We start from the raw sequence: 57,478 nt of genomic DNA, 5'->3' as shown, positions 1-57,478 counted from the left end.
TGGATGTTTGAGTGGTTTATCCGACACACTACCTTTGATTTCGCTACTCTCCAGATGTACGGAGTTTTTTCAAAAATCAAATAGGAGTCCTATAGTAAGCGCAGGTGGAGCAGTATCTGCTAAAGATGCAACCGGTGCGCTAGCTGATTTAAAAAATCTTTTTGATTCTGGTGTAATTACCGCAGAAGAGTATGAAGAAAAGCGGCAAAACCTTCTTAAATCTTTGTAAATTCAAATCATTAGTTGATTTACCGTGTCACAATCTAAATCTTGGTTTCAACAAACTCCTGCTTGGGTGTGGTTATCATTAATTCCGACAATTGGGGGTTTTGCTATTGCCTATGCAGGTTATAAATCCAAGACTAATACTTGGATTGTAATAGGGATTAGCACTTCTGTTTTAGCTTTAGCTTTCTCCACTAATAGTTTAGCATTTGTAATCTGGATAGCTCAAATTGGCGTTGCTTTCTACCTCAGAAAAGCCTTTTTAGTCAAAACTTATCCGAAAAATTTACCAATTCCTGAAGAACAAGAACTAGCAAAGTTAGTTGTCAGTACTCGTGATAAAATAGATATTAATGAATGTTCAAAAAATGAACTAGTTAACTATTTAGGGCTACCCATAGTCTATGCAAACAATATCGAATCCTTGATGAATGAGGGATATGTTTTCACTCATGTAGAAGAGTTAATAGAAATAGCCGGAATTCCCGAAAAGCAAGTAGCTCGAATTACACCGTTGATTACTTTTAGCTACAACTACAAAAAAGAAGCTGAATATTCTTGGAAACGATTAAACACATATTCAACTCCAGAATTGATTACCTGTGGACTAGATTCCGCGATCGCAGAACAAATTGTTGCAGAAAGGCAACAACGAGGTGAGTATAAATCATTGATTGATGTGAAGCAGCGCACTGGATTACCGTTTGCTACTTATGGTCACATAGCTTAGATATCATCAGGGCAATGAATTAATAATTAATTCTAACTCCCCACTCCTCAACCTTTTTCCACGGAAGTTTGACTGTAAATCGACTACCTTTGCCTAACTGACTTTCGGCATGGACAGTCCCACCGTGCAACTCGATAATTTTTTGCACCATCACTAATCCTAAACCAGTGCCTGTGGAACGACGGGTAGAGGAATTTTCAACCTGCACAAAAGGTTGAAATAATTTGAAAAGGTCATCGGAAAGCATACCAATACCGGTATCTACCACGCTGAAAAAGATATATTCATTTGTGGAATTTGGCTGGACTTCAATCCAGACTTCGCCTCCTTCTTTAGTAAACTTGATAGCGTTAGTCAACAGGTTGATAAATACTTGGCGGATGCGGCGTTCATCGACTTGAATGGGTTCGAGTTCTTCAGGTATTTGTGCCCTCAAGCGGATATTTTTCTGGAACGCCAGATGTTTGACAAAACTCAGGCTGGAGTCACATAATCCTCGAATTGAAGTAGCAGCTAATTGCAGTTCTATCTTGCTGGATTCGGTGTCGGTAAGGTCAAGGATCTGGTTAATCAATTCTAGTAGGCTCTTACCGCTGGATTCGAGGATATTTAGGGACTGGCGCTGTTCTTCGCTCACAGGGCCGTACACTCCTTCTTGGAACGCCTCAGTGATCCCAATAATGGAGTTTAAAGGATTTCTCAAGTCATGGCTGATGTTTCCTAAAAAGGTGCTTTTGGCACGATTTGCCACTTCGCCAGCTTCTTTAGCCTCACGCAGAGAGGATTGTGCCCGTTTGCGATCGCATACTTCTAAAGTCAGGGCGACAAATTCCGCGATTGAGCCAACGAAGTTTTGCTCACTCAGTTCCCATGTTCGAGGATTACCAATCTGCTCATACAATACCGTTCCCACCACTTCGCCCCCAACCCAAATAGAGGTATCAATTAGGGATACAATATTCTTTGGTTCTAACAGTTCATTCCATAATTCTTGGACTCGTGGATCGGTGCGAGTGTCGGTGACAGTGATGATCCGGGCAGATGCCAAGGCTTTAAAGTAGATCGGATAATCTGCAAGGTTGCGTTCTAGACTTGCCGAATGTCTCTGTTTGCTAAGTTCATAGAGATTTATACATTGTAGCTTGGTGCGTTGGCGCAGCCCGCCGTAGGCATCGCCATTGAATAACCACACACCCACTCGCTCTACTTCTAAGGCATTCGCTGCTTTTTCTGTGATGACTTTGAATGCTGTTTCCAGATTTCCTTCTGAAACCGCTTTGTGATTTGCCAGTTCTGCCAGTACTCGACTATGCTGGCCCAGTCTTCGCTCACTGTTGATGCGTTCTTGAATCTCTTGCTGTAATTCTTGAGTTCGCTGCTTAAGTTGCAGTTCTAACTCTTCATTTTTGGTAGTCAGTGCAGTAAAGGTTTTGCGTAACTGCTGCGCCATCTCGTTGAAAGATCCACCCAGCACCTCTAATTCTTTAATGCCCTGTATTTTCACCACTGAGTCTTCGCCATTGGTAAAATCGACTAAATCTTTTGTCGCCGTGCTGAAGTAGAGAATTGGCTGAGTTATCCAACCGGCGGTGACAATCCCCAATAAAGTAGCTAGTCCCAATGCTCCCAGACAGAGAAAAATTGTCGTTTGAGTGTTGCGATCAATCTGTCCCATAAAGTCTGCTTCTGGGACAGCCACTATAATCAACCAATTGACATTTGATTCGCCCTCTAAGGGTCTAACTTCTAAAAATTGTCGTTTGCCGTCAAAGGAGAAATCTAGTTGCTGTAAACTTTGAATCTGGTCAAAGTTACTAAATTTAGTTGCTAAATATTTAGCGGTTGCTTGAGTCAAGGAATTCCCGCTCTGGGAAGCTGCCAACCGAATTGGTTTACCATTTTGTAAGCGGAATGCTTCTTCGGTTGTAGAACTTGCTACTAATAGCCCCGATCGCTCGATAAGAAAAATTTGCCCAGACTTGCCAACTTTGATGTTTTGCAGCAAATCCCCAATTTCTGATAAGTGAGTCAGAGTGCTGTTGACTCCGAGTAACTGACCTTGCGAGTTATATATAGGTTGAGATGCACTAATCAGCAGGGTTGGTTCTGTTAAGGGTGTATAAATTTGACTAAAGCTGAATTTTCTGGCGGTAACTGCTGTTTGATAATCAGGACGCGATCGCGCATCATAGTTTTTGATTACCTCTGGTAGTTGGGTCTGTTGACCTTGATTGTCAATTCTGTAGGTGTAGAGGTCGTACCCTGTTGATTTTCCGGCTTTTCTGAGCAAAAATTGGCGATCGTTGAGCTTTTCCACCGCTAAGTATTCTTGCTGTTCATTGCTTGCCGTTAAGGCAATTGCATCTGGAAAAATCTTTAACTGCTCTATTAAGTATGACTCCCAGGTTGCAAGATTCTCTATCTTCAGCAACCCCATCTCAATGACATTTTGATTACCGCGTAGTACCTGACGCGGGGTTGACAGATAAGTTTGTAAACTCTGCTCGACTCGATTGACAACTTCAATCCGCAATTCGCTAGCTACCTCATTGACTGCTTTTTGCCCGTTGCGGATTGATAAGTATGCAGTCAATCCCACAGCTAGCAAGATTTGCAGCAGGAACAACGCTACCAGGATGCGATTTAGGGCTACGCCTTTAAACAGGGAAAAAACACCACCTTGCCCAGTATTTTTGTTCATCTGCCCACTCCCCTTACTCCCCCTGACTCTCCTGTAGTATTGAGTACAACACCTCGACTTCGCCCTCCTGTGGGCTTATGCATAGTTTATACTCGGTCGGGTCAAGTGCCAATATACCACTTCTGGCAAAAGAACAAAACGTTAGTTAACTGCACCTGTAGATTTCACCAGCTAAATATTGCGATCTTCAAAGAGACTAGTACAACACGGCGTCAGTTTGCCTACCTTTGAGAAGATTTAAATTAAAACAGAACTTACGCATTCAGATCCCCCAACCCCCTTAAAAAGGCAGGGCTGTTTCATTCCCTAAAAGGCGCTGATTTCCAAGCGTTTCAAGCAAAAAATCAGGTGACTAAAAAATCTGATTGGACAAGAAAATGGCGATCGCTTGGCTCAGTTAAGCGTCCGTTACAATCTCTTCTAATTACTAGCTGTGACACCGCGTCACGATCGCTTGGAAACTGAACCAGATAACCTTACTGTTCAACTTTTACAAATTTAAGCAATACAAAAACAGTAGAAGTAGGTTTGTAAAGTAGCAGGAATCATTGACAAGCTAAGTATATACGCAATACGATTATTGTAATAGAACCTAAGATAGAGTTAATTAAAATATTTTGCCCCGAAAATAAAGACAAGCAATATTAAAGATAATTTGGATAAAACAAATGAACACCAAAATTATTGCTTTGTTGGGAATTACGGCAGCCTTTGCAAGCTTAGGAAGCCCAGTCTACGCACAGTCACCAGTATCAAGCTCAAATCGAGGACAATATAGATTAACTGGTGATTCTCTAGTTGGAATTGATCAGAGAACAGCCCAAGATGACTTTGGAAGGTTTTTTGAGCGAACTAATCCAGCAAGCATCTCAAACAATAATATAAGAGGCAATAAAACTCCAGTCAAAATCCGGTTTAACGAATCATTATCACAGCCAGACACTTCTGTTTTCTTAGCACCGGCTCAGTCTGGGGATGACAATGATGGATTGCAAGTGCAGTTAGATATAGGGAGAGAATAATAGATAAACCGTGTCTATCTTGAAAACTGTAGTTTTTTTATAATGAGAGTAAAGCTCACAACTCAAGCCACAACCGCAAATATCCTCTCATTGAAAACTCCAGGTTTCAAAATGGACGGGGCGCACCTTCAGAATGGAACAAAGCTAGTAGACGGTGGTGGAAGTTTGCCTACTTTTAACACTTGTCGTTACCAACATCTTTTAAAAGGATGCGGGGGCGATCGTGTATCTTTTCAATTGCGATGTGGCAACTATTAATCTAATCGCAAATATGCTTTTAGCAATTTTTTCATTAACTAAGGCTGCGATGTCTCCGACGCGCTATTCGGCGTCGCATCCGTTTTCTCGACATGGCGATAGGTAATCTCTGGTGGAACTTTCATTTTTTGTTCTAAATCCAAAAAGACCATCTGAGAAACTTAATCTTGGTATTCCCAAACACCAAAGCTTATCTATATGGCGAGAGATATTGGTTCACCGTTCTTTGCCGCTTGTGCGAGTAAGTCGCGGACTTCTTCATCTGTAGTTTGGGGAAAGTTTTCGTACCAAAGACCAACGCTTTGGAAAGGGCTGGGTGTCGAGACGCAAGCGATTTCGTCTATCTCAGTTTGCAACTCTTGGCAAGTTTCAGGTGCGGCCACAGGCACAGCAATCACAATCTGAGCAGGTTGTTGTTTTCGCACAGCTACAACAGCAGCCCACATAGTTGCACCCGTGGCTAAACCATCATCTACCAAAATAACTGTGCATCCCTGTAAATCTCTTAAGGGGCGATTCCCCCGATAAAGCCGTTCCCGCCGCTCTAACTCCCGTTCTTCTTGCACCGCCACCCTAGCAATTACTTCATCGGATATCTTCACCAGGCTGATAATATATTCATTGACTATCCGCACACCACCAGAAGCGATCGCTCCCATAGCTAATTCTTCTTGATCAGGCACACCCAATTTACGTACCACTAAAACATCTAAGGGAGCATTTAATGCTTTGGCAACTTCAAAGGCAACGGGTACGCCACCCCTTGGTAGCCCTAATACCAGAACATCTAGACGGTTAGCATAAGCGGCTAACTCCTTAGCCAAAACTTGACCCGCAAACCTCCGATCTTTGAATAGCATAATGTGACACTCCTGAGTAGTTGACAAAAAAATTAAGTATTTACACGCATTCGTCCTTAGCTACCCGCCTCAAACAACGGATCGAATTCTGATGGGACTTGAGAGCGAATATCATTGATATCGCCACTGCTAATTGCTTCACTCAATACCTCAATGACTTCAATACCTCAATGACCACACGCGCATGATGAACAGCATCTGGAAGGTCTATACTTTCCCTTTGGCTGACTCGCCCAAAAAATTCATCTAGAGAGAAGCGTTCTCCAGATCCTGCATATTTATGTCGCAGATATTCTGCAATGCCTCTTGGCAGTTGGGCAGCGCATTGAAAGATTCACCAAGAGCTAGGCGTTCCGCCAGCATCTCTAAAGTAGCACAGGTTGCAAGTTCTGCATTATCACGTGAACTGAGATGGGCACGATTTTGCACCTGTCCAATAAACTCATCGTGTTGCATTTTCCCTCCAGATTTGTCTTAATGCATAACTTGTTATATTTCAGATGTTCTGAACTGATCTTAGAAAGCTAAAAATTCCGTGTCCTCTGACTAACGAGGCGACATCTTCGATCTATAGTTCTATCAAAGGGATGAATTAATTTTAATGGAGGGAGATTTTTGCATCTTGGGCTGATACCATTTCACTACCCCACACTCTACACCCGCCCCGAAGTAGTTTGGAAAGGGAAAATGATTTGTAGGCAGCTTACCGTAAGCTATAGGGAACCAGTAGCCAGTTAAGTTTTCTCTCACTTCCCAATGTTTGTTGTTAAACTTTTACTGAGTAGTTTTTTAACTTTATCTTAAGAAATGATTACTTAATTGCTGGCAGATGCGAAAATCTATGAGCATACAGTCGTAATTCAATTGCTAATTCTTCGCCTCCCCCCTTTGAATTAGATTGTGTTGATACTACCTTTACATTATCCCTTAATTGTAAATGTGAGATAAGACACCATATCCTTGTTGGTTATATAATGCTTAGTATTACAGAGAAAAGGTCTTCAAAGTTACCTGCCTAACACTTTTGAGTAAAAATTAATAGGGTAGAATAACTGAATATTACTCAACTATTTTTAAAATCAAAAGCAGGATTTTTTAATGATCAGCTTAAGTAATTCGGAAAACAGTACAGTTAGCAGCATCGCGGCCACTAAGAGGCTGGCAAGGGCAATGATGGTTTCTGGTGGAGAGTTTTCACTGTTATTAGCATGTTGTAACTGTGTTCAAAGGCAGCAGCAAGTGCTGAATTTGTTAACAGAGTTTTCATCAGCAGATATCCACGAAGTCCTGCTCTCACCTGCGGCTGACAAGCTGTACACAGCTATTACAAATGAAATTGGTACTACTCAACCCGAAGCTTTGATGGTACGGGGTTTAGAATCTGTAGTGGCAATTAACCAGCTAATCATCAGTACCAACATCATGCGAGATGAATTTCGGAAACAGTTTCGGTTTCCCTTGGTGTTGTGGGTCAATGATGAAATTCTGTGCAAACTAGTCTGGCTAGCACCCGATTTCAAAGACTGGGCGGCCAGTACTATTAGATTTGATGTACCTCACAATCAGTTAGTTGAATCTCAACAACAAGCCATCAGCGCCTAATATTGCCTGAGATTACTTTCAAAATCTTGTATACGCTAGGTTGAGCCGAGCAAAATCTAAGCTCCGGTTCTGTCACATTATTTTCTAAAATTACTTTTATTGAACCCTCGTTTATCCTGACTTTTCACGGGATGTGGAAAACCTTACTTCCATTTCTCTCTCATACAAGGTTACGGTGTACACATAAGTCCTAAAAACCTATAGGACTCATATTTGATTTTTGAAATATACGTAGGGTGCGTTACGCTTTGCTAACGCACCTGCCGAAGGTTTTGGTGCGTTACGCTTTGCGATAACACACCCTACATATACTTAAATTTTTTCAAAAATCAAATCCTATTGCTATAGCTTGATAAGGCTTTCCCTGTTCCTATGTTCTGCATAGGAATGAGAGAAGCTATTTTCCAAGACAGCGGTGTGGATTCTCTTCTCCAACGAACTTCTCATCTATGAAGAGTGAGCTTCTGAGTTCTTACTTGATTCCCGTAAGACTATAAGGCAATACGCTTGGGTTAAAGCCAAAAACCAAAACCAGCGTAGGTTGGGGAGCCACTGCGCCCTTGCGGTTTCCCGACTTGTACCCCTACGGGGAAGCAAGCTACGCGCAGCGTCTCCCCTTCTCACATTGGGAGAGGCTAGCGCCCGCCGTAGGATGCCCGTTCGCAAGAGCGTCTCCTTTAGGAGAAGGGCTGTAGGGAGAAGCAAGTGGCGTTTGAGGGGCAAAACCCAACATTTTCAGGACTTTGTTGGGTTTCACTACGTTCAACCCAACCTACAATTATCCTTAACCCAAGCGTATTGGACTATAAGGCATTTTGATTGAGTGCATTTTCATCCAGAATTTGTATAAGGAACAAACAATCAGTACATCAGCGTCTGTGTCTATATCTGTTTTAGAAGACAGATACTAAATTAATTCCAACTGGTGAAGTTCTGGAATTGTATACTTTATTGTCTATTAGTTATTAGATACTATTTCTGAGTTATATAACTCTTGACTAACATCACTGTATTAACTATGAAATTCATGCTGAAAAAATACTTTAACACCAATCAAACGCGAATTTTCACTGCTTTGATTTTGACTGGAATTTTGTCTGTTGCTAGCAGTTTAACACTTATCAAAGGTGCTACGGGCGCTTCTGCGAACTTCTCACTAGAAACAAGCAATGAAGTTCTCAAAGACAATATTAAACCAAACCGCTTGCCACGTCCAGTAGCTAACGCGGTACTGCAAGATTTAGCCCGCAAACAGGGAATTTTAACCAGAGAACTGCAAATTATTGACTCTAATCAACAAACTTGGCGTAATGGTTGCTTGGAACAGGCTCAAGCTGATGAACTCTGCACCCAAACGTTAGTTCCGGGTTGGCAGATTGTGGTGTCTAATGGCAAACAAAACTGGATTTATCATACCAATAACAATGGGCGATCGCTACGTTTAGCTTCGGCAAATACTCCCTCAGAAAATCTCTCAGATAAATTACCTACGTCTGTAAAAAATGCTGTTTTGCAAGCTGCATCTAGACGTTTGCAACAGCCAATTTCTCAGCTAACCATCATTCAGGCTCAACAGCAAACTTGGAAAGATGGCTGTTTAGAATTAGCTAAGGCTGATGAATTCTGTACCCAAGCTTTGGTATCAGGTTGGCGGGTGGTTGTTGGTGGAGGTGAACAAACCTTGGTTTATCATACTAATCAAACAGGTTCCGCAGTCAGGCTGAATGAGAAAGCTAACGAAGGTACACTGGCCCCTGTGCAAATTCCAGTCAGCGAGTTACCACCACCGTTAGATCGAGGTATAGTATTTCGGCAAATCTCCAGTGGTGGCTTTGCTGGCAGAACCTACGAGACTGTTTTACTCAAAGATGGGCGATTGATTCGCGTGCGGATTGGTGATGCCAATGATTCTGAACGTAGTGTTCGCCGCGTTTCTGTACAACAGGTACAACAATTTGTGCGATCGCTAAAACGTTCTAAATTTAGTAAATTCAAAAATCTGAGTTATCCAGCCCCCAGTGGCTCTGCTGATTATATCACCTACACTCTTACAAGCCTTGAGGGTACGGTTCAGTACAACGATATTTCTCAAAATAACCTGCCAAAGAATTTACAGACAGCAGTCAAAGCCTGGAATCAACTCACAGCTAGCGCCCAATAGTAAACCTCAGTGATGGGATTAAATAGCGATTGTTTTAGCGCTTACAATCGAAACGATCGCTATTCGTGCTGATTGTTCATAATTTGATCATGTCTGTAGCCAAATGATGAAAAGGTTTGTAAAGTGGTGTGTTGAGTTTCATTCTTGGTGGAACATTCGCCAAAGCAAAAAGTCTCTTTTGTTTGCCGTTATCGTTGCCTTGAGTGTAGTTACTACAGTGATGCTATCGTTCCCATTGAACGCTCAAATTAATCTGCCGCGAACGCCAGCATCTGAGTTAAGGGGAGTGTGGTTAACAAATATTGATAGTGATGTGTTATTTGAGCGCCATCGCCTCAAGGAATCTTTGCAACGCCTTGACGAACTCAATTTTAACACTATATATCCGGCGGTTTGGAATTGGGGATATACATTGTATCCTAGCAAAGTTGCAGCCAAAGTTATCGGGCGATCGCTCGATCCCACACCTGGACTGCAAGGACGAGATATCCTTAAAGAAATTGTTGATGTGGGACATCAAAAAGGCTTAACAGTGATTCCCTGGTTTGAATTTGGCTTCATGGCACCAGCAGATTCTCTATTAGCTAAAAATCGTCCCCAATGGCTCACCAGTCGCAGTGATGGGACTCGCATTGTCAAAGATGGCAGACATAATCGCGTTTGGCTAAATCCCTTTCGCCCAGAAGTACAACAGTTCATCCAAGATTTAATCGTTGAAATTGTGAGAAACTACAATATTGATGGTATTCAATTTGATGACCATTTTGGCTTACCATCAGAATTAGGTTACGATGCCTATACAGTGGCACTTTACAAAAAAGAACACCGTGGTCAAGCTCCCTCGAAAAACTCTCAAGATCCAGAATGGGTGCGTTGGAGAGCTAACAAAATTACCGAGTTTATGAAACGGGTATTTAAAACCATCAAAGCTACTAAAAAAGATTGCCTGGTTTCCGTTGCTCCTAATCCTCAACGTTTTTCCTACGACTTCTCTTTAGCAGACTGGCAAAAGTGGGAACGCCTAGGAATCATTGAAGACTTAGTTTTGCAGATATATCGGGATGACTTGAATGTTTTTGTCAGCGAATTAGAGTATCCAGAAGTGAAAGCGGCAAAAAGTCATATTCCAGTGAGTGTGGGTATTTTGGCTGGGTTGAAAAACCGATCTGTACCGATGCAACAGATTCAAACACAAGTGCAAAAAATTCGCGATCGCAACTTTGCCGGAGTCTCTTTCTTTTTCTATGAAAGCCTCTGGAACATGGGCAAAGAAAAGCCCCAAGAGCGTCAAACTGGCTTTCAAAAAATCTTCCCCAGACCAACGGCTTACCCGAATCTGCTAGCCGGTTGGAAACCCTAGAAAGGAAAAACAGAGGAGAGGGAGAATCACGACTCCCATCTCCTCTGTAACTTCCAGTGTTGCTGAATATAAGTATGAAATTCAAAAATTCCATATTTCTGCTCTATTTGCCTTACCAAAACCCCGACCTAGAGCGTCGTTATCCCCCTAAATATGGTCTTGAGAAGTCGAACATATCTATTAAGTCGCCGATCGCGGGGCCGTTAATCGGTGCATAAGGGTTTGCGGGGTGGGTCTGAGGATTGGGTAGATTGTCACGACTACGATTTGTGAGTGGCGACAGTCCCCAATTCTTCTCGATAAACTTCAGAATCGAAACATGGTCATAATACGTATGAACAACGCGACCACCGCGAGAGTATGGCGACACCACAATTAAAGGAATCCGTGTTCCGTCGCCGAAGAAGTCGATGGGCTGAATGTAGCCAGAATCAAAATATCCACCACCCTCATCAACTGTGATGAGAATTGCTGTGTCCTTCCAGAGTTCGGGCTTGCTTTGAACCTCTTTGATAATCTTCTTAGTAAAAGCTTCAAACAGACTAAACTTTGATGATCCTGGATGACCGTCAAGCAAGCCACCAGGCTTAAGAAAGGAAACTGCTGGCAGCTTATTGTTGTTAATATCGTTATCCAGATCCGTGGTGTCCTTCAAATGCTCCGTCCGTACCTTCTCCTTCGTCATAATTGACGTCACGTACTGGAAGGGGTTGCAAATGTTGCAATAGACGTTGGTGTTACTGCTTGGATTTTTAACGTATTGGTTCCAACCTTCACCGTAGTACCGCCACGAAATATTCTTTTCCAACAAGGCATCACCAATGGTGCGAACAGGTGACGGCGGGATCACAAAGCCATTGTTAGTGACGCCGTTGTTAACCGTTCCGTTACCCAAATAACCAGGATCGTAGTTGTTCAGCAGATAGTAGGTATTCGGCGCACAGTTGGGCTTTGGTTTGTAGGGGAGAGAATTCAGATAATTCAAAACAGGTCTAACCCCTGGCTGGCTGGGGTTAGAACAATTACTGTAGGTGCCGCCAGAATAGCCATCCTGTGTGTAGAAGTTGTTGGTTCCAGGCTGCGGGTTGGGATTCTCGATCTCATTTTGCGGCGGCGTGGCTGGATTGCCTTTGCCATTGCTATACCAAATGGCATCACCAATACCAATCATCACTGAGTTTGCGCCGGTGCCACCCATGACAGGTTGATGATAGTTGTCGCTGATTGCGTAGTTGTCAGCCAGAGACTTGAAGTATGGCATGTCTCCGGTATTAACGTTGTAGAAGCCCATAGAGGTGGCACCCTCGCGATCGGTGAAAGTCGAAAACGGCTTGCCATTGCTACCTGCGGCGACGCTCACCTCGACCCAAGGAAAAAGATCCTTAAGACAGCCACTGGGATTGTTTGCACTCGCATGGCTAATGTCGCAATCCGCTTGCTGCCACATCTGATAGAACCGGTGTACAGGGCTAGCGGCGTAGGCGTCATAGGGCATACCAGGCGTCAGTTGGAAAGGGCCATTTCGTAACTTATTCACGTTCCGAATTCGGGTATCCACAGTACCACTCGGCAATCCAGTTGCACCGCTAAGTAGGAGTCCAAAATCCTCCGGCAGCAGCGCCGGTTTGGCTGCTTGGACAGCAGCCAAGGTCTTGAAGGGAGGCGGATTCGTGTCACTTGCAGCTTGTGCACCGCCAGCTTTAGGCGGCGGTAGGGTTGTATAGGGTTTTTTGTTAGCAGGACTCAACGAGAAGGTATCTGTGACGGAAGCTTTGTATTGAGTTGCTGCTTGAAAGTTGGAACCTGGCGTACCATCAGCATTGATAATGCCCTTGGATAACAGATTAGAGACTGTCTGACCTGATCGCGGTTGGTAGGCACCGAAGACATGATCAAAGGTTCGGTTCTCACCAATAATGACAATGACGTGCTTGATCGGAGTGAGAGTCTTAGTATCGAGACTCTTAATCTCCTCAGCCTGGGCAAAACTGGAGACTATCGATCCTCCAGCAAGCCCCATAATAACTACACCAATTGATGTGTAGTTTAAACATTTTCTTCTAAGAGCTTTGTCCAACATGAGATTACTATAATGAACTGCTGTAAGTAAGTCGGCGATAAAAATACATATATGAAGAAATATAAATTTGAAGTAGAAATAGGGTGCGTTAGCTTTCAGCTAACGCACCCTACATTATTTAAATTTCTTAACATAGCTGGAAATATTAGCGCCCACTTACTTAACTTCAGATTAGTGGTACACCGTTAAAGTGTGATTATGTTTTTAATAAGTATTCTTTAAAGATTAATACCTTCGCCAAAAAAAGAGTATGAAGCGAGAGCGCTGATATCGTAGAGTTGTTGTCTTCCACAACCACAACTTCTTCCAATTTTTAAAAGAACAAGTGGAGTTTAGCCTACTCCTAATACGGTTTAACTTTAATAAATAATGATACAAATACGTTGGTAGGGGCACAGCATTGCTCATTGGTGTCAACTTAGCGTAAAAACCTCCCTAGAACCAGCTTTTAGATTGTCTCGTTCCCAGTCAGAGACTGGATGCCGTTCTAGAGGCTCCGCCTCCCTTGCTGGCGGCAGAGCCGCAATTGAGCAACATTTCCAGCCTCTTGCTGGAAACGAGATTTGAAAAGACTTTTAGCTTAAGTTGACACCAATGAGCATTGCTGTGCCACTAGGAGAAATCTATATGTATCAGGGTTTGTGTAAAATGGTATAACTCCTAACTCAGCACTATCCTATTCCCAAACGCCCAGCCAAACCAGGAGTTAGGGGTAAAAGAGTAGTAATCATCAAGAATAGAGCCAAAAGACCCAAAGCGGCTCTGGCATCATCGGGTTCAGTGACTTCATTCAAGCTGGGGCGTTCTTGATCCCGTTGCAAGAAGAAAATCACGATCGCCCAGTACATGGCAAGAGTATTACCGAGAGACACTAGCGCCAGTAAAATTAAAGTTGCGATCGTTGCCCTTCCTGCGGTTTTGCGTCCATAAATCGCCTGGACAATGCGCCCACCATCTAGTTGTCCTGCGGGCATCAAGTTTAAAGCATTAATCACTAAACCCAGCCAACCAATCACCACTAAGGGATGAACACTTACCAGGGATGACTGCAATGCCGAACCAAGCACAACTCGCGCCAAACTTCCCACCAAAATCGATCCTTGGAAAAACTGATTTGGCAATTGAAATAAACTACCTGGGTGCGAAAGCAGCAAGCCAGTGATCAGCATTAACAAAGAAACAATACCACCTGCGGCTGGCCCTGCTAAGGCGATATCAAATAATACCTTGCGGTTAGGTAACAGAGACTCAAAGCGGGTAATTGCACCAAAGGAACCAATTTGCACAGCCGGCAGAAAGAAGGGCCAGCTAAGGCGAATTTGGTGACGCCGAGCAAGTAACCAATGACCAATTTCGTGAGTTACTAAAATCGTAAATATCCCAGCGCCTATGGGCAAAGCTTCTTGAAACCGCGCTGGATTGCCAAAGAAATCAAAATTCAGCAATAAGCCCGCAGCTTCTAAATTTGTGGCAATAGTTGCTATCAACAGAATACCTGCAAAAGCTTTTTGCGATAACAACATCGGGCGGGGATCATTGCGGCTCGGCAGGACAATCACTACTGGTCTGCCATCTGTGTTTTCCACTAAAAACAGGCGATATTGCTCACCAAGGCGTTGCCGTAAACTTGCAGTTAGACGGTTGTGAACCTCTTCTGGTTCTCCCCGCAAATTGCCTTTGAAAATTGCTCCATCTTGGTAGGCGATCGTTTCTGTGGCGAAAAACGTATCGATACCAAAGATACCTTTAATTGCATTTAAGTCGTCTTCCGGTAGTGGCGGAATCTCCGGTTTCAGTTCTACTACTGTTGGTTGTGGGGAATTGGCTGCAAGTGAGGAATCAGCAGCAAGTCTTTCTGTTGCGCGTTGCTTGAGGATGGCATCTTGCCCAGCTGTGCGTAACTGTCTGCCCAAGAAGATGTACAATCCGGCGGAAGTCACCACTAAAAACAATATACCCGCTATGTTGATGTAAATCCCTGCGGCAAACAATCCAAAAAACAGGAGCCAGGGAGTCATCAACACCACCGACTGTAACCAGGCTAAGATTCCCAGCTTACCAAAAGGTCTGGCGCGATAAAAGCCCCAGCCCAAAATGCCTAAAGCTACCAGTAGGATTGCCGCCAGGATAGAAGTTTCTGATAAAGTAAACATCTCCAAACCTTTGCTATTGAGACTGAGCCAGAACAAGTCCGGTATTGCAGATACACTTATTAATGTATAACGCCGCCTGTAATCTGCCCAAATTATCCTGTTTTGCTGCCGGCGTAGCCCAACCCAGGCATCAACTAAGCAATTCACGCATTCAAAATTAAGAAACAGAATTACACTAAGCTTTCTGGCTGGTAATGGTGTGCAGGCTCAAGCGTAACAGGTTATTACACTGTAGCGGAAGTTTGCCTATCTTTAATAAGGGGCTATTCGCTAATGGCACTAAGTTAAGATACAGCCCTTGCCCTGACTGGTTCCCAGCCTCAAGGCTCTTAACCCATCCTGAGAGGCTCCGCCTCCTCTTTCTTGACGAGAGGTAGCAGCCCTCTCGGAATACGTTCCCAGTCTTAAGACTGGGAACGAGGCGACACAAGCCTTTGGGCTTTTCTTAGTGCTATTCAATTATTGATATATCATGCGATCGCTCTCTTGTTCAATAATTACAGCCAGTTTCATTTTTTTGAACCACATCTGTCGTCAAGATACAGCAATGTTCCCTACTGCGTGGTCTATTTACCTAAAAATAGCTGTAATTTGCTCAAACTGTATTTGAGCGAAGCGGTCTTCTAAGTACAGTTTTGCGTAAAAACGTAGCGTTTTGCATGCAGGATAACGCATTAACAATGCAAGCCGATGCATTGGGATTGCAGAATATTGCCAAATTTAATTCGCTACGAATTAATGAAATGCTCTACTAAGTCCAATAAAGAATTTCAGCATTTGGAAAGCGCCTAGTAATCTCACTCTCAAAAAAGCAACGCAACGCTTTCATTGTGTCGCGATCGTAAACGTACTTCATCCCACCAAACTTATTACGCTTGACACTGCGTTTGGCCTCATCCATCTCTAATTTTGATTGCGGATACCAAGTTTGTAACACTTCTTTTGACCCAGGTGTGAACCGATGCGAGATTAGTTCAAAGGTAAGGTTACAGTCAAAATCCAGTGCCTCGTTTATCTGGTCAAACAAAGAACTATAGTGCATCTGCCAATCGTCTATCGGCATAATTGGTGCGATCACCAAGCCGATTGGATAACCGCCACCGCCACGCTCTAATGGTAGCGCCAACCGTCGCAATGCATTCAGTCTGGATGCTACGGATGCTGTGCCACCTTCAAACTTACCAGAAATCGGTGCTGCATTAACACTCATCCGACAGCGGGTATGCCCATTGTGTGCTAAATCTAGTAATCCATCCACAGCATCAAACTTTGATACCCAACGTAGATGTGCATTGGTACGAGTGCCAAAGTAACGGATACATTCAGCCAGACTTCCTGTTAAATGCTCAATACCCAATGGGTCTGTGTAACAGCTAACTTCAAAACTTGTGGTTTCGCCCTGTTGCTCGTAGTTAGCTAAGTTGTCTAATATCTGCGGTAAGTTGGCAAAAACGCGAATGACAGGTGGCCCCGACAAGCTACCAGCTAAGTAGCAGTATTGACAGTGAGCAGGACAACCTTCGGCAATGTGAAACTGCCAATCCGCAGAAGGTGGGATGGGACTCAGTTTAAAAGAACTAGGTGGTGCAGTAACCACCGCTAAGGTACGCTTGGCAATGTTGTAAGTATCCCGCTCAGACTCACCGCGCAGTCCCTTCAGGCGGTTCTGTGATAACTCTTCTATTGGTAAGTTGAGTGACTGCACACGTGCAAGAATCTGCTGCCCCCAAGCCTCATGTAGGGCAGCAGGTGTAAACAGTACCCGTTCAGGTATCCACAACTTTGGCGATCTGGTCTGTGTCTCTGATACTGAAACCTGGTCTGTAATTGTATTCAGCAATATCGTTCTCCGTTATTTAGTTTGCTGATTTCTGCAATTAATTTTCAAGGACTTGCTTAATTCGTCGCTCTAACAGGTCAAGATCTAAAGTGCCTTCATCACGGCTAATTCTACGCACAGTCGAATTAACATTACCTAAATTTACCAATAAATCTTGAAGAATTTCCTGCTGCTGACGGGCTTGGGTAACTTCGTGTGGTTCCTGTACTAAATCACGCACGATGGTATCTTCAGCGCGAGAGGCGATAATTGGATCGCTTTGCCCTTGAATGTGAACAAAGGTTCGTCGTCCTGGGCCTCGCTCCTCTTCTATTGGTATAACTGCTGTTACTTGGTCAGAACGCACATATTTGCCAAATCCTAAATGTACTAGCTCTGATGAGAGGATTTTCATATAATTGAAGCATGATTTTTAAGTCTTACTTATATTATAAAATATAGATAAGTGACCTTAAAGCCATAGACCATACGGGTTATACCCAATTTACAGTAGTAGTTTCCTTTCCCAATTCCTGCTTGATATCTCTATGTCAGTCACACTATTTCTACCAACTTTTGGGCTTGTTCTGGGGTTTCACCAAGCTCAATAAACTTAAGTTTTAGGTTGGAGTTTTAACCTTGGCTTGTTAAGTACAGCATTTCATTAATTTGTAGTGAATTAAATTCAGTAATACCTTGCAATGCCAACGCGTCCCCTTACAATGCCAATGCGTCGGCCGCATTGTTAATGCATTCCTTTACAATGCCAATGCATCGGCCGCATTGTTAATGCGTCCTCTTACAATGCTAATGCATCGGCCGCATTGTTAATGCGTCCTCTTACAATGCCAATGCATCGGGATGCATTCTAGTAGTCATCTTTCTGCGAATTTGAATGCGAATAATATCTCATCGAAGTTGTAAATTTATTGGTAGGCTCTTTTTTCACTGGCGGGATATTTAATCTAGCTCTGATTCAATGTCCTCATCTGCGATCGCAAAATCACTGATATAGTCCCGTACAACACGCTCAAAAAATAGGGGAGCAGGTAAACCTGTCCAATCGCTGTAGTGACCAAAGCCATAACGCAGTGACTCCACAAGGGCAGCTAGATCATCAGGATTATCTTTTGGTTGTCTCAAGGTAACAACAATCTCAAGGGGGTTGGGAGAAGGCCAGCGACCCACAAATGGAGCTTTTGTAGAGAGTTGACTTACCTTTAACCCAGTTTGTTTTGCTAGGGTCTGGGTTGAACGATAACAACTTTGCCCACGTGAATATTGATGTGGTGCTTCACGTGCCACAGATAGATAAGCCACACATCCAGTTTGGTTAGTAGCGCTGAGTCGGAATAACCCAGTCGCACTAGATGCTGAAGGAATTTCAAGCGTAGGCGGCAGTTTGTTTAGTTCTTCTTTAGTCCTGGTATCTTCTAAAGAAGTCTCTATCAAATGTCTGGCTTTTTTCTCAATAATTCCAGGAGCAAGTTCTTGGCGAATACGAATTAGACGCGCGCCTTGCCATTCATCCTGCATATTCTCAGACTGCTGACCAAGGTTAATTTGATTAGTATTTATTTCCTCATCTTTGAGCCAAGACCATAATTGGACACAGTTGGAAGAATCAATCATAACCAATGGTTGCATCCCTTCTTCCACAGAGTTAGAAACAATTTGTTTTACAAATTTCATGAATCGAGTCTTGCGTACAGCTTTATCATTAGCTAGTTTGATTGGAGTAAGTTGGGCAATAAAAGCTAGTGCATCAGGAAAGCTAAACCACGGGCTGATTTCTAAATTTCCTTTCTCGTAAGCACAGCAAAGCTCACATTTTCCTGTATCTACGTTGAGGCGCATTGCCACTGCTAAAAATGTATTCTCAATAACACCACGAGCGCGACCCCTTTGTTTACGGACGATTGTGAACCCTACAATTTCTTTTGGTCTAGCTTCTGGTGGGATATTTTGCAAGTACTTGTCAACCTTTTCTTTTACACCATCAATCCGACCAGAATGAGCCGAGACCAAATCTTTTAGAGCCGACTGCATCCGATGGAAGAAATCTGCGAGTTTGAGATGCTTTGTTTTACGTGTTTTTGCAATGGGTAGAAGAAACTGCACGCCACTACCAATTTTTGCTAGTGCTTGGCGGGTTGAAGGTTTATTAACTTTATCGTCATGTTTAACAGTGTTTTTACCAGTAGGATCTGGGTAAAATTGCCGCGCCATTATCAAGGAGAAAGTTGGCTTATTGGGGTCTTCAATCTGTTTTGCAGTGGAATCCCATGCTTCAATTCGCTGGCGCGATCGCTCCTTATTTTTCAAATCTTTACCAGGTAAAACCTCTCGTAGCCCGTGAGTATTTGCTGGCAAGCGATTAATAAAAATTTCGAGTGTGTTTCCCCACAAAACTTTAGTAATTTTCTGCAATAGCTTTGCTTCTGTCTCCAAATCAGCTTCATAAAATATAAACAGTCTCGGTTGCTCATTAGGATATAGTCGCTGCATCGCTGCTTGGTTTGCCTGAATAATGGTTTGAAGATCATTTGTTTGATTCGGCGTAAATGTATTAAATTGAAGAGCTTTTCTTCCCCACTCAATCTCTTCTAAACGGATGCCAAGGTGTTTACTTAGCAAGTCATCAATATTTTGATTGTCGTTGAGTTGTTCGAGGTATTTTGCAGTAAACTCCAAGTTGGAATTTGTTTCGATAGCTTCTAAAACACCACCAAGCAGTGTAGGAAGATTAATCATCCGCGATGCTGTATCATCTAGTTTGTGCTTGGATGGTACTTTTGTGTAACCATCGAATATTTGGATTCCTAATGGTTGAAGAATTTTAGCGATCGCTTCAAAAGCATCTAATTTATCAATCTCTGGTACACCTGTTTCAATACCGTATCTTTCTGAACTATTTTCATCTTCTTCTGAATTATCTTGAAGTCCATTCCGGTAAGTAAGAAGTACCTCACAGCTATCAGTAGAGGCTTTGCCCAAAGCGATTTGTTGACCATCAAAAGATTGTAGAGGCAGTTTTAATTCTCTTCGCAGAATCTCAAAATCTGTATCTGTCGCCCAACGCCAATTCTTCTTATCTTGCTTGTTATTTTCATCTTGTTCGCATTTTACTTTATAGGTAAAAGCGCGATCGGGATAGTCTTGAGAAAATATGAAACCGCTAATATTCCTACGGTCATATTTAGGAGCTTTTAACTGAGTGAACCAGCGACGTTTGGAAACCTCAACTTTCACCAAAGGTTGGTGCAAAGATGGATAAGTCACAACTTCCAAGCTGACCACAAAACTGAATTTTCCTTTTGTATCAGGTAAGGCGATCGGATCGGTAATCAATTCTACAATCCCAGAATTGTTGGAAATAATCCGTTTTATTGGGCCTAACTGTGGAAAAATCTCCTGTCCAGCAATTTGACGAGCTAGGTAATCTACTATCGCACGATAGGCATATTTATCTTTTGGATCTTTTGGCTGAGTTGTATCTGTCTGTTTAGACCAATTCCAAGGGAATACTTGAGATTTAAATGGAGAAATTTTCAGAAGTTCTCCTCTTTCCTGCAAATCTTGCAAGCGGTCAATAATATCCGTTGATATGTCTTCTTTTATTACAAACGGTCTGAGATAATTTGCGAACCAATCATTAATAATTGGGCGAAGCACTTGATTTATTTCTTCTTCATTACCACCATTTAGGTAAACAAAAGGTTCTGGCTCACCTCCCCTTTTAGCATTATTCAATGCAAACTTCGTAAGACCTACATCTGGTTCAATTCGTGCCGCATCTTTTAAGACTACTTCGATAAAACCTCGCAATGAGGCATAGGGGAGATTTTTGACCTTAGTTCCTTGTAGAATATCGGCAAAACATAGCAAGCCTGCTTTTGTCCAAGTAAGAGTAGAACCCTCTACTATAATTGGACGCAGATCGTCTGGCACAGTTAAGGCTAAAGGAAATTGTTTGATTGGTTTGATTTGACCTTGCTGAATATAAAAGGTATCTGAAAGTAAATTATCATCAGTTTCATCGTCTTCATCTTCTTCAGATAAATCTTCTTCCAATTCCATTTCATTATCAAAATTGTCGCTCATTTTTACATCTCCAATAGTGTTGAAAAATCATTAAAGCCGTCTTCTTCATCCGTCAAATCTTGTAAATTAGCTAATTCATCAGGGTAAATTACTCCTTTAATGCGCTGTAAAGGTGCTAAGAATGCGCCATAAAGTTCTTGATAAATTTCCCGAATTACAGGATCGGGGTGGTTGACACATTCTTCTAAAATGATTCGCATTTGCACCAGCATACTATCTCGCGCAGAGTCGGGTTTATCTTCTGCTGATTTTTTAGCCCAAGCTGCATCCACAAAGTAAACTGATACTGGGCATCCATTCCGCATCCCGCGCCCAATTGTTTGCAAAATCGCAACCATTTGATTAGCTGTAAACGATTTGAACAGTTCAGGGCCTAAACGGCTAGCCATTAAGGGTTCACGTAACAATCTATTGGCAGTTCTCCAAAGGTCTTTTCTTGATTGCTGCCAAGAAGTTGCGATCGCATTTAAATCTTCTGTTTCACTAAAAACTCGACTATCAAATTCTTGTGTTGCCCGTCCTGCCAAGCTGTACAACAGCCGCATATCATCTTTGGTAGGATGAGGACGAGTCAAAAAGTAAATCGAGCCAATTGCCGCATCTAGCTTCCTATCTCCTTTGGTGAAAACGATGTTGACACCTCGATTAATTGCCAACATGGGAAAAATTAAAATATCACAGTTTTCATCGTCTCCTAATGCCTCACACTGAGCAGAGGTGATAAAATCCGTCGGTTGTTCTCCATCTCTGAGGGATTTAACAATTGCCTTTGTATGCCGCCCAACTTCAGGATGATAGTCATTAATATACTTTTTGATTGTGCGAGCCTGTTCATAACTATTGACAACTAAAGCAGCTTTACGACGAATACCAAACTTGACATCAAAATTACGCATGGACTTGTAAATTTCAGATTTAGTAATTCCTCCCCGCACAAGAGCATTCACCATCCGCAAAAGATTACGTTTTTGAAGGTCGCCAGCACCGCTATATTTAAGGGGTTCATCACCACGTTCACTATCTGGAAACCATTTGAAACGATAAACGCTCTGTTCTGCTTTATTTTCTGACTGACGCGGTTTTAGTAAATAATGGGGGCCAGCGTTAATGTGGTAGGCGGGACTAGCTTCTAAAAATGAAGTTGCCGAGGTAATTAAAACGGCTGGGCTTTGATGTCCATCATCTGCGTCTAATAACCGGTGAAAGCGATGCATTAACATTCGAGGCGCACCAACAAATGTAATATAAGACAATTGCACATTTTTGGCGGCAGTACGTGTTGTTTGTGCTTTGAAAAAACTGTATTGCACCCCAGAAAATGAACCTAAAATGCTTTCTGGAATAAATTTTCTCAGTTCTGGTGATGCAGTTGACTCCCCAATGGTTTCACGAATGAATCCCTCTGCAACCATTGTTCTAGTTCCTGGTACAATTCGCTGGTAGCCCACAATTACGAAAGTAACAGTTATAAGTAATTTAGCTAAATCTTCTGCTTCTATTGTTGATAAATGATCTGGAAAACAGAGCTTGAGAAATAATTCAGCAATTTCTTCAACGATCGCATCACGTCGCTTAATCAGATTTTCAGCCAGGTAACGGCGGAAATGACTAATGAGAGTTTTCCATTGTTTTTCAAGGGTTTCACGGTTATATCCTAAAATCCGAGGCCACAAATCTGCTTTAAAGTCTTGAGGGTTCTCAACACCTGTGCGATCGTAGAAGGCGTTATATGCTGCCGCTTCCCAAAATTCAGTTAGCGCCCGACTTTTGCTAAAGCCTAGTTTGGCTTCTTGTTCATCAAGGTCATTCTGCTGAGAGGATTTCTTTAAAGTATTCAATAGTTCGCTAACAATCCGTAATACAGTCAATAATTGATTTTCGTAGCGTTCTCCCACCCGCGACTTAGACATATTCTGAACGGTGGTAATTAAGGAAGTATTATGATTGCCAAATTCTGACAAGTCACGACTGTAAAGTTCTACATCCCGATCAAATAATCGATAGTTCTCGCCACGAGCAAAGCGGTTATGGATTTGTTCTAAAATTACCCGATGAATGGATCGCTCTGAGCCGGAAATACTTAAAGTTGCTGCCCCATAACTATCTAACACTGATTGCACCATATCGCCTTCGTCGAAAACAACTACGTCGAAGGTACGGGCAATTAATTCAAAATATCGTACTTGTTCCTGAATCGCGTGAGGTGATATTTGAGTATCGAGCGATCGCACATGACCAACCCAAATATTAGCATCCAACAAATCTCGCGGTGCTTTGTTTCGACCGCACATTGTCCATAAAGGACATAGGCATTTCTTCATCTTTCCCTGTTTCCCCCCGCCTTGCAATATCTGGTTGCAAGGTGCGTAACCAAAGCCCCACAGAGACATATCGGCAGTTGAAAAGGCTGGGAGGACGCAGTTCATACCAAAAACTTCTGCCTGTTCTAAGGTGTAAGCAAAGCCACCATTACCTTTTGTTGCGATCGCTTCAGCAATATTGTCTGCATGACCACGGCGAGTCTCATCACCTTGTCCTACAAGCATTCCCACCTTAACTTGATGAAATGCCAACTCAGCCATGTACTGTCTAGCAACTTCAATCGAGGGAAACACAAACATGGCTTTATAGTCATGTAGTCCCAGCCAGACAGCTATCAACACGAGAATGGTTGTTTTACCTGACCCTGGTAAACCAATTAAGTGCTTGATGTCTTCTAATTCCAACACATCATCTTCTTTCCGCAGACCTTTTCCAGCCTCCGATACCATGAGGTCAAAGCGTTTAAAACGATCTGCCCAATTACCACGTCGTCGCTCAGGATCTTGCTTTTCACGCTCGTCCATCTCAATAGCCAGATCGCGCAGTTCACTTAAGGGAATGCGAATCTTTCCTCTTGGTTGGCGATTGAGGGAATGTGTGCGACGCGCAGCAATAGGGGCGGTGATTGGAGCGATCGGCATCCTTACTGCTGTTGACTCTTCACCTAATGCAACCACCATCTGCTGACGAGGATCGGCAAATGTAAAACCATAGGAATCGTATGGTAGAGGGGTACTAAGAATTTGACGTGCTTGTGTAATTTGAGAATCTTCTAAAGGATCTGTTCTTTTGAAGTGAAGTGTTTCAATATCAATCTCATACGTCCCTTTAGTGTGGTTGCAGTAGTGATGATTGTTATAGAGAGCAATTGCGTGTTTAACTGACTGGTTTGTAACAAAAGTCAGCGACATCTGCCGCATATTGAAAATGGCTTGACGCGCTTGCTCTAATGCAGGTGCATTCAAAATGCTGGCCATACCTGACATAATTACTGGCGCGTACTCCAGTGAATTTGTATTAATAAATTCCTCCATTAAGACGCAAAGCCAGCAAATTCGATCTATACCTTTCCAAAAATCAGGTTTGGTTCGCATAAGGCATCTTCTTTAAAAAATCAATTACAGAGGAAACCGACATAATTTCTAAACTGGCAGGATCGCCCTTTTTATCGAGTGTTGAAATGAGGGTAGAAATGTAGCTGGGATTATCCTCAATTAAGCGATCGCTCACAGCAAGAATGCGGCGGCGATAGTGAATCAGCCCGCCAATACTACGATTGAGGCGCAAACCTAGAGTTACCGGACTTGTGTAAGATTTGGCATCAATTCCAATTGCTCGTTCGTTAATTGCCACATCGCATAAATCGGACTCTGGGTAAAGTTCAGCATTGAGCTTATTTCGTCGGGCTGTATCAAAAATCGCTAATTCGTCAATTGCTGGGCCTGTCCAGTAGGTGAGAATTCGTGGCTCGGCAATTCGTAAAATGCCCTTATTAGGATCTAGTTTCTCAGATACTTTTGGCAAGTCGTGGCCAATGCACTGGCGAATCGGACAACGCCCTTGTGCAAAAAGTTTTTTGTTGGGATGCGATCGCATCAGTGTGCCACAGTGGGCGCAGCGATGTGCTAACCCATCAACTAGCCAGATATCTGGCACTAAGTCAAAGAATTTTTCAATGATCATTCCCTGTAAAGGGGTCAAGTCATTTTCAACCAAGTAGTCTAATAGCTGTCGTTCTCCGATTAAAGAGTACCTACCAAATAACTCTCGCAGAGCAGTGTAAGCTTTGTGTTGGCGACGGCCGCCCAATCGTTCAGTTGCTTCGCATAACTGAGTATATAAGCGATGCTCAATCACATTGTCTTCGCCAAAAGCTCCGCTCAGGTTGGCAATCTCTGCACAGTCTGAAGTAGGTACTCGTAAATCTGGATCGATTAAGGTAACGCTAGAAAAGCGAAAGTCTGATTGGCTAAAAACCCCTAACTGCCAGCGATCGCAACCAAGAGAGTATCGAGCATTATCTAAAACAGTATGCACACAAGCAGCGCGATCGCTTAATCCTTCTTCAATATATAGACGGCCCAATTTGCACATTGCTTGATAGAGTTCTGGTGGCAGCGTACTATCCTCTTGGCGCACAATTTCTCGACCTGGCAGAACCCGGTCATATTGGCGAAGAATTCCCTGAGCAAGTAACATCACAGCATCTTCAGCCAGATCCCTCGCTGGGCGATGTCCTGTAGGTAAAGGCAAAGAGGTTGCTGAAATTGCAGGTAGCCATGTGGGATCTTGACCTTGAGCGTCTGCAAGAATTTGCCTCTCTAGCGCATCTTCAGGAAATGAAGGCAAAACTTGAGCGATCGCCGCAAGTGTCCAACCCTTCTTTAATAGTAAAATTGTTGCCAAACCCTCCAAAATCTGCTGAAATCCAAATTCTTGCCCTTTAGGTTGTGATAAAAGTTGTTTCGTTCTCCACGACCGAACGGTACGCAGGGCAGGTGATTCTACAGACAGTTTAAGCTGTTTAATTTGGCGTTTTAGCTCCTTTGCCAGAGCCTCCGCAGTTCCCTGCCACTGACGCACGTCCTCAAAGTACATAACTGTAATCAGATTACTTTTACATCAATTACTGTATAACACTAATTGATGTAAATTAAAATGTCAATGTATCAAATAAATAATCCGTTATTTTTAATTTAGTAGGACTTACGCATCAAGTACGAAATGTAGGGGCAATTCATGAATTGCCCCTACGCTAAATCAAGGCTTTCACTGCCTTTTTGCGTAAGTCCTGTTTAGCTTATTACTTGAGCAACTCACAATTACTGAATCAGAACAGAGAGAAAGAAGTTTTCTGGATTAAAAGTTCTTCTCGACTAAGCTTTTGGAATACTCCACAATTGTTTCAACCAATTCAAAATTCAATAAGCCTCCGACATAGAAGGTCTGGCGTTGACCTTGCATTGCTTCTAGGCGATCGTAAAATCCCGCATGCATAGCCTCTGAAGTAACGTGAGGAAAGTAAGGCCACTCATCGTAGGTGTAGTAATCATCACCTACCCGCACTCCCAAATTCTCTACTGTGTTTTGAATTTGCTGGAGAACATCTTTTTTAGTAATTTTTCCCTCGCTATCTAGGCGAGTGCAAAAGGCAATCAGGTCATTGTCAGCAAACTGTTGAGCAATAAACCAGGGATTCCCCACCGCATTTACGGGAATGACATTAATTACCGGGGTTGGCATTTGCAGATCGGGAATCAGATACGTAATCAAACTGTAAGGATTGAGAATGATCTGCTCAAATAGGTCTTTCTCTGCTGGCGACAAATCGAGAAAAGTATTGAGGACATCCAGTGTCAACGGACAAGCTAAAATCAGATAGTCAAATTCTAGAACTTCTTCACGGGTATCAGTCTTGTTAAGAATCTGCTCCTGTTCAGTTAACCGCACCCGTGTAATTGCCCCCCGCTTGATTTCCTTGATGTCAATATTCAAGCGGACATTTAGTCCCCAAGCAACAAGCTCCCAGAAACGTTGGAAACCATCAGTAAATCGCTTAGGCCAACCGCAGCGTAAATCTGCACCGTAAGTAATTAAAGTCCAAAAGGTTTCTAGAGTCATGTATTTTAAGGCATAGGCGGTGGGGATTTCGTTTAAATAGCCATAGCCCATCGTGGTAATGGGAATTTCAAACAAAGTTTCTAGACATGACAAATCTTTCTGTGCTAACCACTGGGAAAAAGGTTGAGTGAGTTCGGGATGTTGACTGATACCGGCAAACCCAGGAACAGAAATAATTGGCTCTAGCCAAAGACGCTCCCACCAAAAGCGCCCAACGGCTGCCAAAAACGTTGCTAGGTCAGTTCCCTCGGTGACGGCATTCATAATTGAAGTGTAGGCAGGTTGTCCCGGTTGAGATTTAAAAGGATTGTAGACTTGACCTGGCCCCTCGGTGTAAAGTGTAGCGCCGACTTCTTCAGCCATTTTTAGGACTTGTTTGTAGGCAGGGGTGAGATAATTTGCTCCTAAGTCAAAGGAACGAGAATTGTATGTAATGGAACAACACAATCCCCCTACCCGTCCAGCTTTTTCTAGCACAACTACATTGCGGTAGCCTTGCTTTTTCAAAAAGTAAGCTGTAGATAAACCGGCTGCTCCCGCCCCGACAATACAAATTCGTGCGTCTTTAGAAAATTTAGTCATGATAGTCTTTCTTCCTATGTAGTAATGTGCCCTGGTCGCAAAATTTTCTACTGAAAATGCGGATAAACTGCTTCTGTGAATAATTGCTGAATGGCTGGCTGGTTAAGTAGCGATTCATAGTCTTGTCGCACGGGAATATCGTAACTAGCAGTGCGAGGAGCGATCGCAGATAACCAAGTAGTATGCATTGTGAAGCCAAAATCCAGTTGCGGATGGCTCAATTTGCATATCGGGCCAGCCCCTAACTGATCGGCTTGGAAGATCCAAATTTCGTTGTTATTTCCCCCAAATACCGTACAAACGATATAGCCATCTGTAGAACTACCATTGCTCTTCAATCTCGGTACAAACTGGGGTGAACTGATGAAGTAACCTGGGGGCGCATCATAAAAATCTGCCACCTCCATTTTGGTTGTATCTAGCCGGAACAAAGAAGAAGGGCGTGCTTCTTCTCGTTGCAGTAATTCTTTTAGTGGTACAGCCCGGTAGGGATAGTCTTGGTACAAGTTGTAAATAAACTCAGTCAGCAGTTCTGGCCAAAAACCGAGGGATTGCCAATAAATATGATCAATTCGCTTCGGAGGCAATCCAGAAGCCAGCCTATCTTGGTAAGCGTAGAACCCTATACCCCAATGACGGCGAGTATCGTAAATTACTTTGGAATCTCGGATTTGCCCTGTCTCGCCATCTATTTGATAGCGACCCAGACGACCCACATCCATTTGCCCATTAGCCAGCATTCCCCCCAACCACAGAGGCGCAGATTTAGGAGCGTCGAATTTTGAGATATCATACTTGCGAACCCATTCGCCAATATCTGTGGCGCAGAGATGGGCAGTATGCATTGTGATTTGACCGTCGGGGTTTTCGTAGTCGGTCAAAAAATGCACTGTTTCTAAGGGAATTACGGCTGGGCGGACTACCACAGTAGTTACATCTGCCTTGAGGTCAGCCCGACTCACTATGTAAATGGGGGAATTGGGGTGCTGCGATCGCGTCAATAATAGCCGCAGTAGGCGCTCAGTTTCCAAACTATCGGGAATTGGGTTATTCAGGATTTGTTCTGGGCCAATCTTTAGGGAAGTGTCCATCAGCACCACGTAATCTTTGGTAACTGCCAACTGATGGATGCTTTGTTCAATTCGCACCGGGGAACCATCTGGCAGGATCAATTGCCAGTGCTGGAGTTTACCTACACCATCCCATCGCAACAGATAAACAAAATCTGGCATGGCAATTTGCAACCAATGCTCGATCCAGCCAATCAATTTTTGCCAGAAACTTTGAGAAAACTTCGAGAACATTCTCAAGGGAATCTGCAAGGGATTGTTGTCTAAAAGTTGAGCGATCTCACTCAGCAGTTGCTTTAGTTCCTGGGGTAGTTGTTCGAGGTCATAAATGAAACGCGCACTTTCGAGGAAATTAGTCAGCGATCGGCCATAGTTAACTAAGAAAACTTCATTGGTATAACCATCAAAGGTGGGGTGAGACGTACTCAATACAGGGGGAAAAGGATAGGAAAAAGGTAGAAACGCTTTCCACTCAGTGTTACCTCCCACTGGGGTAACAACCTCTAGGCTATTGGTATCAATTTCGTAGGGACGACCAGCATCATAAGTAATCATTAATCGCTCTTGGCTGTCTGTGGCTGTATTAAAGGCGAGAAAGGCAATATCTACCTCATCTCGCAAGCCCAAGGAAGGGGAGAAGCGCAACAAGCCATGATCGCGAAATTGATGAGAGCGATAAGCAGGATTTTTAAAAGTTGCCTGATCTGCATAATAGCAAGGTGTACGTGCCAGTTTCGTCTTGACAGTAACCTGTCCGGCTTGCCAGTCTAAGCGGTAAATCATCCCATCACCGTTAAAAATGTGGGTTCCATTAATATTGGGTAAGCCCCCAGAAGCAACAGTGCCTACAGGTGCAATGATGAACAAATGTCCAGACAAATCTGTCGGTACATCCCCATGAATCACATTCAGTGGTAAATTCGATAGTTCCTCACGACTGGCAGTCATTGCTGCCTCTGGAAATCGGGGTTTGGGAATTTCACGATTCATTTATTTATACCCTGGCATTGCAATCTGATTTGGTGTTTCGCTTCAGGTATAACACTGGTACAGCACGGCGTAAATAAACCACCCATTCCAAATTAACGAAACACTTAGGCTGTATTAATTTTGAATTTTGAATTTTGAATTCCGCCTTGCGGTACTAGGTTTTAATTTAAAGGTTGAGTTTTTGCCTCAAATGTCCCAATATCAACTTTTTCAGGATTTTTAAATCCATCCGTAAATCCCTTAGAATTTAACTGCCTCGGTAAAAATTGATGCTATTTGTTTTCCTGGCTGACAGCTGTCAAGATACATCTGCGCGACTTGATCCCACGGATTTTGCTGCAAGCAATCTTGAAAATACTCGGCTGCTGTTGCAAATTGTTGTTGTTCATAACACGCCAATGCTGAGGCAAATAACTCTAAAGTAGCTGTTTTGCCTGCACTAACTTTTGGGCGATCGGCTGCAAACACTTCATGAACAGTCACAGCATTCATTTTACCCTTCACCTTCACTTGTCCGACTACCCGAATGCCGTAGCGATCGCGATTTTGTAAACGCTCAAAAGTTGGGTTGGTAATTAGGAGTGGGGCGTTGAATATTTTGGTCAATCCTTCGATTCGCGCTGCTAAATTAACTGCATCACTAATCACAGTGCCATCCATGCGATTCAAACCACCGACTGTCCCCAAAATTAGTGAACCAGTATTAATCCCAATGCCGATTTGAATTGGTAAGTAACCTTTGGCTTGGCGTTTTTCGTTGTAGGCTGTTAAGGTTTGCAACATAGCAATTCCCGCTAGAACCGCATCATCGGCATCGCCTGCAAACAAGGCCATGATGGCATCACCAATATATTTGTCGATAAAGCCATTGTTTTCCAAAATGATCGGCTCCATGCGACTGAGATAGGAGTTAATAAATCGGAAATTTTCGGCGGGAGTCATGCTTTCTGAAAGGGTGGTAAAGGCGCGAATGTCGGTAAATAAGACTGACATTTCCCGTTGCACCTGATCACCTAATTGCACATCTATAATGCTTTGCTTATTGAGGAATTGCAGAAATTGGCGAGGGACAAAGCGCTCATAAGCTTTGTTGAGGCTAATTAAATTTTGGTTGAGTGCGGCTAAATCCGTATACAAACGGGCATTTTCAATGGAAATAGCTGCTTGTGCTGAAAGCAGGTTGAGCAACTCCAAGCGATCTGGGGTAAATGCTCCCGTTATCAAGTTATTTTCTAAATACACAATTCCTGCTAACTTTCCTTGGTTAATCAAGGGAGTACACAGAATTGATCGTGGTTGGTATTGGCGAATGTAAGGGTCTTTGATGAATTCCCCAATGCCAACTGCTTCGTAGATCGCATCGTTTAGTACTACATTGGTTTTAGTACGAATGACATAGTTAACGATCGCAGTCGAGAGAGTTTGGCTATCTTCAATACTGAGTGATTCCAACACCCGAATAGTATTCTCACCAACGGTTCCCTGAGCTTCAATCAGAAATTTACCTTTGGTTTGCAACAGCAGAAACCCCCGTTGCGCCCCGGCGTTTTCCATTAAAATCCGCATTAAATTAGATAGAAGTTTATCTAGTTGAATTTCTTCGGAAAGGGTTTGAGAAGCTTTGATCACTGTCACCAAATCCAATGATTCTGAGCGGCTGGTACTCGTGAGGCCGGTCGGGTTGGAAGTAATGGTTGATAAAGTTGATTTAATCGCTTTTTCTCCGGTACGCGTTAAAATTTGAGGATACTTGGCTTCTAAATCTTTCACCTTGGCGATCGCTCCCCACTGCAAATAAAGATAACGAGCTTCTTGCATATAAACTTGGGCGATCTTCAATTTGTTCTCAGCTAGGTAAAACTTGGCAGTCAATTCATTGGCTAGAGCCGCTTCATTAAAATACTGGTGTGATTGGGCTAAGGCGATCGCCTGATCGTAACAAGCGATCGCCTGATTAGATTCTCCATGCACCCGATGCCATTCTGCTTTTACCAGCGCTAATTTATGGGTATAGTTGACAGGAGAAGATTTCGCCCATACTTGCAATTTTTTCTGGTTTGCGGCCACTCGCTGGAGTAACTTTCGACGTTCCGCCGCACTGACAACAGAGGCTAAAGCCAATCGTCCTAAAGAGTCATAAAAGTAGAACCATCCCACAATATATAAAGCCAAAACCGCATCTAAATAAGGGATTGCCAAATCAGCATTTTTGACAGCTGTCGCATAATCTTCAAACCAATAATTCAGCGTGAAATGATGGATATAAACATAAAAAATAGCTGTGCGATAGTTACTCTCGATATGCTGGGGTAACATGGCGGTTGCATCATAGAATTCCCCTACCAACTTACAGGGATTAGCATTTTTACCCTGTAAATTAGCAACTACTTGGCGATAGAGTTGAATGAGAACAAAAATTGGTTTTTTCTTAAACTGCTGAACTGCCTCTGCGTAAATAGCTAAACATTCATCCAATTCACCAAGATTTTGACCAGAAAAATAGCAATGCATTGAGCCTGTATTGGCACAAAAGGCAGCGTATTCAGTATCACCCGTATCGCGCCCAATTTGAAATGCGGCTTGCAGTGAAGGAATAGTATTCTGGAGTGGTTCTTGCCAGTGGCGGACAAAGGAATTAACTACAAATAAAGTTCTAGCTTGCAGGTGCTTGGCATTGAAACGGTCTAACAGTTTCAGGGCTAATTCACCAAATTTATATCCCCCTTGCAGATCCCCAACAACGCCACAGAGAATCAAGCCATAGGTAGCATAAGCAAAAGCTGATTCCGCAGCATTTCCGTATCTAGCCGAGAGTTCCACCTGTTTAAAGACAGTCAAAGGAAAAACGTTAGGGGCTGCTAGGTAGGTCGCTGAGGCAATACTAGCCAGGATGCGAATTGCAGCTAATTTTGTGGGATTGGTAAGTTCTGGTAAGTCGGCTAAGGTGTGTACCGATTTACCTGCCAAAGCGAGTTTAGTTTTTAACAATCCCAGGATAATTTGCGGTTGACCGGGGTTGTTAGCTAAGGGAATGCCCAGAAGTTGCATCACTTGCAGACCGAGTTTAGAAGCTGCCAACAATTGATCGCGGGCGATCGCAGCTTGGATTTTGATGGCATAAACCTGCACCTGATCGATTGTGCTGCGGGTCTTTTGAAGTACTTCTTCTGTGAGTACATCCATGCGCTCAAAGTCCCCACCTAAATAAGCAGCAACGGCTGCGGCTGTGTGCAATGCCAAAGCTAGCTGATACTGCTGCTGCCAACAGTTAGCTGCTAGGCAGTTAATCCCCATTGTCAGATAATCTAAGGCTGACTGATAGGCTGCTGAGGCTTTGGCTTTGTTACCTGCTGTTAAGTTTAACTGAGCTAGTTGCTGTCGCTGTTGAGGGTCTGTAATTAGGACGATGCCAAAATTCAGTTGGTTAACAATGTCAAAAATCTTTTCTTCTTGCTTCTGGGGAGTAATGTTTTGTAATAATAGTTGCCCAACCCGCAAGTGTACTGCCTGTTTTTGCTCGCTGGGAATCAGTGAGTAGGCTGCTTGCTGGACGCGATCGTGCAGGAATTTATAGACTACATCCAAATTTGTCAAGTTTGCTGTTACTTCTCGATCGGCAACTTGTAAGAGTTGGTAGTCATTGCCTTGGGGTAAAATTAGTCCTGTCTGCACGGCTGCCCAGAGTTGGGCGGCTACATCTGGGAGGGATTTTGAACTAGCGATCGCTAAGGTATGCAAATCAAAGGAATTACCAATACAAGCTGCTAATTTTAAAGCTTGTTGGGTGGCATCTGGCAGCTTTTGAATTTTCAGCGCCATCAACTCAACTACGTTATCGGTAATCTGGGCTGCCTGGATTTTTGCTAGTTGCCACTGCCATGCCCGTTGAGTGAAATTAAACTGTAGCAATCCTTCTGAATACAGCGACTTCAAAAACTCATTCATGAAGAAGGGATTGCCATTGGTTTTCTGCTGAAGCAGTTCTGCTAGAGGAGTAACTTCTGCTAAATCGGCATTGTTGAGGGTATCGCTGAGGAGTTGTTGAATTTGAGGCAATGCTAAGGGCCTTAAGGTCAGTTCGTGAATAGCCACTCCTGCTTGTTCTAAAGATGCGATCGTTGTCCGCAGGGGATGGGTTTTATCTACTTCATTATCACGATAAGCACCAATCAGCAACAGATATTGACTATCTACTTGACCGATTAACAACTCAATCAGCTGGAGTGATGCACTATCAGCCCATTGCAGATCATCCAAAAACATTACTAAAGGATGTTCCTTTTGGGTAAAGACCTGAATGAAGTTTTGCAAGACTAAATTAAACCGAGTTTGCGCTTCCTTGGGTGATAGTTCTATAACGGGTGGCTGCTGACCAATAATCAGTTCCACCTCTGCAATCACTTCAACGATCACCTGGCCATTGACACCAAGAGCATCTAATAATTTTTTGCGCCAAGTGGTAATTTCTGCTTCACTTGTAGTTAACAGTTGACGAATTAAAGCTTGAAATGCTTGAATTAAAGAACTGTAGGGAATGTTACGTTGAAACTGGTCAAACTTCCCGGAAATAAAATATCCCCTCTGCTGGGTAATCGGTTTATAAATTTCTTGAACCAGTGCTGATTTGCCAATCCCAGAATAACCTGCAATCAGCATCACTTCGCTCTGTCCATGACTAGCCCGCTCAAAAGCTGCAAGTAAATTTGTCACTTCCGCCTCGCGTCCGTACAGTTTTTGCGGAATTTGAAATTTACCGGAGTGATCTTGCTGTCCTAGTTCAAATAAGGGAATTTGCCCTGTAGCGGTGAAAATTTCCAGGCATTGCTGTAAATCTGTCTGCAAACCAAAAGCACTTTGATAACGCGCTTCGGCGGTTTTTTCCAGCAACTTCATCACAATTTGGGAAAGTGCTGGCGGAATTTGGGGATTGATTTGATCGGGCGGAATCGGTTGTTTGGCAATATGGCTGTGAACTAGTTCCACAGGATCATCGCTAATAAAAGGTAAATGCTGGGTTAACAGTTCGTAGAAAGTGACTCCCAAAGAGTAAAAATCGGTACGATAATCAATTGATCGATTCATCCGTCCTGTTTGTTCAGGAGAAATATAAGCGAGAGTCCCTTCTAAAACATTCAGATTTCGCAAGGTGGGATTTTCCCGCGATAGCAAAGTAGCAATGCCAAAGTCAATTATTTTCGTTTGTTGAGTCGTGGGATTGAGAAGAATATTGGCAGGATTAATGTCTTTATGAATAATCTGTTGCTCATGAATTTCTTCTAAAGCTGCTGCTACTTGTATAGCCAATTGCAAAAAATTCTGTAGCGGTAGAGGCGATTGATAGAGTAACCCCCGCAGGGGTTGTCCACCAAAATCTTCTAAAACTAACACTAAGGTGTTTTGATATTTTTTCAAGTCGTAGGCTTGGATAATTCCAGGGGCTTGAAAGCGGCGCGTGAGATCGTATTCAAGTTTAAACCGAGCGATCGCTTCTGGGGGTGGGTATTCTTGCCGCAGAACTTTCAGTACTACTGGTTGTTGATCTAACTCTCGATATCCCTGATAAACCTGAGAATTGGGGCTTGCGTGCAGTTCTGTCAGGACTTTATACCCTTCGAGTGTGATCATAGATTACTCAAGCGTTTGCTCTATTGTTAGGGTCTATTCAGTATAAATTGTTTCCCTTACAAGTGAACAGAGATTAGCCGAATGCTAATGGGAAGAAATTTACCGCCTCTACTAATGCTTGATTTTGTGACTTAATGCCAATTTCTACACCAGCCATCAAGAAAATTCCCAAAATTGGACATCGGGTTTTGACACGAAAGGAAAAAGTTTTTTAAAAGGCTAGGACTTACGCATTGACACGAAATACAAAATATGTATTTTTTGAAAAACCAAATCTGTATTAGACCTCTTGCAAAAATAAATTATGGTATGATGGGGGTTTTAAAGATTTGCTTTCTATCTTTATCAGACATAGCAAAGAGGTAACAAAAGTTATCTGTATAGATTCTAATGTGGATTTTTTGTAAAATTTATAATCATACCACAAAATAATTATGCAAGAGGTCTATTCCTTAAAATAATTCAATCCAAGTCAGAGATAAAATCAAATAAATGATGCGCCATTTCTAATTTAGAACAAGGTGCAATTTCTACTTTCCGTCCTTGTATATCTAAAAATATCGCTTGATTATTATCACTCCCAAAACCACTATCAGGTTGATCGATGGGATTGGCAACAATAGCATCAAGTTTCTTACTCTGTAACTTTTCTAATGCAGGCTTGACAATATCCCCAGTCTGTGCTGCAAAACCAATTAATATTTGATGCGGCTGTTTATGTTGTGCTAATTGGGCGACTATATCTGGTACTGGTTTCAGGGGTAAAGCTTCGGGGAGCGATCGCTTGGGCAATTTCTCTGTACTATAATCTCGTGGCTTCACATCTGCCACTGCTGCTGACATGACAATTACATCAGCGTTGGGTAAACATTCCAGCATGACGTGCTGCATTTGCTCGGCACTAATGACGGGAATCGCTTGCACTCCTAATGGTACATCCCAATTAGCTGGGCCATGCACCAGGGTGACGTTTGCCCCTCGGTGAAGTGCGGCTTGCGCTAAAGCCAATCCCATTTTACCTGTGGAAGGATTACCAATAAACCTCACCGGGTCAAGAAACTCTCGCGTTCCCCCAGCACTAATTAACACTCGTTTACCGACTAAATCTCGTTTGCCTTGAGTGTGTAACAACGATTGGATGTGAGCTAAAATTTCTGGAGGTTCTGCTAATCTCCCAGCACCGATGCGATCGCACGCTAATAACCCTGATGCTGTACCCATCCCATGATATCGACTATCTATCAATAGCTGTTGCCAATTTCGCTGCACCGTTAGCTGTTCCCACATATCCGTATTCATCGCGGGTGCTAACAGCACTGGACAAGTAGAAGCCAGCACGGTATTTGTGAGTAAATTATCAGCCATCCCATAGGCTAATTTTGCTAATGTATTAGCCGTCAACGGGGCAATTACCATGACATCTGCCCATTCACCTAACTCAATGTGCAACGGACGAGAGTGAGTTGGTTTCCAGAAATCATCATCTGTGTAGGCGGGATGACGAGATAGGCTTGCTAAAGTCAGAGGCGTGATAAATTCTTGCGCCGAACGGGTGAGGATGACTCGCACTTCCACCCCAGTTTTAAACAGCGTCGAAACCAATTCACAGATTTTGTAGGCGGCGATACCGCCACCTACACCAATTAGAACCCTGTTCAATTTTGGATTTTGGATTTTGGATTTTGGATTTAAGGGAGATTGCATTGGTACTTTCGGATTAAGCAAGTGATACATTAACCCTGATAATCTCCGATTTTAGCCAGTTGACCCCAATCTAAAATCTAAAATCTAAAATCTAAAATTGTTACGCTTCATCGTAGGGTTCCAAGTCTAAGAGGTAGATAAAGGGTTCAACTAACTCTGGACGCTGAAATGCGATCGCTCGCAATAGATGCCAATCATTTAAACCTTCAAAAGCATTACTATAATTATCCAGTTCGAGACGTGTAGCCAGCTCTTCTACTTCTGCCACAGTCATGGCAGCAATTTCTTTCTTGGAAATGCTTAGAGTTGTCATAATGCTCGCCCCTCCCTTATGCAGCACTCGCCTTCAGCATGGGTTAAGTTGCGCTGAACGCAGCCTCCCTATATATATTACTCATTAGAGGTGATTGATTTTGTGAAATTTTTAGCATTTATACCAGAATTTATAAAAAATTCGTAATCCTGACTAGCTAATTGTATTCACAATAAAATTCCGTAGCACCTCTAACGTTTGTGGATGTATTTCATGCCCCATGTCAAATTCGTGGTATTCTACCGCCACTCCTAAAGACTTTAGAGTTTCTCGTGTTTTCCAGGCGGCTTGCAGTGGCACAACTTCATCATATCTGCCGTGAGTAATTAAAGTCGGCGGAATCCCACTTTTAGCTGCCGTTACTGCATCAGGATGTAAATACCCACTCATGACAACTAAACCTGCTAGGGGCAATTTTGAGCCGACATCTAAAGTCATTGCCCCGCCTTGAGAAAATCCACTTAAAATGGTACGTGACAAAGGTACGCCAGTGGTACTTTCTAAAGATTCCAAGAAATCTGTTAGCAGTTGCCGACTTTCTGCCAACCCTTCATACATATTCTCCACCCGTAGGTCATACCATGCCCTCCCTACAGGGGAATAGGGATAAGGAAAAGGTGCATCAGGTAATACAAACTGGTAATCAGGTAAGTTGATCAAGGGTAACAAAGATGCTACATCCTCAGCATTAGCTCCCCAACCATGCAAAGTGACAATTAAGCCTGCGGGGGGTTGAGAATTTGCTCTCTTAACGGTGATAGCTTGTAAAGACAGAGGTTTACTCCTAAAATTCTACTCTTCTAGTAGATCCTATCTCTTGAACTAGACTTAGTATTAGGAAGCGGATGCCACTTCAACAGAGACACCCACCTTATTGGTTAAACTTTTTACCAAGGTACTGGTTCACCAAGATGAAAAAAGCCACCACTCGGCCCATCGTCAGGGAGCATCGCTAACTCAACGCCCGTTTTCGCCCCTTCTGCGATATCTATCATTGCGCCTTCACCCCCCAATTCAGTTTTCACCCAACCTGGATGAGCGCTATTAATTTTCACAGGAGTATTGCGTAACTCATGGGCTAAATGGATGGTGAATGCGTTGACTGCTGCCTTAGAAGCATTGTAAGCAAATGGTTTAGAGTCATAAATTGGTGAATTTGGAGTAGCATGAAGTGTCAATGAGCCTTCAATACTAGACATATTGACAATTCGACCACTAGGACTGTTTAAAATTAACGGTAGTAGTACTTGAGTCAGTTCTACCAAACCAAAAAAGTTGGTGTTGAATGTCTGTCGAATAATATTTATTGAAACAGAAGTGGCATTACTGATTAACCAGTCGCCATCTAGAAACACACCTGCATTATTAATCAAGATATCCAGTTTACCAAAAGTGTCACTAATCTCTTGAAAAGCAGACTGAATTTGAGTACTGTCAGTTACGTCAAGAGCGATCGCCACAGCCGAGACTCCTTCATTATGCAAGTTAGTGGCTGCCGTTTTTGCTGCTTCTAAATTTCGGGCTGCGATCAGAATCGTCAATCCGTGTTGTCCCAGTTGACGACTCATCTCCAGTCCTAGACCCTTATTTGCGCCAGTAATCAAGGCTACTTTATTCTTCAGTTCGCTATTTACCACTGTTAGCCACTCCTATTGAATTGGGGATCTACGATGTATTTAAAAACAGTATGCTTAAGCTTTGTTTAAATACTGGGTCAATCCTCTCACGAAGTTGCAGGCAAGAAAACCTAGAAAAAAGGCTAGGTCTTGTTTGTAGCCTACATTAACTATTTGTTATCTGCTTAATCTTCCAGCAGAATGGTGTTCAGAAGATTTAATTCACTGGATGCCATAAAGTAGCGATCGCTAAAAACTGTTTCTAATGATGTCGTCCTGGCACAATGCCTGCCATCTGTAGCAATCTTAATAGAGAAAGGTGATGACCAGATAGTTATTAACGTTATCATTCCTAATGGTCTTGAAGTAAACCAAGGCTTATGCAAAACTTGAGATCCTTTGCTTCACTAAACATCTGAGGAATTGATCAATGGCGCGTCTAGCCCTGCTGAGTGTATCTAACAAAACTGGTTTAATTGACCTAGCCCGTAGCTTGGTTGAAGAATTTGACTTTGATTTAATCAGCAGTGGGGGAACAGCCCAAGCACTCAAAGATGCGGGACTCCCAGTTACCAAAGTTGCAGATTACACAGGTTCTCCAGAAATTTTAGGTGGCCGAGTCAAAACCCTACATCCCCGAATTCACGGCGGAATTTTGGCGCGGCGAGATGTTCCCCAAGATATTACAGATTTAGAAAATAACCAAATTCGCCCGATTGATTTAGTGGTGGTGAATCTTTATCCTTTTGAGGAAACGATCGCTAAACCAGGGGTAACATTAGCTGAAGCTGTTGAACAAATTGATATCGGTGGCCCGGCTATGCTACGGGCATCATCAAAAAACTTCGCCCATCTGGCTGTATTATGCGATCCAACACAGTATGACGAGTATTTGGAGGAATTGCGCCAAAATAACGGCGTGGCATCCCTAGAGTTTCGCCAGAAGGCAGCTTTAAAAGGATTTTTACACACTGCTAGTTATGATCAAGCGATCGCATCTTATCTCGCAGAAGCACAGCAGTACAGCCTTAACGGTACACAATTGCAATCTCTGCGTTACGGCGAAAACCCTCATCAACCCGCCGCCTGGTATCAAACTGGTACTACCCCAACGGGATGGGCAGCCGCCACAAAACTGCAAGGCAAAGAACTTAGTTACAATAACTTAGTTGATTTAGAAGCCGCACGCCGAATTATTACTGAATTCACTGATACCCCCGCAGCAACGATTATCAAACATACAAATCCCTGTGGTACGGCAGTGGGAAGCACTATTTCAGAAGCTTACCAAAAAGCTTTTAATGCTGATTCTACTTCTGCCTTTGGTGGTATTGTCGCACTCAACCGTCCGATTGATGCGGCTACAGCCAGCGAGTTAACCAAAACATTTCTAGAATGCGTGGTAGCACCAAGTTGTGATGCAGAAGCTCAAGAAATCCTTGGCAAAAAATCCAATGTGCGGGTTTTGATTTTACCAGATTTGAGCAGTGGGACTAAGGATACAGTGAAAGCGATCGCAGGTGGTTTCCTTGTCCAAGCTAGCGATGATGTGATTGCTGATACCAGTCAATGGCAAGTAGTCACCGAACGGCAACCCACCGACAGCGAATTAGCCGAATTGTTGTTTGCTTGGAAAGTTTGCAAACACGTTAAATCTAATGCCATTGTTGTCACAAGCGATCGCACTACACTAGGAGTAGGTGCTGGTCAAATGAACCGCGTCGGCTCAGTTAAAATTGCCCTAGAACAAGCTGGAGAAAAAGCCAAAGGTGCAACTCTAGCCAGCGATGGATTCTTCCCCTTTGATGATTCAGTCAGAACAGCCGCAGCAGCAGGAATTACAGCCATTGTCCAACCAGGGGGAAGTTTGCGCGATAAAGATTCTATCATTGCTGCTAACGAACTGGGTTTAGTAATGGTCTTAACTGGTGTACGTCACTTTTTACACTAAATTATTGCTCATCAGGTGTGCAGTTTTGAAAGTGTCATACAATATACTTGCTTTATGATTGAACTAGTGATATTATTTAATCGTGTGTGAGGAGCAAGTTAAAAATAAAGAGCGCCTGGGGTGGAAACACGGCAACACTCCCAAGCGCTTTTTAATTTTTCAGAAATTGGATTGCTTATGCAATTTTAGAAGTGTCACTCAATATACTTGCCATTTGATAGAAGTAGTGATATCGTTTATTTGTGTGTGAGGAGCAAGTTGAGAATAAAAAATGCCTGGGGTGGAAACACGGCAACACTCCCAGGCATTTTTTAATTTACATATAGAAATATAAAAATTGCATTCCTTGTGATACCGTTTCCAAGATATTTGTTGTAAGAATTTAGTAAAATGGTATCAGAAATTAAATTAGCAGTGCAGTTGTGAAAGTGTCACTCAATATACTCGCTTTTTGATTGAAGCAGTGATACTATCTATTTGTGTGAGGAGCAAGTTAAAAATAAAAAGCGTTTGGGGTGGAAACACGGCAACACTCCCAGGCGCTTTTTAATTTGTATGCAGAAAAAAGTCCTTGCAGATTCGCTGGAATGATTGAGATAATTACCTACAGTCCAAAATCCAGTCAACCCCACCCACAATCAAAACTAGAAATTCAGGTGCAGATCAATCGGTTGACTCAACAAATTCAGTTCATCATCGAGATTGATCGACTGAAACAGGTAATGCGCCAAACCCTGCTTATTGATGGGTCACGCCGGGAAAATAGTGCCGAACACTGTGTTTATTTCTGACATTGATTATTTATGACTGTAATTTGATTCGGTGCGTTACGCTGTCGCTAACACACCCTACGTTGCTAAAGTTGTGCCAAAATTTCTTCCCACTCAGATGGGGAAAGAGGTTTTACCTCTATCTGCATCTCAAAACAATCACTAGCTGCGGCAACTAAAGCTGCAATAATCTTTTCCACACTCAGACTTTGAGGCAGTTGTACAGTCGTAAAAGATTCTGCACCAAATACTTGAGCAAACAGTTCAGTATCCGGTTGCAAACGGATGGAACCATGTTGCAAAATTATCCCACCACGTCGCAGTTGAGCGCTACCAATGAGTTTGGCACCATCTGGCAAAACTAAATCTGCACTGGTAGCGGTGCCAAAACAGTTAGGGTTGTGGATGTAACCTCGCCCAGCAGTACCGTAATGTAATTCTACGCCGAGCGATCGCCACCCTTGAATCAAAAACTCACAAATTTTTTCGTAGACCTGGAGGCGACTACCCATGAGTTCAGATGTGACTACAGCGTAAGTTAAATCACCTTGGTGTAGCACCGCCCGTCCACCGCTAGGACGCCGCACTAAATCCAGTTTTTGCCCTTGCCAAGTCAAATTTTGCCAATATTCAGGGTATTGGCGTTGATGATAACCGAGAGAAATGGCAGGTGGCGACCAGGTATAAAAGCGCAGGGTTGGCGGATGCTTTCCAGACTGGTGCTGTTCTAGTAACCAGCGATCAATCGCCATCTGCACATTGCCAGCCGCCTCTAGCAAAGGAATTAGTCGCCACACTTTAGAATTCAAGAGTTAGGAGTTAGGAATTGGGAGTTAGGAGTTTTGAATTAAAAAGTTTATATAATTCACCACTCATAACTCCTAACTGAAGCGAAGCGATTAGTCAAGTCGCACCAAATTCAGATTGTAAAACTTCATCGTTATTATCAGCGATCGTTGCCACAATGGTAATTAGCCGAGACACTTCGCCAGGAGATAACTCCGCTAAGGTGCGTGTTGAGATCACAACCACTCGGTTTTCAATAATACCAAAACGCGCTTCAAAAGTACTAGAGCAATTCAACTCCAACAGATACCGCATCAACTTAGGTTCATCTTTAGCAGGTAAATTTAGCACCGCAGACCAAACCGTTATAGTATCTTCATCGGTTGTCCCGTTGAGTTGGACAAATACTTCCACACTTCCGTACTTAAACTTCCAGAGATAACCACTCTCTGGAGTGTGGCTAACCATCGCACTATCATCTTGTTCCAAAGAGTCGATGACATTTTCAATTACCTCTACATGGTTAATGCTTGTCGTCTCGGCGATTAGCTGATTAACGGATTCGTTACTAGTTAGGGTTTCTTGGTAGCTTGTCATACAGATTTCTTTCTCAACATACTCGCTGTTTTATCTACACATACTTTATAACTTGTGGACGCAGTTAGTTTGAGCTTCCTTTTGCGTCTACTTTCCAAATGCCCAAAGTGTGGGGCTGCGATCGCTAGTGAACTTGCGATCCAAAAGCCTATTTCCAGTTTATTTCAGGTAACTGTGCCACACCAACACCATTTTTATAGACAGTTGCCTATTTCTTTGTAGAGGCAATTTCTGAACCATCTATAAGCTCGACTTTATCCATTTTTTGGCAACGCTCAATCTGACGCTGAAAGCTTTGTGGGACAGTAGTTTTACTTTTTCGATTTCATCGAGAATCAGTGACATAAAAAAAGTTTTTGCCAAAAAGCTAGGGTTTTGCCGTATCAAGGGAACCAAGTTCTTAATTTTGGATAAAGTCGAGATAAGGGTGTACTTATTTACATACAAAGTACTGTATATTATATTTTTTTCTTGTAGAAAATTAGCTACCTACTGGACTATTTTTTTGGATGAAGTAGCAAGTTATATTTGGGACAATATCAAGGGCTGATGGTGAGGCGGCTGACGGTACCGCAACAATTAGCAGTAGCACTATCTAGTAAAACGCTGGAGTTACACCAATCCGCAGAACCAGAGGCGCACAAACTAGCTGGTGTCTTGGGAATGTTTGAGCAAGACAATGGCATTCAGATCGCGCGGCAAATTGAACATTTAGGCAAAGATGGCGACTGAGGATTTGGGAATTGCAACAACAACTCTAAGCCCAAAATGAGCGGTTGCAGCAGGAAATTCCCGATCGCGCCAAAGCAGAAGAGAGTTTGCTAAAGTTTTTCGTTCTAGTCCCAATCCGATCGCGATCGCCACAGTTTCGGAAGCTCGTTTTATTGATGTCAATCCCAGTTTCTTGAAAATGAGCGGATGAAATTGGGCAAAATCTTCATGCGGAAGGCTAAGTGCAACGCCGCAGACTTGCTAATTATGGCAAAAGAATTTTTTCACCTTGGAACTGCTACTTGATTAATTACCGACGCAATTACCGCATCCATTTGTAAACCATCCAACATCGCTTCTGGTTTCAAAATCAAGCGATGACGTAGCAGCGGTGATGCAACTGCTTTAACATCATCTGGCGTTACAAAATCCCTTCCAGCTAACCACGCTAGGGCTTGAGATGTCTGCAACCAAGCACCGGCGGCGCGAGGCGATGCACCCAAAGTTAAATCAGGATATTGACGCGATGTTCTAACCAACGCCAACAAATAATCAACGATCGCTTCTGATACTTTAACTTCTTTGACTGCTTGTCGTGCTTGCAAAATCTCGGCTACAGTTGCTATTGGTTTCAAACGGCTAATATCCAAACGCCGTGCTGCAAAACCCGCCTGACGATTGAGCAACATTTGCTTTTCAGCAGCTTGATCCGGGTAATCTACCACCAGCTTAAATAAAAATCTGTCCAACTGCGCCTCTGGTAAGGGATAAGTCCCCTCAAATTCCAGGGAATTTTGGGTTGCAATCACCCAAAATAAATCTGGTAAGGGCAAACTTTCACCATCCAGCGTTACCTGCATCTCTTCCATCGCTTCCAGTAGCGCCGCTTGTGTCTTGGGAGGAGTCCGGTTGATTTCGTCTGCTAGTAGCACTTCGGTAAATATTGGCCCTTTTTTCAAAGTGAAATTGCGGCTATTCAAGTCAAAAATATTTGTCCCAGTAATATCTGAAGGTAAAACATCTGGTGTTAGTTGAATCCGGCGAAACTCCCCTTCGATTAACTGCGCCAACACTTTTACTAGGAGGGTTTTACCAGTTCCCGGTACTCCTTCCAAAATTACGTGTCCACCCGCTAACAGTGCCACTAAAAGTTGTTGTATTAGGCTAGATTGTCCGACAATTACTTGATTAAGACCTTGACCAAGGCGAATTAAGATAGGATGGGTTTCGCTCATATTTTTTATTGACAAATAACTAATGCAGAAATATTATGCATTATTTCAAAAAATTAATTTTTAATTTTTAATTTTACTTCGGCTACGCTCAGTACAAGTGAATTTTGAATTTCTCTAAGGCTTCGCCATTTCCCCAACCAGCTTAACAGCTCTTGTTCACTGATTGGTTGTTTGCGAGATTGTAGCTTTAAAACTGCATCTAGTTCTGCTGCACTTGCGCCTGTTTTTTCTATCCAGAAATTGATCAAGGCTTGACGTTCTAAAAGTATTTGCCCTAATCCCAAAGCTTTTTGGAGTTGTAGTTGTTCTTGTTTACCCACCATCTGTACAACAAAGTCGGTGGTATCAGCTTTCTGCAAGACTCCGGCTAAAGCTTGGATGTATGCCTCGCTATTATCTATGATTGGTGTATCTAAAGCTACTGGCTTGCCAAAGCGGCGATTCTGTGCCCAAATTAGCACTAATAGCAGGATACCTACTTGCACTAATATTGGAAATAAAGGAGTTTTTGCAAAAAAGCTAGATAAATCTCCTTCGCGTTCTTTCTTCCTGACATCGGCATCTTTATAGCCGTGAATGTATTCATCGACAAATACTGTGTTACTTTTTACAGTTACTAAGCTGGCTAGATACTTGAAATTACTTAAGTAATCTTGGTAGGCGTTGGCGGCTAAATAAGGAGTGGTAGAAAAAATCACCTTTCCCTTATTGTAATTTTCTTCCCAGACAACAGCACCAAAGCGATCGCCTAAATCAACTTGCTTGGAGTTAGCTTTCTTATATCGTCTACGTGTATCAATTTTGATATTACCTTGGGGAGATTTCTGCATAGTGCTAAACTCCGCTTCTGTAACCCGCGCCCCCGCACCCAAAATTACCAAAGTATTTCCTTTTTCTACCCATTCACGCTCTTGACTATCCAGTATCCTCTCCCTTGGATAGCCGCTTATCTGTAGGACGGTAATTGGGCTGTTCTCTGGCTGAATATCACTAAAAGGCTTTTGCCAGCGCTTGATAGAAATTCCCTGCTGTTGCATAAAAGCATACCAAGCACCATAACCATCAGAGGCGCGGTTATAGGTAGAGCCAGTGTTAATTTTAGTATTATTGGGAGCCGCGATCAAACTAAGTAAAACGATCGCTGCTAGTGCGATCGCTCCCATCCAAGCAAGGCGATTTGAACGTTTCATCTTCGACTTTACTCTATATAGAAATTAGGGATTGGGTATTGGGAAAATTCTTCCCCAGTCTCCAGTATGATAAATGCTAAAGCAGTTTTATAATTCATTAAATGCTGCTCTCATGTGGGAATTTTAATCATAAACTCGGTTCCCATACCTGGTTGAGAATTCACATCTAATACACCTTTGTGTTTCTCTACAACTATTTGATATGCTATCGACAAGCCAAGTCCAGTGCCTTTACCAACGACTTTTGTGGTAAACAACGGCTCAAACAAGCGTTTTTTAAGCCGTTCAGGAATACCAATCCCATTGTCAGCAATCCGAATTACAACCAATTCTTCAGAATCTATTTCTGTTGCAATTTTAATCTGAGGAATTAGATTGCTCATTTTGCCTTGCGTTATGGCTTCATCAAGGGCATCAATTGCATTTGCCAGAATGTTCATAAATACTTGATTCATCTGTCCTAGATAGCAGCTAACCTGTGGTAATACTCCATAATTTTTAATAACTTCAATGCGGGGACGATCGCCATTAGCATTGAGACGGTGTTGCAAAATCATTAGTGTACTATCTAGTCCTTGGTGCAAATCAGCAGATATTTTGGCATCACTATCCGAGCGAGAGAAGTTGCGAAGTGAATTAGAAAGGTTGCTAATTCGTTCAGTTCCTAGCTGGAGTGAGTTCAAAATTTTTCCCATATCTTCGAGAACGAAGTTTAGATCCAAGTCTTCAATAGCAGTGGTAATTTTGGTTGTTGGGTTTGGATACTCTTGTTCATACAGTAGGAGCAACTCGGTTACTGCTGCAATGTGTTCTTGCAAGGGTGGAATATTACTGGAAATAAAGTTGATGGGGTTATTGATTTCATGGCCAATCCCAGCGATTAACTCTCCGAGTGTTGATAGTTTCTCTTGCTGCACTAGTCGGACTTGGGCTTGTTGCAAAGCCTTGGTGCGATCGCTAACTTGTTGTTCTAAAGATTCAGTCAATTGTTTGAGTTGTAAATGCACGCGGACTCTAGCAATGACTTCCTCTTGTGCAAACGGTTTAGGAATATAGTCTACTGCACCGAGGGAAAATCCCTTCGTTTTGCTTTCCGTATCCGCTAAGGCGGTGGTGAAAATAATCGGAATGTTTTGGGTAACAGGATTGGCTTTGAGGCGACGACAAGCTTCAAATCCGTCAATACCTGGCATTTGTATATCCAGCAAAATCAACTCTGGTTGATTGCGTTCGGCTTGAGCGATCGCACTTTCTCCATCGACTGCAACACGGAAACGAAAACCCTCACTATTGAGTGCTTCACACAGGAGAGATAAATTTGTTGGATTATCATCCACAATCAAAATAAATCCGTTATTTTGAGTTTTGCTCATGATGAATTAAAAATTAAAATTTCACTCAAATTAATTAATGTATTGTTGAATAAAAGTTTCCAAACGCTTGAGTTGGAAATTACTAGCAAGCTGGACAAGCTGCTGGACAAAAACTCTTAGCTGATCATCAGATGCAGAAAGTTGCCCAGCCAGTTCCAAAATTTTTTGAATATCGCCATCTTGTGCAAGTTCGAGTAACTGTTGTAAAACATCGTTGGCAGGATAAATCATCTCATTTACTTGATCCAAACCACCTGCCTGATTTTTTGGGATTGCGTCTACCTTACTGTCAAAAATCCATTCCAGGTGCAAAAATTGTCGTAGCATTTCCAGCAAAGTTTCAGCTTCTATAGGCTTTGGGAGAAATGCATTTGCACCTAGATCAATACTCTTGTACTGGTCAACTGCAAACACACTGGCTGAGGAAGCGATGACAGGAATCTCTTTAAATGACCCAGACTTACGCAAACGATTTATCAATTCAAATCCATCCAATATAGGCATCACTAAGTCAGTGATAATTATGTCTGGTTTGTGGGCTAGAGACTGTTCCCATGCTTCCTGACCCTGACTAGCTTCTACAACAGTAAACCCAACTGGCTCTAGTAAATTTACAATTACTGATCGATTTTCCCATTTGTCATCCGCAATCAAAATGGTGCGTCTTTGTCCTTGATAAGCAATAATAGTTCCCTGCTCAACCACTCTGGAAACTTTTGCCCAGTCTTTAGATTCTGGCAATTTTGCCTCAAACCAAAAAGTGCTACCTTTGCCAAATTCACTTTGTACCTGAATTTGACCACCCATCAACAAAACAATGTTTTGGCTGATTGCTAATCCCAAGCCTGTACCTTCAGATTGCCGTTTTTGATTTCCCACTTGCTCAAACGGCTGGAAGATTTTCTCGGCTTGTTCAGGGATTATACCTGTGCCGGTATCTATTACCTGAAAGCGAATTTTGTAGTTAGTCTGCCCATTGGCATTTGATTCTTGAGCAATGACATGAACTTTGAAAGTGACGCTGCCTTGATGAGTAAATTTAATCGCATTACTAAGCAAGTTAATCAGTACTTGCCGCAAGCGTTTTTCATCAGCATGAATGCCCGTTGGCAAATCAGGATCGAGTTCGACCTGAAATGAGATAACCTTTTGTTCTGCCCGGATGCGGCAAATTTCAGTCACGCTATCTATAAAGGCAGGCAAGTAGAAATCAACAGGATACAATTCCAACTTCCGGGCTTCTATTTTGGAGAGATCCAGGACATCATTAATTAGGGTTAAAAGATGAGAACCACATTGATAAATAACGCTGACTCCTTTGCGTCCTTTCTCACTCAAAGATTCTGTGCGTTGGAGGATTTGTGTAAAGCCCAGGATGCCGTTGAGGGGTGTGCGTAATTCATGACTCATATTGGCGAGAAATTCACTCTTGGCTTGGCTGGAGTTTTGAGCGACTTCCTCTGCAAGGCGTAGTTCTTTCTCGATGCGCTTGCGCTCGACAATTTCAGTTGAAAGCGTTAGATTGATAGCTTCTAATTGGGCTGGGCTGGGTAGTGTCAGAGCTTGAGGCATGAGATAAAATAACGCAAATGCCGTATATATCGAAATAATGGCAGTTAGAGCTTTTAAAGCACCTGCAATCCAATAGTCTGGATGCCAAAGCGTCCAAATATCCATCAAGTGTCCAGTACCGCAGGCAATGATAAAAGCACCAAATAATAAAAAGATTCCATTGAAAGGAACGTCTTTGCGCTTGGAAATAAAGTAAATTAGTAAGAAGGGAATAGAATAATAGGCAAGAGCGATCGTGGCATCAGAAATAATGTGGAGCCAAACTAATCCAGTTTGCCAGAGATAACAATGTCCGTGGGCAATAAAACCGTTAGAGTGGAAAGGATAGTTGAAAAATGTCGGCATAATACTAGGGGTTGCTGGATTTGAAATATATACCAATAACCCTAGTATTCCCAAACCATCAAGTGGAAAAGCGCGATCGCTAATTTTTTATATTAGTTTTTATTATTACGTAAAGTCCTAGCGTATCAAGAAAAGATGGTGTCTGGTTTGCGACGCCGAATAGCCGGTACTTCTCTACGAGACGCTACGCGTAGCTTGCTTCCCGAAGGGTACGACAAGCTCAGTGACCATCGTAGACATCGCCCGCAAAACTTACAATATCTATTGATAAAAAAATCTCAGCCTGCCCAATCCCTGTATCATAAATATTAGAAACCTTTTGTAATTATTTGAAAACTGGGACTATGGAGATTTTGACACTAGGTTGGGTATCACTGTTAGTTGTGTTCACTTGGTCAATTGCAATGGTAGTCTGGGGACGTAACGGACTATAGAGGCATGGTGGAAAGTCCATTCTTGAATATTTTGGCTTTATTTGCTGTAGTGCTGCTCGTAGTAGTCACTGGTGGTATTGGTTATTTGACCCTGGCAGATTGGCGCGATCGCCGTCGTCGAGATGAAGAGAAACGCACCACCCGCAGTGCCACTCCCAAACGGCGATAATTCGCATGTGATTGAAAAATGTTTTTGTAGGGACACGATTTTATCGTGTCCCTACACTGTTTTTTATAGCATTTAAAGGAAATAACTGTTATCTTTGCGATCGCTAGGGGAATCATGAGATAGAAGACTTCCAATATTTAAAGTCCCACTGGGAATGGAAAACTCCTCTACTACTCAACCCATAGAACCAAATTCAGAACAGCAAGAATCTCATTCAGATATGACATTCCCCTTGCGTCAGAATGAGCAACAAAAAGCCTTGTCTGGAGTTATTGCCCGCATTCGCGAGTCTCTAGACATAGACGTGATCTTCAAAATTACAGTCACTGAAGTCCGCCAACTTCTGAAAAATGATCGGGTTGGCGTGTTTCGTTTTTATCCTGAATTGGCATGGGAAGGGGAATTTATCTATGAAGATGTGGCAACAGAATGGGATTCAGCACTAGCAGCTAAACTGCGCGACCACTGCTTTGCGGAGGATTTTGCAAAACTATATCAGCAAGGTCGGATTCAAGCAATAGCTGATATTTATCAAGCTAATGCCAGTGATTGCTACATCCAAATTCTAGAAAGATTTCAGGTACGTGCCAATATAACTGCCCCCTTGATGAAAGGTAAAGATTTATGGGGATTGCTGTGTATTCATCAATGTAGTAGTCCTCGGGAATGGGAAGCATCAGAAATTGAGTTTGTCCAACTCATTGCTGAACATCTAGGAGTTGCTTTACAGCAAGCAGATTACCTGGAACAAGTAAAACTACAATCGGCACAACTAGCACAAGCAAAAGCCAGAGAAAAAGCAGCCCAATGGCAGAAAACTATAGCCATAACCATTGAGAAAATTCGTCAATTCCTAGACTTGGAAAGCATTTTCCACACAAGCACTGGAGAACTTAGGCAACTGCTAAATGCTGACCGCGTGGCTATTTATCGCTTCAATCCCGATTGGAGTGGTGAATTCGTGTTTGAATCAGTGGCAGAGGGTTGGATTTCCCTCATCCATGAACAATTGCAGCGGCCGGAATTGAGGGAAAACGTCAGTGAATGTAGCGCCAAAGATTTAGCTAAACCTCCAATCGCTGACACCTACTTACAAGATACCGAAGGTAGTAGCTTTAGCAGCTGTGAAGTATACCGGATTTGTAATGATATTTACAATTCCGGCTTTAGCGACTGCTACATTAAAATTTTAGAGATTTATCAGGCAAGAGCTTATGTAATCATTGCCATTTACCACGGTCAAAAACTCTGGGGCTTGCTAGCAGTGTACCAGAACGCCAGAACCCGTGATTGGCAAAAAGATGAGGTTTACTTGCTTACCCAAGTTAGCACCCAACTAGGTGTGGCTTTGCAGCAAGCGGAATTTATTCAACAGATGCAAATCCAAGCAGCACAGATCAGCAAAGCTGCTGAAAGACAAAGGGCGTTGGCGAACACCGTAGAAAAGATTCGTCAGTCTCTGGAAATTGAAGCCATATTTAAAACCACTACTCAAGAAGTCCGACGGCTATTAGAAGTGGAACGAGTCGCAATTTATCGCTTCTATCCTGATTGGAGTGGCGAATTTGTCGCCGATTCCATTGTTGATGGCTGGACACCAATGGTTAAGCCGCAGCCTGTGACAGAAGGCGTTATGGTGCAAGGAAAACAAGCGGGTAAGTATGCACGTAATGAAGCTTTTGTACCAATTTCTCAGGGCGAAAAGTTGTGGGGATTGCTAGTAGCTTATCAAAACTCCCAGCCCCGTTATTGGCAAGATGAGGAAATCAACTTATTGGCGCAAGTTGGCGTTCAATTGGGGGTAGCATTACAGCAAGCTGAGTCCTTGAAACAGATGCAGGTGCAAGCCCAAAAACTGGCTCAAGCTGCCGCACGAGAACGGAAAGCAGCCGAAAGAGAGAAGGCTTTAGCCGCAACGGTGGAGAAAATTCGCCAGTCTCTTGATATTGACACCATCTTTGCCACCAGTACAGAAGAAGTCCGGCGGCTATTGGAAGTTGATCGAGTCACAATCTATCGATTCCGCGCTGGTTGGAATGGCGAATTTGTTGCTGAGTCATTAGCCCAAGGTTGGACACCAGTCAGGGAAATTGTACCTGCGATGTCTACGACGGGCGTAGCTGCCTCAGATAATTACTTGCAAAAAAACCAAGTAGGAGACTTTGCTGATGGTAAAACTCTTGTTATTAAGGATATTTACAGCACCGATGATTCTATTCCTTATATAGCCCTAATTGAGCTAATGGAGGCTAGGGCATATATGATTGTGCCGATTTTTCAGGGTGAGAAACTTTGGGGATTACTAGCAGCTTATCAAAATATCCAACCCCGTGATTGGCAAGAGGCTGAGGTAGATTTGCTGATGCAGATTGGTACTCAGTTAGGGGTAGGACTTCAGCAAGCGGAATTACTCGAACAGACTCAACGTCAAAAAGAAGAAATTACCCAGACTCTTAAAGAATTACAGCACACTCAGAGCCAGTTAATTCAAAGTGAAAAAATGGCAGGCTTAGGGCAGTTAGTTGCTGGTGTATCACATGAAATTAACAACCCGATTAGTTTCATTTACGGCAACATCACTTATGTTACTGAACATGCCGAAAATTTATTTAAAATACTCCGCCTATATCAGAAACAGTATCCTAAGGCAACAGGAGAAATTCAAAAGCAAGCAGCAGCACTGGATTTAGATTTCATTAGTGATGACTTGCCCAAAATTCTTACTTCAATGAAGATGGGAGCAGATCGGATCTCTCGATTAGTCTTGTCATTACGAAGTTTTTCTCGACTTGACGAATCAGGAATGAAGCCTGTTGACCTTCATGAAGGTATCGACAGCACTTTGCTAATTTTACAACATCGACTGCAATCACAGACTAATTCTTTTGCTATTGAGGTAGTTAAGCAATATGGTGAATTGCCCCCATTAGTCTGCTATGCGGCCCAGATAAATCAGGTGTTTATGAATATTCTTAACAATGCGATCGATGCACTGGAAAACTCAGAGAAAGCTGGAAAAATAATTGACAATCCTAAAATTTGGATTCGTACAGAAGTCATAGAAGGGAATACTATTCTGATTTGCATTACTGACAATGGTTGTGGGATTCCAGAGATGATGCGATCGCGCATTTTTGAACCTTTCTTTACCACCAAACAACCTGGACAAGGTACTGGTTTGGGGTTATCTATTAGCTACCAAATTATTGTGCAAAAACACGGCGGTAATATCAAGTGTGTTTCTGAACCTGGTAACGGCTGCGAGTTCTGGATAGAAATTCCGATGAAACGGACAGTTAGTTAAAAAAATCAGGCGATGCCTTCTCTACGAGACGTTGATGACTTTAAAGATTTTTCTGCGATTGTAATTGTTGATTGGTGTGCAGAGGACACAGAGGAAGGAGAGGAGAGGCGAGAACGCACTGTAGAGATTTTCAGGCGATCGCTTTTTTGTTTCGCGCAAAGTCGCAGCGAAGCGATCGCCTACTCCAAATCTTCTATACTTCTACTATGTAAAGGTAATCAAATTCTCTATGATTACAAACACTAATACCCAAATGAATACCAATCAATATCCATTTGCTGAAGAATTAATCACAGATGCTCAAGGTAACATTCGTAAAGTAATTATAGATTTTCAAGACTATCTACGCTTATTAGAAGTGATTGAAGATGAAGGATTGATATTAGCAATCAAGGAAGTACAACAAGAAACACCATTAAATATTAATGAAGCATTAGCCGAATTAGAAAGAGAGTGAATACCCAGTATCTATCTAGTAAAAAACCTTAGAAATTATTGAATCTCTAAAAGGCATTTCTATTTAAAATAGGATGAGTAAGGTTATTATCTTAGATTTTGCGCCTGTGGGAGAATTACTAGTCAATCACTTTTGATTGCTGCTTTAGGAGACAAAAAATGACCATACAGCTACAATTGAAACCAGAAATAGAGGCTCGTCTCATTGCTGAAGCTGCTGCACAAGGTTTATCGGTAGAAGCTTATCTTGCATATCTGATTGAAGATAGTTTAACCAGCCATGAAGAAAAATGTTTTTATCAAGTATCAACTCAGGAAGAATGGGAATCTATATTAACAGATTTAATAAATAGCCCTGCTTTTTATTTAGCACCAGCACTTTCAGATGCAGCGATTAGTCGAGAGAGTATTTACACCAGAGAAGATGAAATCTTATGAGCTATTTGGTGGATACTAATATTTTGCTTTAAACGTTTTTCTGCGATTGTAGTTGTTGATCCGCGCAGTGTTACACCGCAGTCTTAATTATATTGTCAGAGCGATGCCTTCTCTTCTCTACGAGAGGCTACGCCAACGAGACGCTACGCGAACGGCGGGCAACTCTTGGAGAGGCTAACGCCAATACCTACGCTTTTTTTAACGAACCGCAGAGGCACAGATAACACAGAGAAAGGAGAGAAGAGGCGATGCCTACGGCGGGCTTTGCCTACGCACTATGGAGATTTGGAGGTGCGATCGCCTTGATGATAAAGTTAGGTTAGGCGCTACAAAACAAGCCAGTCACTTTATCAACGCACTACCCATTTAAGCCACCTTACAAAAAGTCGGTTTTGGAAGTGCTTCTCCGGTGGCTTCATAAGCCATTATCAGTGACTCCAATGCTTCAGTACCATTTGCAACAGCTTCCTCATAAGTATCGCCATGCGTCCGAAAAGGCTGTCCAGGGAAATCGGGAAATCCGACTAAAAAGCAGTTGTCTTCATCAGACCATTGAATTAGCATTTGATATTTAAATTTGCTCATCTTATTGATTCTCTCGCTGTTTTTCTTCTACTTCTTGAATTGCTTGTTGAACGTCTTTCTCTTGATAGCGTTTTGCGTCTGAACTGTCTTTACCAGAAACCGTGAGTTTTCCCGCATATAAAGGATGTATCCAGTTTGTATGACTTCCTTTACCTGGGATTTCTGTAAAATTTGCTCTTGCCAGCATTTGTTTAAGTTCCCTGATTTTCTTTGGCATTGTCAGGTTTAGACGCTTAATTAATCCCAAGATATCGCACTTACAGCAAATTGGGGAATGCGATACTTCAAGACGAGTCCAGGGGAAATGTATTTCTAATGAAGTAGGTTATGCGATCGCTTAATTGATAAGCTGTTCGTCATCTAGTTTTACAAGGCAATCTAAAGCAGCAAACAGTTTCAGGCGCTAAATTATCAAATTTAGATGCGCGTCAGCTTAATACTTACCTCGATCAGGAACCGATTCTTGATCCATTGGATAAGCTGTCGCGTCTTTAATTTTCCAGAGTGTTCTCCTTGCAACAAGGGTTCCAGACCATGAAAAGTGCAAGTTATATACGCGACAGCTTACCATGTAAGCGTCGGGACTTGATCAGGAAACTAAAATAGCCATTCACGCTAAAATATAATATAACTACCAATCCTAAAACCAATTAATATCTACTCGTGTGATTAAACTATGTACTTGGAAGGTACTTATGAACAATAATCAACCTATCACAGCACAATCATCAACTACACCCCGCGCTGATTTATTATTAGAAATTGAACAAACTCCAGAAGAATATCTCCCAGAATTGCTGCAATTTGTACGTCTATTTCGTCAAAGTGTGATGATCAAACAGACATCATTGAATCACTGGGAAAATGCTATCAATGAAATTAATCATAGTGATACCGTTAAACAACGAGAGAGGAAAACAAATATTAAAAACTTATTCGAGTCATGGAATGAGTTAGATGACCAACAAGAACAACAACAAACCTTAGAAATTATTGAATCTATGAAAGGTATTTCTATTTAAAGTAGGATGATTAAGGTTATTATCTTAGATTCTACACCTGTAGGATTAATTACTAATCCAAAAGCAACGCCTCTCGCTGTGCAATGTCAAGAATGGTTTTATACGCTCTTTGAAAGAGGATATGAAGTAATTTTACCAGAAATTATAGATTATGAAATTAGACGAGAATTGTTAAGGGCAAATAAATTATCAGGAATTAGAAAACTTAATCAACTCAAGTCAGAAATCATCTATCTTCCTATTACAACCGAAGTGATGTTGAAAGCAGCAGAGTTATGGGCACAAGTCAGAAATCAAGGTAAATCTACAGCAGATAATAAAGCTTTAGATGGTGATGTAATTCTGGCATCTCAATCTATTTTAGTTGCTAATTATGGGCATGAGGTTATTATTGCCACAAGCAATAAAAAACATCTATCTGTTTTTATTGATGCTAGAGAATGGCAAGAAATTTAGAATGTGTCCTCTGCGATCGCTTTTTTAACGAACTCCAGAGGCGCGACACAGAGGAAGAAAAGAGCGATCGCACGGTGGAGATTTTGTAGGCGATCGCTTTTTTGAACGAACCACAGAGGGAGAAGAGGGCGATCGCATGGTGGAGATTTGAGGGGCGATCGCTTTTTTATCTCACGCAGAGTCAGAAGAGAGCGATCACACGGTGAAGATTTTGCAGGCGATGCCTTCGGCGGGCTTCGCCTACGCTTTTTTATCTCACGTAGAGACGCGGAGGAAGAGAGCGATCGCTAACTGTAGAGGGAAAAATTAGAGATTGCTCAATAATTAAGGACTTACGAGATTTTCTCTCCTAAGATGTTGGTTTGAGCTTATTATGGAACGAGGTGCAGTTTAAAATAGGAATACTTTGGGTACAAAATAATGCTAATTCAACTTACTATACAAAACTTTTTGTCTTTTAGAGATGAAGTTACCTTCAGTATGGTGGGGGTTAGCAGTGACCAACAACACATAGATCATCTTGCTGAAAATGCCGCAGGTAAAGGGCGTTCGTTGCTGCCTATTGCTGCAATTTATGGTGCAAATGCAGCCGGCAAGTCAAATCTCATAGAGGCTCTCAACTTTGTACAAAATCTTGTTGTAGAAGGTACTCGAAGTAGTAAATCCATTCCTGTTTCCCCATTCAAACTTAGTGATTATAATAAACAGCCCAGTAAGTTTGCATTTGTTTTTACATATCAAGAAACTCAATATTCTTATGGATTTAAGTTGAATAGAGAACAAATTTTTGAGGAGTGGCTTTATGCCATTCCTCGTGGTAAAAAGCAAGAAGTTATGTACTTTGAGCGGATCACTTCTGTAGAAAAAGAAACGAGTCTAGACTATGGTTCAGTACTTAAAGGTAGAAGTTATAAACGTAAACAATTTTTAGATTTTATTGCAGAAGGAACTCGTCCGAATCAACTTTTCTTAACAGAAGCGATTGAGCGTAATGTTCAAACTTTACTTCCAGTTGCAAACTGGTTTAGAAAAGTACTAACTATTATTCCAGCAGAGGCAGATTCTCGAGGTTTAGAAATTGGAATACTTGGTAATGAATCTTTTACAAATTTTCTCAGTGAGTTTCTTCAATTTGCTGGAACAGGAATTGATTCTATAAGTACTGA

The 57,478-nt window shown here is 42.4% G+C and carries 46 protein-coding genes (1 of these 46 running past the window's edge); 19 read left to right on the top strand and 27 right to left on the bottom strand.

Annotation, left to right across the window (positions count from 1 at the left end):
• Positions 1–91: 91 nt before the first annotated feature.
• Together V7K30_RS34510 and V7K30_RS34130 are read left to right on the top strand one after the other, a co-directional pair.
• Complete coding sequence (locus V7K30_RS34510; protein WP_442941136.1) at positions 92–229, top strand: SHOCT domain-containing protein; 138 nt, start codon at positions 92–94, stop codon at positions 227–229.
• Between the two features lie 24 nt (positions 230–253).
• Positions 254–955 (top strand): helix-hairpin-helix domain-containing protein, encoded by a 702-nt coding sequence (locus V7K30_RS34130; protein WP_335007038.1) that lies wholly within the window; start codon positions 254–256, stop codon positions 953–955.
• 19 nt (positions 956–974) lie between these two features.
• Here the strand turns inward: V7K30_RS34130 and V7K30_RS34125 are convergent, their stop codons facing one another.
• Complete coding sequence (locus V7K30_RS34125; protein WP_335007036.1) at positions 975–3,656, bottom strand: ATP-binding protein; 2,682 nt, start codon at positions 3,654–3,656, stop codon at positions 975–977.
• A gap of 668 nt (positions 3,657–4,324) precedes the next feature.
• On the opposite strand from V7K30_RS34125, the gene V7K30_RS34120 reads away from it, so the two are divergent.
• The gene (locus V7K30_RS34120; RefSeq protein WP_335007034.1) at positions 4,325–4,678 is read left to right on the top strand and encodes a hypothetical protein; all 354 of its coding nucleotides are present in this window, start codon (positions 4,325–4,327) and stop codon (positions 4,676–4,678) included.
• Positions 4,679–5,130: 452 nt separating this feature from the next.
• Here V7K30_RS34120 and V7K30_RS34115 read toward each other — a convergent pair whose 3' ends face one another.
• From V7K30_RS34115 to V7K30_RS34105, 3 genes are all read right to left on the bottom strand, one after another.
• On the bottom strand, positions 5,131–5,796 hold the full coding sequence (locus V7K30_RS34115) for a phosphoribosyltransferase (RefSeq protein WP_335007032.1): 666 nt from the start codon (positions 5,794–5,796) through the stop codon (positions 5,131–5,133).
• Positions 5,797–5,938: 142 nt separating this feature from the next.
• Positions 5,939–6,085 carry a hypothetical protein gene (locus V7K30_RS34110; RefSeq protein ID WP_335007057.1) on the bottom strand — a complete coding sequence of 49 codons (147 nt, stop codon included), beginning with the start codon at positions 6,083–6,085 and terminating at the stop codon, positions 5,939–5,941.
• The gene (locus V7K30_RS34105) at positions 6,043–6,252 is read right to left on the bottom strand and encodes a DUF2267 domain-containing protein (RefSeq protein WP_335007030.1); all 210 of its coding nucleotides are present in this window, start codon (positions 6,250–6,252) and stop codon (positions 6,043–6,045) included. The genes V7K30_RS34110 and V7K30_RS34105 overlap by 43 nt, the downstream gene beginning before the upstream one ends.
• A gap of 642 nt (positions 6,253–6,894) precedes the next feature.
• Between V7K30_RS34105 and V7K30_RS34100 the strand changes: the two genes are divergently transcribed.
• The 3 genes from V7K30_RS34100 (at position 6,895) to V7K30_RS34090 (ending at position 10,919) form a co-directional block, all read left to right on the top strand.
• Positions 6,895–7,398, top strand: a complete 504-nt coding sequence (locus tag V7K30_RS34100) for a hypothetical protein (protein ID WP_335007028.1) — start codon at positions 6,895–6,897, stop codon at positions 7,396–7,398.
• A gap of 1,018 nt (positions 7,399–8,416) precedes the next feature.
• Complete coding sequence (locus tag V7K30_RS34095) at positions 8,417–9,559, top strand: hypothetical protein (protein WP_335007055.1); 1,143 nt, start codon at positions 8,417–8,419, stop codon at positions 9,557–9,559.
• 106 nt (positions 9,560–9,665) lie between these two features.
• A complete protein-coding gene (locus V7K30_RS34090) occupies positions 9,666–10,919 on the top strand; it encodes a glycoside hydrolase family 10 protein (RefSeq protein ID WP_335007053.1) in 1,254 nt (417 codons plus the stop codon).
• Positions 10,920–11,058: 139 nt separating this feature from the next.
• Here V7K30_RS34090 and V7K30_RS34085 read toward each other — a convergent pair whose 3' ends face one another.
• The 15 genes from V7K30_RS34085 to V7K30_RS34015 all read right to left on the bottom strand — a co-directional run bounded on the left by V7K30_RS34085 (position 11,059) and on the right by V7K30_RS34015 (position 39,268).
• Entirely contained in the window at positions 11,059–12,999 is a 1,941-nt protein-coding gene (locus V7K30_RS34085; protein ID WP_335007026.1) for an alkaline phosphatase family protein, read from the bottom strand.
• 671 nt (positions 13,000–13,670) lie between these two features.
• Complete coding sequence (locus V7K30_RS34080) at positions 13,671–15,152, bottom strand: site-2 protease family protein (RefSeq protein WP_335007024.1); 1,482 nt, start codon at positions 15,150–15,152, stop codon at positions 13,671–13,673.
• A 751-nt stretch (positions 15,153–15,903) separates the two neighbouring features.
• Entirely contained in the window at positions 15,904–16,926 is a 1,023-nt protein-coding gene (locus V7K30_RS34075) for a spore photoproduct lyase family protein (RefSeq protein ID WP_335007051.1), read from the bottom strand.
• Positions 16,927–17,029: 103 nt separating this feature from the next.
• Entirely contained in the window at positions 17,030–17,386 is a 357-nt protein-coding gene (locus tag V7K30_RS34070; RefSeq protein WP_335007022.1) for a hypothetical protein, read from the bottom strand.
• Between the two features lie 545 nt (positions 17,387–17,931).
• Positions 17,932–21,075: an RNaseH domain-containing protein gene (locus tag V7K30_RS34065; protein ID WP_335007020.1), complete on the bottom strand. Its 3,144-nt coding sequence runs from the start codon at positions 21,073–21,075 to the stop codon at positions 17,932–17,934.
• A 2-nt stretch (positions 21,076–21,077) separates the two neighbouring features.
• Positions 21,078–24,491 (bottom strand): hypothetical protein, encoded by a 3,414-nt coding sequence (locus V7K30_RS34060; RefSeq protein ID WP_335007018.1) that lies wholly within the window; start codon positions 24,489–24,491, stop codon positions 21,078–21,080.
• Positions 24,475–25,995 (bottom strand): restriction endonuclease-related protein, encoded by a 1,521-nt coding sequence (locus V7K30_RS34055; RefSeq protein WP_335007016.1) that lies wholly within the window; start codon positions 25,993–25,995, stop codon positions 24,475–24,477. The genes V7K30_RS34060 and V7K30_RS34055 overlap by 17 nt, the downstream gene beginning before the upstream one ends.
• A 261-nt stretch (positions 25,996–26,256) precedes the next feature.
• Positions 26,257–27,600, bottom strand: coding sequence for an FAD-dependent oxidoreductase (locus tag V7K30_RS34050; RefSeq protein WP_335007014.1), 1,344 nt, complete (start codon positions 27,598–27,600; stop codon positions 26,257–26,259).
• Positions 27,601–27,647: 47 nt separating this feature from the next.
• Positions 27,648–29,660, bottom strand: coding sequence for a carotenoid oxygenase family protein (locus V7K30_RS34045; RefSeq protein WP_335007013.1), 2,013 nt, complete (start codon positions 29,658–29,660; stop codon positions 27,648–27,650).
• 240 nt (positions 29,661–29,900) lie between these two features.
• A complete protein-coding gene (locus V7K30_RS34040) occupies positions 29,901–35,285 on the bottom strand; it encodes an AAA family ATPase (RefSeq protein WP_335007011.1) in 5,385 nt (1,794 codons plus the stop codon).
• Positions 35,286–35,747: 462 nt separating this feature from the next.
• Positions 35,748–36,989 (bottom strand): bifunctional phosphopantothenoylcysteine decarboxylase/phosphopantothenate--cysteine ligase CoaBC, encoded by a 1,242-nt coding sequence (gene coaBC, locus V7K30_RS34035; RefSeq protein ID WP_335007009.1) that lies wholly within the window; start codon positions 36,987–36,989, stop codon positions 35,748–35,750.
• Positions 36,990–37,089: 100 nt separating this feature from the next.
• Entirely contained in the window at positions 37,090–37,302 is a 213-nt protein-coding gene (isiD, locus tag V7K30_RS34030; RefSeq protein WP_335007007.1) for a protein IsiD, read from the bottom strand.
• A gap of 153 nt (positions 37,303–37,455) precedes the next feature.
• Positions 37,456–38,061, bottom strand: a complete 606-nt coding sequence (locus V7K30_RS34025; protein WP_442941135.1) for an alpha/beta hydrolase — start codon at positions 38,059–38,061, stop codon at positions 37,456–37,458.
• A gap of 128 nt (positions 38,062–38,189) precedes the next feature.
• A complete protein-coding gene (locus V7K30_RS34020; protein ID WP_335007006.1) occupies positions 38,190–38,939 on the bottom strand; it encodes an SDR family oxidoreductase in 750 nt (249 codons plus the stop codon).
• A 164-nt stretch (positions 38,940–39,103) separates the two neighbouring features.
• Complete coding sequence (locus tag V7K30_RS34015) at positions 39,104–39,268, bottom strand: hypothetical protein (RefSeq protein ID WP_335007004.1); 165 nt, start codon at positions 39,266–39,268, stop codon at positions 39,104–39,106.
• A gap of 80 nt (positions 39,269–39,348) precedes the next feature.
• On the opposite strand from V7K30_RS34015, the gene purH reads away from it, so the two are divergent.
• Together purH and V7K30_RS34005 are read left to right on the top strand one after the other, a co-directional pair.
• Complete coding sequence (gene purH, locus V7K30_RS34010; protein WP_335007002.1) at positions 39,349–40,869, top strand: bifunctional phosphoribosylaminoimidazolecarboxamide formyltransferase/IMP cyclohydrolase; 1,521 nt, start codon at positions 39,349–39,351, stop codon at positions 40,867–40,869.
• 587 nt (positions 40,870–41,456) lie between these two features.
• Entirely contained in the window at positions 41,457–41,660 is a 204-nt protein-coding gene (locus V7K30_RS34005) for a hypothetical protein (protein WP_335007001.1), read from the top strand.
• A 65-nt stretch (positions 41,661–41,725) separates the two neighbouring features.
• On the opposite strand, the gene V7K30_RS34000 is transcribed toward V7K30_RS34005, so the two are convergent.
• Together V7K30_RS34000 and V7K30_RS33995 are read right to left on the bottom strand one after the other, a co-directional pair.
• Positions 41,726–42,391 (bottom strand): lipoate--protein ligase family protein, encoded by a 666-nt coding sequence (locus V7K30_RS34000; RefSeq protein ID WP_335007047.1) that lies wholly within the window; start codon positions 42,389–42,391, stop codon positions 41,726–41,728.
• A gap of 151 nt (positions 42,392–42,542) precedes the next feature.
• The gene (locus V7K30_RS33995) at positions 42,543–43,022 is read right to left on the bottom strand and encodes a YbjN domain-containing protein (RefSeq protein ID WP_335006999.1); all 480 of its coding nucleotides are present in this window, start codon (positions 43,020–43,022) and stop codon (positions 42,543–42,545) included.
• Positions 43,023–43,550: 528 nt separating this feature from the next.
• Between V7K30_RS33995 and V7K30_RS33990 the strand changes: the two genes are divergently transcribed.
• Both V7K30_RS33990 and V7K30_RS33985 read left to right on the top strand, forming a co-directional pair.
• On the top strand, positions 43,551–43,754 hold the full coding sequence (locus V7K30_RS33990; RefSeq protein WP_335006997.1) for a hypothetical protein: 204 nt from the start codon (positions 43,551–43,553) through the stop codon (positions 43,752–43,754).
• Positions 43,755–43,878: 124 nt separating this feature from the next.
• Complete coding sequence (locus tag V7K30_RS33985) at positions 43,879–43,944, top strand: hypothetical protein (protein ID WP_335007045.1); 66 nt, start codon at positions 43,879–43,881, stop codon at positions 43,942–43,944.
• Between the two features lie 73 nt (positions 43,945–44,017).
• Here V7K30_RS33985 and V7K30_RS33980 read toward each other — a convergent pair whose 3' ends face one another.
• The 4 genes from V7K30_RS33980 to V7K30_RS33965 all read right to left on the bottom strand — a co-directional run bounded on the left by V7K30_RS33980 (position 44,018) and on the right by V7K30_RS33965 (position 49,448).
• Complete coding sequence (locus tag V7K30_RS33980; RefSeq protein ID WP_335006995.1) at positions 44,018–44,968, bottom strand: AAA family ATPase; 951 nt, start codon at positions 44,966–44,968, stop codon at positions 44,018–44,020.
• Between the two features lie 53 nt (positions 44,969–45,021).
• Positions 45,022–46,158 carry a DUF4350 domain-containing protein gene (locus V7K30_RS33975; RefSeq protein WP_335006993.1) on the bottom strand — a complete coding sequence of 379 codons (1,137 nt, stop codon included), beginning with the start codon at positions 46,156–46,158 and terminating at the stop codon, positions 45,022–45,024.
• Between the two features lie 110 nt (positions 46,159–46,268).
• Positions 46,269–47,531, bottom strand: coding sequence for a sensor histidine kinase (locus V7K30_RS33970; protein ID WP_335006991.1), 1,263 nt, complete (start codon positions 47,529–47,531; stop codon positions 46,269–46,271).
• 30 nt (positions 47,532–47,561) lie between these two features.
• Entirely contained in the window at positions 47,562–49,448 is a 1,887-nt protein-coding gene (locus tag V7K30_RS33965) for an ATP-binding protein (protein ID WP_335006989.1), read from the bottom strand.
• 344 nt (positions 49,449–49,792) lie between these two features.
• On the opposite strand from V7K30_RS33965, the gene petN reads away from it, so the two are divergent.
• The 6 genes from petN (at position 49,793) to V7K30_RS33935 (ending at position 54,249) form a co-directional block, all read left to right on the top strand.
• Positions 49,793–49,882 carry a cytochrome b6-f complex subunit PetN gene (petN, locus tag V7K30_RS33960; protein ID WP_012408302.1) on the top strand — a complete coding sequence of 30 codons (90 nt, stop codon included), beginning with the start codon at positions 49,793–49,795 and terminating at the stop codon, positions 49,880–49,882.
• Positions 49,883–49,886: 4 nt separating this feature from the next.
• Entirely contained in the window at positions 49,887–50,051 is a 165-nt protein-coding gene (locus V7K30_RS33955; protein ID WP_335007059.1) for a hypothetical protein, read from the top strand.
• A gap of 154 nt (positions 50,052–50,205) precedes the next feature.
• The gene (locus V7K30_RS33950; RefSeq protein ID WP_335006987.1) at positions 50,206–53,355 is read left to right on the top strand and encodes a GAF domain-containing sensor histidine kinase; all 3,150 of its coding nucleotides are present in this window, start codon (positions 50,206–50,208) and stop codon (positions 53,353–53,355) included.
• Between the two features lie 12 nt (positions 53,356–53,367).
• A complete protein-coding gene (locus tag V7K30_RS33945) occupies positions 53,368–53,601 on the top strand; it encodes a hypothetical protein (protein WP_335006985.1) in 234 nt (77 codons plus the stop codon).
• 7 nt (positions 53,602–53,608) lie between these two features.
• Entirely contained in the window at positions 53,609–53,812 is a 204-nt protein-coding gene (locus tag V7K30_RS33940; protein WP_335006983.1) for a hypothetical protein, read from the top strand.
• A 158-nt stretch (positions 53,813–53,970) separates the two neighbouring features.
• The gene (locus V7K30_RS33935) at positions 53,971–54,249 is read left to right on the top strand and encodes a hypothetical protein (RefSeq protein ID WP_335006981.1); all 279 of its coding nucleotides are present in this window, start codon (positions 53,971–53,973) and stop codon (positions 54,247–54,249) included.
• Positions 54,250–54,615: 366 nt separating this feature from the next.
• On the opposite strand, the gene V7K30_RS33930 is transcribed toward V7K30_RS33935, so the two are convergent.
• Both V7K30_RS33930 and V7K30_RS33925 read right to left on the bottom strand, forming a co-directional pair.
• Entirely contained in the window at positions 54,616–54,834 is a 219-nt protein-coding gene (locus V7K30_RS33930; protein WP_335006979.1) for a type II toxin-antitoxin system HicB family antitoxin, read from the bottom strand.
• Between the two features lies 1 nt (position 54,835).
• Positions 54,836–55,051: a type II toxin-antitoxin system HicA family toxin gene (locus V7K30_RS33925; RefSeq protein WP_335006977.1), complete on the bottom strand. Its 216-nt coding sequence runs from the start codon at positions 55,049–55,051 to the stop codon at positions 54,836–54,838.
• A gap of 478 nt (positions 55,052–55,529) precedes the next feature.
• On the opposite strand from V7K30_RS33925, the gene V7K30_RS33920 reads away from it, so the two are divergent.
• The 3 genes from V7K30_RS33920 to V7K30_RS33910 form a co-directional block, all read left to right on the top strand.
• Positions 55,530–55,856: a hypothetical protein gene (locus V7K30_RS33920; protein ID WP_335006975.1), complete on the top strand. Its 327-nt coding sequence runs from the start codon at positions 55,530–55,532 to the stop codon at positions 55,854–55,856.
• 6 nt (positions 55,857–55,862) lie between these two features.
• Positions 55,863–56,312 carry a type II toxin-antitoxin system VapC family toxin gene (locus tag V7K30_RS33915; protein WP_335006973.1) on the top strand — a complete coding sequence of 150 codons (450 nt, stop codon included), beginning with the start codon at positions 55,863–55,865 and terminating at the stop codon, positions 56,310–56,312.
• 420 nt (positions 56,313–56,732) lie between these two features.
• On the top strand, positions 56,733–57,478 hold the 5' portion of the coding sequence (locus tag V7K30_RS33910) for an AAA family ATPase (RefSeq protein WP_335006971.1). The gene runs 655 nt beyond the window's last position; the window shows 746 of its 1,401 coding nt (coding positions 1–746); the start codon lies at positions 56,733–56,735; the stop codon falls past the right edge of the window.

It is taken from the genome of Nostoc sp. (assembly GCF_036917655.1).
Taxonomy (GTDB): Bacteria; Cyanobacteriota; Cyanobacteriia; order Cyanobacteriales; family Nostocaceae; genus Nostoc.
Note: the sequence above shows the minus strand (reverse complement) of the source record. Positions and strands in the feature narration are given on the sequence as shown.

Coding starts and splice junctions, on each gene's coding strand:
- V7K30_RS34125 (WP_335007036.1), bottom strand. CDS start 3,656: ATGAACAAAAATACTGGGCAAGGTGGTGTTTTTTCCCTGTTTAAAGGC.
- V7K30_RS34120 (WP_335007034.1), top strand. CDS start 4,325: ATGAACACCAAAATTATTGCTTTGTTGGGAATTACGGCAGCCTTTGCA.
- V7K30_RS34115 (WP_335007032.1), bottom strand. CDS start 5,796: ATGCTATTCAAAGATCGGAGGTTTGCGGGTCAAGTTTTGGCTAAGGAG.
- V7K30_RS34105 (WP_335007030.1), bottom strand. CDS start 6,252: ATGCAACACGATGAGTTTATTGGACAGGTGCAAAATCGTGCCCATCTC.
- V7K30_RS34100 (WP_335007028.1), top strand. CDS start 6,895: ATGATCAGCTTAAGTAATTCGGAAAACAGTACAGTTAGCAGCATCGCG.
- V7K30_RS34095 (WP_335007055.1), top strand. CDS start 8,417: ATGAAATTCATGCTGAAAAAATACTTTAACACCAATCAAACGCGAATT.
- V7K30_RS34090 (WP_335007053.1), top strand. CDS start 9,666: ATGAAAAGGTTTGTAAAGTGGTGTGTTGAGTTTCATTCTTGGTGGAAC.
- V7K30_RS34085 (WP_335007026.1), bottom strand. CDS start 12,999: ATGTTGGACAAAGCTCTTAGAAGAAAATGTTTAAACTACACATCAATT.
- V7K30_RS34080 (WP_335007024.1), bottom strand. CDS start 15,152: ATGTTTACTTTATCAGAAACTTCTATCCTGGCGGCAATCCTACTGGTA.
- V7K30_RS34070 (WP_335007022.1), bottom strand. CDS start 17,386: ATGAAAATCCTCTCATCAGAGCTAGTACATTTAGGATTTGGCAAATAT.
- V7K30_RS34065 (WP_335007020.1), bottom strand. CDS start 21,075: ATGAGCGACAATTTTGATAATGAAATGGAATTGGAAGAAGATTTATCT.
- V7K30_RS34060 (WP_335007018.1), bottom strand. CDS start 24,491: ATGCGAACCAAACCTGATTTTTGGAAAGGTATAGATCGAATTTGCTGG.
- V7K30_RS34055 (WP_335007016.1), bottom strand. CDS start 25,995: ATGTACTTTGAGGACGTGCGTCAGTGGCAGGGAACTGCGGAGGCTCTG.
- V7K30_RS34050 (WP_335007014.1), bottom strand. CDS start 27,600: ATGACTAAATTTTCTAAAGACGCACGAATTTGTATTGTCGGGGCGGGA.
- V7K30_RS34045 (WP_335007013.1), bottom strand. CDS start 29,660: ATGAATCGTGAAATTCCCAAACCCCGATTTCCAGAGGCAGCAATGACT.
- V7K30_RS34040 (WP_335007011.1), bottom strand. CDS start 35,285: ATGATCACACTCGAAGGGTATAAAGTCCTGACAGAACTGCACGCAAGC.
- coaBC (WP_335007009.1), bottom strand. CDS start 36,989: ATGCAATCTCCCTTAAATCCAAAATCCAAAATCCAAAATCCAAAATTG.
- isiD (WP_335007007.1), bottom strand. CDS start 37,302: ATGACAACTCTAAGCATTTCCAAGAAAGAAATTGCTGCCATGACTGTG.
- V7K30_RS34015 (WP_335007004.1), bottom strand. CDS start 39,268: ATGATAACGTTAATAACTATCTGGTCATCACCTTTCTCTATTAAGATT.
- purH (WP_335007002.1), top strand. CDS start 39,349: ATGGCGCGTCTAGCCCTGCTGAGTGTATCTAACAAAACTGGTTTAATT.
- V7K30_RS34005 (WP_335007001.1), top strand. CDS start 41,457: ATGATTGAGATAATTACCTACAGTCCAAAATCCAGTCAACCCCACCCA.
- V7K30_RS34000 (WP_335007047.1), bottom strand. CDS start 42,391: ATGGCGATTGATCGCTGGTTACTAGAACAGCACCAGTCTGGAAAGCAT.
- V7K30_RS33995 (WP_335006999.1), bottom strand. CDS start 43,022: ATGACAAGCTACCAAGAAACCCTAACTAGTAACGAATCCGTTAATCAG.
- V7K30_RS33980 (WP_335006995.1), bottom strand. CDS start 44,968: ATGAGCGAAACCCATCCTATCTTAATTCGCCTTGGTCAAGGTCTTAAT.
- V7K30_RS33975 (WP_335006993.1), bottom strand. CDS start 46,158: ATGAAACGTTCAAATCGCCTTGCTTGGATGGGAGCGATCGCACTAGCA.
- V7K30_RS33970 (WP_335006991.1), bottom strand. CDS start 47,531: ATGAGCAAAACTCAAAATAACGGATTTATTTTGATTGTGGATGATAAT.
- V7K30_RS33965 (WP_335006989.1), bottom strand. CDS start 49,448: ATGCCGACATTTTTCAACTATCCTTTCCACTCTAACGGTTTTATTGCC.
- petN (WP_012408302.1), top strand. CDS start 49,793: ATGGAGATTTTGACACTAGGTTGGGTATCACTGTTAGTTGTGTTCACT.
- V7K30_RS33955 (WP_335007059.1), top strand. CDS start 49,887: ATGGTGGAAAGTCCATTCTTGAATATTTTGGCTTTATTTGCTGTAGTG.
- V7K30_RS33950 (WP_335006987.1), top strand. CDS start 50,206: ATGGAAAACTCCTCTACTACTCAACCCATAGAACCAAATTCAGAACAG.
- V7K30_RS33945 (WP_335006985.1), top strand. CDS start 53,368: ATGCCTTCTCTACGAGACGTTGATGACTTTAAAGATTTTTCTGCGATT.
- V7K30_RS33940 (WP_335006983.1), top strand. CDS start 53,609: ATGAATACCAATCAATATCCATTTGCTGAAGAATTAATCACAGATGCT.
- V7K30_RS33935 (WP_335006981.1), top strand. CDS start 53,971: ATGACCATACAGCTACAATTGAAACCAGAAATAGAGGCTCGTCTCATT.
- V7K30_RS33930 (WP_335006979.1), bottom strand. CDS start 54,834: ATGAGCAAATTTAAATATCAAATGCTAATTCAATGGTCTGATGAAGAC.
- V7K30_RS33925 (WP_335006977.1), bottom strand. CDS start 55,051: ATGCCAAAGAAAATCAGGGAACTTAAACAAATGCTGGCAAGAGCAAAT.
- V7K30_RS33920 (WP_335006975.1), top strand. CDS start 55,530: ATGAACAATAATCAACCTATCACAGCACAATCATCAACTACACCCCGC.
- V7K30_RS33915 (WP_335006973.1), top strand. CDS start 55,863: ATGATTAAGGTTATTATCTTAGATTCTACACCTGTAGGATTAATTACT.